This window comes from Magnetospirillum sp. UT-4, from assembly GCF_902729435.1.
Lineage (GTDB): Bacteria > Pseudomonadota > Alphaproteobacteria > Rhodospirillales > Magnetospirillaceae > Magnetospirillum.
In genome coordinates this window covers 1-55,316 of record NZ_CACVCG010000043.1, presented here as the reverse complement: position 1 = coordinate 55,316, position 55,316 = coordinate 1, and the positions used below count along the sequence as shown (strand labels likewise).

Here is a 55,316-nt window from a genome sequence, read left to right as displayed (position 1 = left end):
TACGGCCTCGACCAGGTGCGCTATTTCCTGCTGCGCGAGGTGCCGTTCGGCAATGACGGCGATTTCAGCCACCGCGCCATGGTGCAGCGGATGAATTCCGAGCTGGCCAACGATTACGGCAATCTGGCCCAGCGCGTCCTGTCCATGATCGGCAAGAATTGCGCCGGCCAGGTGCCGCAGCACGGCGAGCCCGGTGCCGACGACCGCGAGATGCTCGACGCCGCCCACGGCCTGCTGCCCAAGGTCCGCGACGCCATCGACCGCCAGCTCTTCCACGAGGCGCTGGAGGCGATGTGGGGGGTGATCCGCGCCGCCAACGGCTATGTCGATCGTCAGGCTCCCTGGGCGCTGAAGAAGACCGATCCGGCGCGCATGGGCACGGTGCTGTGGGTGCTGGCCGAGACGGTGCGCAACCTGGCCCTGCTGACCCAGGCCTTCATGCCTGCCGCCTCGGGCCGGCTGCTGGACCAGCTGGGCATCGGCCCCGATGCCCGCACCCTGCACCATTGCGGCTCGCACCATGCGCTGAAGCCGGGCACGCCGCTGCCGGCCCCAGCCGGCGTGTTTCCCCGCTTCGTCGAGGAGGAGGGGGCGGCCTGATGCTGGTCGACAGCCACTGCCACCTGGATTTCCCGGACTTCGCGGAGGAGCTGGACGCGGTGGTGGAACGGGCGCGCCGCAACGGCGTCGGCCGCATGCTGACCATCTGCACCCACCTGACCCGGTTCGACCGGGTGCTGGCGGTGGCCGAGCGCTTTGCCGACGTCTACTGCACCGTCGGCATCCATCCCCACGAGGCGGGCAGCGAGCCGGCGGCCGAGGTGGAGCGACTGGTGGAACTGTCCCGCCATCCCAAGGTGGTCGGCTTCGGCGAGACCGGCCTCGACTATTTCTACGACAAGAGCCCCAGGGAGCGGCAGCGGGCGTCGTTCCGCACCCACATCGCCGCCGCCCGCGCCACCGGTCTGCCGGTGGTGGTGCACACCCGCGACGCCGACGACGATACCGCCGCCATCCTGGCCGAGGAGATGGAGAAGGGGGCCTTCACCGGACTCATTCACTGCTTCAGTTCCGGTCCGGAACTTGCTGCTAAATCTATATCTTTGGGCCTTTATGTGTCGCTGTCTGGCATCCTGACCTTCAAGAAGGCCGAGGCGCTGCAGCAGACCGTCCGGGGCCTGCCGCTGGACCGCCTGCTGGTCGAGACCGACTGTCCCTATCTCGCCCCGGTGCCGTTCCGGGGCAAGCGCAACGAGCCGGCCTATGTCGGCCACACGGCGGCCAAGCTGGCCGAGCTGCAGGGCGTCGATGCCGCCGCCGTGGCCGCCGCCACCACCGCCAACTTCCACCGCCTGTTCGCCAAGGTGCCCGGGTGAGGGCGACCATCCTCGGCAGCGGCGCGGCCTCCGGGGTTCCCAGCATCTCGCGCGGCTGGGGCGCCTGCGATCCCGCCGAGCCGAAGAACCGCCGCAGCCGGCCCTCGATCCTGGTCGAGGATAGCGGCGTCCGCATCCTGGTCGATACCTCGCCCGATTGCCGTCAACAGCTGATTGACGCAGGCGTCCGCCACCTCGACGCCGTGCTGTACACCCACGACCACGCCGACCATCTGCACGGCATCGACGACCTCCGCGAGGTCAACCGGGCCATGCAGGCGCCCATCGCCATCCATGGCGCGCCCGAGGTGCTCGACAGCATCCGTGCCCGCTTCCCCTATGTCCTGGGCGAGGTCGAGGGCGGCCAGTCCATCTACAAGCCGATGCTGCTGCCCCACGTGATCCAAGGCCCCTTCTCGGTGGGCGGGGTAGGGGTGGTTCCCATCGCCCAGGACCACGGCTATTGCGCCACCACCGGCTTCCGCTTCGGCGCGCTGGCCTATTCCACCGATCTGGTGGAGATGCCGGAGGAGTCCTTTGCCGCACTGGCCGGGATCGAGGTGTGGATCGTCGGCTGCCTGACCTATGACCCGCACGCCACCCATGCGCACCTGGACAAGGTCCTGGGCTGGATCGAACGCATCGGCCCAAGGCGCGCCGTGCTGACCCACATGACGCCCAGCCTGGACTACCAGACCCTGCGTGGCCGGCTGCCGGTCAACGTCGAGCCGGGGTTCGACGGGATGGTCATCGATGTCGGCTAATTCATTGACCCGGCGTTCCTTTTTCGGCTCTGGCCGGACTCCTGCCGTTGGCTGCTGCGGACCGTATCCGGATAACGCCATAATCTCCATTATGCGACTTTTGCATATGGCGCAATGAGGCCCCCCATGCCCACACCCCCGCGTCCCATCGACCGCCTGCTCGACATCATGACCACCCTGCGCCATCCCGAGCGCGGCTGCCCCTGGGATCGCGAGCAGACCTTCGCCACCATCGCGCCCTATACCGTCGAGGAAGCCTACGAGGTCGCCGACGCCATCGACCACAACGACATGGCGGCTCTGAAGGACGAACTCGGCGACCTGCTGTTCCAGGTGGTCTTCTACGCCCAGATGGCCCGCGAGACCGGTGTGTTCGATTTCGACGCCATCGCCGAGGCCATCGCCGACAAGATGGTCCGCCGCCATCCTCACGTGTTCGGCGAAGACGGCATCCGCGATGCCGAGGCCCAGACCGCCGCCTGGGAGGCCACCAAGGCCGGCGAGCGCGCGGCCAAGGGCGCCGACAGCGTCCTGGACGGGATCGCCCGCACCCTGCCCCCCCTGACCCGCGCGCTGAAGCTGCAGAAGCGGGCGGCGCGGGTCGGCTTCGATTGGGCCGAGCCCGCCCAGGTGATTGACAAGATCAACGAGGAACTGGCTGAACTCCAAGCGGAAATCGGCGCCGACGCGGGCATCGAGCGCCTCGAGGACGAGATGGGCGATCTGCTGTTCGCTTGCGTCAACCTCTCCCGTAAGCTCAATATCGACCCCGAGCGGGCGCTGAAGCGGACCAACGGCAAGTTCGACCGGCGCTTCCGCCACGTGGAGGCCGGGCTGCGGGCCGCCGGGACGACGCCGGACCAAGCCAGCCTGGAGGCCATGGAGGCGCTGTGGGTGGCGGCGAAGACCGGGGAACGGACGAAAGGATCGGGGGAATGAAACGCATTGGCCATCTGGCGCGGACCCTCGCCGCCTTGTCCCTGATCATGCTGCTGTCGTCGTGCTATATCCCCGACAAATTCCGCGGCGAGCTGCGCATCTCGCGCTTCGGCGACTACGCCCTCACCTACGAGGGCGACCTGATCTTCGCTCCCATTCTGCACGCTTATGCCGAGGGCCGTATCACCCCGGAAAACGAGGAAGAGCGTCACAACAACATCTACAAGGACTTGGTGCGCGACACCGCCATCAAGGACCTGAAGAAGGCCGGCAAGGGCCGCTTCCACGTCAAATACGAGCGCCAGGGCCGGCTGGCCAAGGTCCAGCTGTCCTCGTTCCTGCGCCGCGACGCCCGCCTGATTTCGCTCAAGTCCAACGAGGACGGCACCATCATCATCGACGCCAACGGGGTCAAGGCGTCCGACGCCCAGCGCATGGCCGAGCTCGGCATCGGCATGGAGGGCGAGTTCCGCATCACCACCGACGGCAAGGTGATGAAGCACAATGCGACCGAAGTCCGCGCCTTTGGCGCCTACCAGGTCTTCATCTGGCGCATCGAGAACGCGCTGTCGCCGACGCCGACGCTGGTGTTCCTGCGCGATCCCGATCCCGCCCGCCCCCTGTGAGGCCCGAATGAGTCCCTGGTCCGACCGCACCGTGTTCATCACCGGCGCCACCGCCGGATTCGGCGAGGCCATGGCGCGCCGCTACGCCGAACTGGGGGCCCGCCTGGTGCTGTGCGGCCGCCGCCGCGACCGCCTCGACGGGCTGGCCGCGGAGTTGCACGGCTGCAGGCTTGCCACCGTGGTCCTGGACGTGCGCGACCGCAAGGCGGTCGATGCCGCCATCGCCGCCCTCCCCCCCGACTTTGCCGCCATCGACGTGCTGATCAACAACGCCGGCCTGGCCCTGGGCCTGGAGCCGGCACACCAGACCGACCTGGACGACTGGGAGCGCATGGTCGATACCAACCTGAAGGGCCTGATGTACGTGACCCGCGCGGTTCTGCCGGGCATGGTCGCCCGCGACCGCGGCCACGTGGTCAACATCTCCTCCATCGCCGGCACCTATCCCTATCCCGGCGGCAACGCCTACGGCGCCACCAAGGCGGCGGTGACCCAGTTCTCCCTCAACCTGATCGCCGATCTGGTGCGGACCCGCATCCGGGTGACCAATATCGAGCCCGGCCTGTGCGGCGGCTCGGAATTCTCGCTGGTCCGGTTCAAGGGCGATGCCGAGGCGGCGGCCAAGGTCTATGCCGGCACCACGCCGCTCACCTCCGAGGACGTCGCCGAGGCGGTGGTGTGGGCCACCTGCCTGCCCGCCCACGTCAACATCAACCGCATCGAGATGATGCCGGTGTCCCAGGGGCCGGCCGGCCTGACGGTCTACCGGGAAGGCTGAGATCAGCCGATCAGCCGCGCCAGCTGGTCCCAGCTCGACCGGCCCGGCGCCATCAGCAATTGCCGGTCGGGATGGGGCAGCGCCGTGTAGGGCGCCCCGTCGAGCAGGGCGGCGACCCCGCCGGCTTCCTCATGGATCAGAACGCCGGCGGCGTGGTCCCACGGCATCAGCCGGCGGAAATGGGCGAAATGCAGGCGACCGGTGGCGAGGTCGAGGTAGTCGTGGGCGGCACTGCCCCGCCGCGCCACGTGCAGCACCCGCGACGCCACCGCGCCGGTGCGCTTCACCGAGCCGGACATGCGGTCCAGCGGCACCTCGGCCGCCACCCGCACCGGATTGCCGTCGCGGAAGGCCCCCTGCCCCTTCAGCGCCACCACCGTCCGGTTCGGCACCGGGTCGTGAATCCAGCCCGCCACCGTCTCGCCGTCCACCACCAGGGCGACGATGACCGCGAAGCGCGGATTGCCGTGGGCGAAATTGGCGGTGCCATCGACCGGATCGAGTACCCAGACCATGCCGGGGCGGCCCAGGGCGTCCATCAGGCCGGGATTGTCGTGCACCCCCTCCTCGCCCACAACCGCCCCCCCGAACTCGGCCGTCAACACGGTTGACAGCACCCGTTCCGCCTGGATGTCCGCCTCGGTCACCAGCTGATGCGGCGCCTTTTCACGAATCTGGTCGCGGCCGAGATTGCGGAAGCGGGGCAGCACCTCGGCTTCGGCAACCGCGCGGATGATGGCGGTGACGCGGGCGGCTTCGGCCGGCTTCATTTTCCCCTCCCCTCGGCCTGGCGGCGCTGGAACCTTTGGGCGTCGGCGGGATCGAGGCGGACCCGCAGGAAGGCACTGTGGTCGCCGTCCCGCCGCGCCACCACCTCGCCATGGCGGTACAGCCAGGCGATGGAGGCACCGTCGCTGAGCGGCAGTTCCACGTCCACCACCTGCCGTCCCTCGGTCAGGCGCCGGTCCAGGCAGGCCAGCAGATCATCCATCCCCTCGCCCGTCCACGCCGACAGCGAGACGGTATCGGGCCGCCGCCGAGCCTGGTTGGCGACCTCGATGCGGTCGTGTTCATCCAGAAGGTCGGTCTTGTTCAGCACCTCGACCAGCCCGCGATCCACCATCTCGGCCAATCCCAGTTCGCGCAGCACCGCCTCGACGTCGGTGGCCTGGGCCTCGGTATCGGGGTGGGCGACGTCGCGGACATGAACCACCACGTCGGCCTCCAGCACCTCCTCCAGCGTCGCGCGGAACGCCGCCACCAGCTCGTGCGGCAGGTCCGAGACGAACCCCACGGTGTCGGACAGGATGACCCGGCGCCCTGACGGCAGCGCGAGCCCGCGCATGGTCGGATCCAGGGTGGCGAACAGCATGTCCTTGGCCAGCACCTCGGCCCGGGTCAGGCGATTGAACAGGGTGGACTTGCCGGCATTGGTGTAGCCGACCAGGGCGACGATGGGATACGGCACCTTGCGCCGGGCGCTGCGATGCAGTTCGCGGGTCCGTTTGACCTCGTCCAACTCGCGCTTCAGCTTGACGATGCGTTCGCCGATCATCCGGCGGTCGGCCTCGATCTGGGTCTCGCCCGGCCCGCCGAGGAAGCCGAAGCCGCCGCGCTGGCGCTCCAGGTGGGTCCAGGACCGCACCAGCCGCGAACGCTGATAGCTCAGCGCCGCCAGTTCCACCTGCAGGCTGCCCTCGCGGGTCCGCGCCCGCTCGCCGAAAATCTCGAGGATCAGCCCGGTGCGGTCGATGACCTTGCACGCCCAGGCCTTTTCCAGGTTGCGCTGCTGCACCGGCGACAGGTGGCCGTCCATGACCGCGACGGCGATCTCCCGCTCCTTGACCAGCGGGGCGAGCCGTTCCACCGCGCCCTTGCCCAACAGCGTGGCCGGGCGCCGGGCAGAGACCGGTACGACTTCGGAATGAACGATGTCGAGGTCGATGGCCTGGGCCAGGCCGACCGCCTCGTCCAGGCGCGCCTCGGGCTCGCGCGCACCATCGTCCCCGGCCTTCAGGGCCGGATGGATGACCATGGCGCGCTGGCGCTGCGTCCCCGCGTGACCTTCCGTCACCTACTCTTCACCACCTTCCTTGACCGGCGGCTCGAACAGCTGGATTGGCGTCGATGGCATCACCGTGGAAATGGCGTGCTTGTAAACCAGTTGCGTATGGCCGTCCCGCCGCAGCAGCACCGAGAAATTGTCGAACCAGGTGACAATCCCCTGAAGCTTCACCCCGTTGACCAGGAAGATGGTGACCGGGGTCTTATGCTTGCGTATATGGTTGAGAAAGACGTCCTGTACGTTCTGGGACTTCTCTGCGGACATGGTTGGTCTTCCGTTCTTATTGCCCGAACCGAGCGTCAAAGGCCTCCAAGGAGCCTCCCTGAAGCCATTTCGTTATCATCAATTCGCCGATATGGGAACCGATAGTTCGTCCACAAGAGTGACCAAAGCCCTGCAATCCCCAAGGGTGTAGGCCGGCGGGTAGGTGGCGAACTCCTCCTCGAGGGGGGGATCGGACCGCATCACGATGCCGACACATCCCGCATTGGCGGCGCAATGCATGTCGATGGCCGCATCACCGACGAACCACACCGCCGGTCCCGCCGCCACGCCGGCCCGTTCCAGGGCAAGATGGACCGGATCCACCGCCGGCTTGTCGGCGGCGGCATCGGCGGCCCCGACCAGGGCGCCGAACAGGCCGGACCAGCCCAGCGCCTCGGCCTCCTTGCGCAGGAAGGCGCCGCGCTTGTTGCTGACCACCGCAAGGAAGATTCTTCGCTCCGCCAGGTCGGCCAGCATCGCCCCGGCCCCGGGCAGTTCCCTCAGATGGCTGAGATGGATGGATTCGAACCCCTGGTAGAACACGTCCCTGGCTTCGGTCCAGCGTTCGCCGAACATCTGGGGAAAGGAATCGCGCATGGACTTGGCGACGTTGGCCCGCGTCTCCGCCATGCTCCATTCCGGCATGCCGAAATGGCGAAAGGTGATGTTGTAGGCCTCGCGGATGCAGACCCAGGAATCGACAAGGGTGTTGTCCCAGTCGAACAGGATGGCCGAGGGCCTGGTCGCGTCCGGCACTCAGAAATACTCCAGCCGGACCGAGAACATCTTTTCGACCTTCTTCACCGCGTCCGAGGCGGCGAACAGTACCACCCGGTCACCGGCCTGGACGATTGTGGCGCCGCGCGGCGAGATGACGGTGCCGTCGCGGACAACCGCTCCGACCAGGACCCCGTTGGGCAGCTTCACCTCGCGCAACGGCTTGCCGACCAGGCTCGAGGTTTCCAAGGCGTCGGCTTCGATCAACTCGCCGAACCCCTCGTGCAGCGAGTGGACGGCGTGGATGCGGCCGCGGCGGACGTGCTGAAGGATGTTGGATACGGTGATGGCCCGCGGGCTGACCACCACGTCGATGCCCAGCGGCCCCATCAGGGCGTTGTAGGTGGTCTTGTTGATCAGGCACATGGCCCTGCGGGCGCCGTAGCGCTTGGCCAGCAGCGCCGCCAGGATGTTGGTCTCGTCGTCGTTGGTCACCGAAACCACGGTCTCGGCGGCCGACACGCTGGCCTCGGACAGGATGTCGGGATCGAGCACGTCGCCATTGATCACCACCGAGCGGTGCAAGGTCTTGGCGACATATTCCGCCCGGTCCTTGTTGGCCTCGATGACCTTCACCGAGGCGTTGGGGAATTCGGCTTCCAGGTGCTGGGCCAGGAACAGGCCGATATTGCCGCCGCCGAAGATGATGATCCGCCTCGCCTCGCGGTCCTCGCGCCCGAACGCCGACAGGGCGCGATCGACGTGCTGGGTATCGACGACGAAGTAGACCTCGTCGCCATCCAGCATCTGGTCCTCGGCGCTGGGAATGATCGAGCGCCCGTCGCGGACGATGCCGATGATGACGATGTTGAGGTCCGGGAACAGCACGGTCAGCTGGCGCAGCGGCGTGTTGATGAGCGGCGTCTGCTCGTCGCAGCGCACCCCGATCAGCCGCACCTTGTCGCCGGCCATGGGGATCACGTCGATGGCGCCGGGCACCTGGATGCGCCGGGTGATGGCGCGGGCCACCTCGATCTCGGGGCTGATGATGACGTCGATGGGGAGATGGTCGCGCGAGAACATGGTCGCCCACATGGGCTGCAGGTAGGACTGCGAGCGCACGCGAGCGATCTTGGTGGGAACGTCGAACAGGGAATGGGCGACCTGGCAGGCGACCATGTTGACCTCGTCGGCGTGGGTCACCGCGATCAGCATGTCGGCATCGGCGGCGCCGGCCTGCTCCAGCACCGAAGGATGCGAGGCGTAGCCCAGGATGGCCTGCACGTCGAGGGTATCGGTGATCTTGCGGATCAGGTCCGGCCGCTGGTCGATGACCGTGACGTCGTTGTTCTCGCCGGCGAGGTAATGGGCGATGTTGAAGCCGACCTGGCCGGCGCCGCAGACGATGACCTTCATGGGGTTCCCCCGTTCAACCCTTCTTTTCGTCGGTATTGACGCCCAGCAGCTTCAGCTTGCGGTGAAGGGCCGAGCGTTCCATGCCGACGAAGGCGGCGGTTCGCGAGATGTTTCCGGCAAACCGGTTGATCTGGGCCAGCAGGTACTCCCGCTCGAACAGCTCACGCGCCTCGCGTAAGGGCAATGTCATGATTTCGCTTGATTTTTCCCAACGCAGCACGGCCGGAGTGATGGCCCCGATCTCGCTGGGCAGCATGTCGGCACGGATAGCCTCGCCCGGCTCGCCGGGGGCCATGATCAGCAGCCAGTCGACCACGTTGCGCAGCTGGCGCACGTTGCCCGGCCAGTCGTAGGCCTGGAAGGCGGCAAGGGCGTCCTCGCCGATGGGGCGGGACTGCACGCCGGCAGCCTGGGCGGCCAGTCCCATGAAATGGCGGGCCAGGGAGGGAATGTCCTCCTTGCGGTCGCGCAACGGCGGCACCCGGATGGGCACCACGTTGAGGCGGTAGAACAGATCCTCGCGGAACCGCCCGGCCGCCATCTCGGCCTGCAGGTCGCGGTTGGTGGTGGCGATGACGCGGACGTCCACCTCGACCCGCTGACCGCCGCCGATGCGCTCGAAGGTCTGGTCCTGCAGGGCGCGCACGATCTTGCCCTGGGTCTCCAGCGGCATGTCGGCGACCTCGTCGAGCAGCAGCGTGCCGCCATGGGCCTGCTCGAAGGTGCCGATCTTGCGGGCGGCGTCGTCGCTGCCGTGTTCGTTGCCGAACAGTTCCAGTTCCATGCGGTCGGGATGCATGGCGGCGCAGTTGACCACCACGAACGGCCCCTCGGCGCGCCGCGAGCGGGCGTGGATGATGCGGGCCACCACCTCCTTGCCGGAGCCGGCGGGACCGGTGATCAGCACCCGGGAATTGGTCGGCGCCACCTTCTCGATGGACTGGCGCACCTGCTGGACGAAGGGCGAGGCGCCGACCACGTCGGCCACCACCGCCGCGCCGCCGGCGCGCAGACGCAACTCTTCGTTCTCGCGCCGCAGGCGGGCGGATTCGATGGCCCGGTCGATGATGATGAGCAGGCGGTCGGCCTTGAACGGCTTCTCGACGAAATCGTAGGCGCCGATGCGGATGGCCTCGACCGCGGTCTCGATGGTGCCGTGGCCGGACATCATCACCACCGGCACGTCGGGGTGCTCGCGCTTCACTGCGGCGAGGATGCCGAGGCCGTCCAGGTTCGAGCCCTGCAGCCAGATGTCCTGGATGATCAGGCTGGGCCGGCGCGACCGGACCGCCTCGAGCGCCGCGTCGGAATTGGCCGCCTCGCGGGTGGAATAGCCTTCGTCCTCGAGAATGCCGGCGACGAGTGCGCGGATATCGGCTTCGTCATCGACAATCAGGATGTCATGCGCCATGGATTGCCGTCGCGTGGGGGGACGATTCGGGTACCGGAAGCTCGGCGTCGCGGAACACCAACCCGACGCAGGCCCCGCCTCCGGGAGCGTCCTTCAGGTAAAGCTCACCCCCATGGTCTTCCATGATTTTCTTGACGATGGCAAGACCTAATCCGGTGCCCTTGGCGCGAGTCGTGACGTAGGGTTCGGTCAGGCGGTCCCGGTTTTCCACCGGCAATCCCCTGCCGTTGTCGGTAACCTCCACCACCACCTTGCCGGCCTCGCGGACCAGGGCGAGCTTCACTCGCCCGGGCGGCCGTTCCTCCCCTTCCCGCCCCCGGATGCCCTCGACGGCGTTCTTCAGCAGATTGGTCAGCGCCTGGCCCACCAGGCGGCCGTCGCAAACCAGGGTCACGCCACCATCGGGCAGCTCTGCCTCGAAGCCGACATCGGGGTAGCCGGTGCGCTGCATGAAGAGCGCCTGCCGGCAGATGTCGGCCAGGTCGTCGGGCTTCATCTGCGGTGCCGGCATGCGGGCGAAGGACGAGAACTCGTCGACCATGCGGCCGATGTCGCCGACCTGGCGGACGATGGTCTCGATCAGCGTCGTGTAGGTCTCGGGATCGCTTTGTATCTCCTTGAGATATTTGCGTTTCAGGCGTTCGGCCGAAAGCTGGATGGGGGTCAGCGGGTTCTTGATCTCGTGGGCGATGCGTCGGGCCACATCGGCCCATGCGGCCTTGCGCTGGGCCGAGACCAGTTCGGTGATGTCGTCGAAGGTGATGACGTAGCCGATGGTCTCGGCATCCAGCGACTCGGCAGCGACGCGAACCAGCAAGGTGCGCGCCCGCCCCTCGCGGGACAGTTTGACCTCGTGCTGGATCAGGCGGTCGGGGCGGCGGCGCACCTCGTCCAGGACGTCGGTGAGCTCCGGAACCGCCTCGGCCAGCGGACGCCCGATCAGCGCCTCCGGCGACAGCCCCAACAGGTCGCAGGCCGAACGGTTCGGCAGGTAGACGCAGGCGTTGCGGTCGAGACCGACGATTCCGGCCGAGACGCCGGCCAGCACCGTTTCAGTGAAGCGGTTGCGTTCATCCAGCTCGCGGTTGGTGTCGATGAGGTCGCGCCGCTGCTCGTCCAGCTGGCCGGTCATCCGGTTGAAGGCCCGGATCAGCGTCCCGACCTCGTCGGCGCCGTCTTCGCGCACCCGCGCCGACAGATCGCCGGACCGCACCTTCTCGGCCGCGTCGATCAGCCGGGCGATGGGTGTCGCCAGCTTCGTGGCCATGGACAGGCCGACCCATACCGCGGCCAGCAGCAGCAGCAGCGACACCACCGCGAAGACCAGCGAGAACGCCCGCTCGAGGCCGAGGCGGCGCCCCTCCAGCCGTTCGTATTCCGCCACCGCCGCCGAGGTCTGCTCCATATGGCCGATCACCTTGGGATCGACGAAACGGCCGACATAGAGGTAGGTCTCGACAAAGAAGCCCTGCAGGCTGACCAGGGCGCGCACGCGGTCGTCATCGTCGCTGGTGAGCACCGCGACCTCGCCGTTGCGCGCCTTATCCAGCGCCCACTCGGGAATCTGCGCCAGCCCGCTCTCGATGGAGAAGGCCAGGCCCGAGCGCGCCAGCACGCGATAGCCCTGGCGTTCGAACACGATGGCCTCGGTCAGCCCGCGGATGGCCGCCTGGGTCGAGACGAAGCCGGAAAACCGCTGCGGCGTGCGTGACAGCGTCAGGCCTTCGCGGTTGATGTCGTTGGCCATCGCCAGGGCGTCGCCGCCGATGATCTGCTGGTGCTCCGCGAGATAGGCCTTGGCCACCTCCTGCGACGCCTGCAGCGCGGTGCGCACCCGGTCGGAGAACCAGCTTTCGACGCCGTAGCGGAAGAACACGGTGGAGCCGGCGGAGACCACGATGGCCGGCGTGACCGCCACCAGCGCGAACAGGACGATGAAGCGCAGATGCAGCTTCGAGCCGGTGGTGCCGTGGCGGCGCGCCTTCCACACCGCCAGGATGCGCACCACCACCAGGCCGCCGAGGGCCAGCAGCAGGGCGAGATCGAGCCCCAGCAGCGACAGCACGGTGACCGGATCGGGACCGATCGGCCCCGAAACGGTCATGGCCAGGAAGGTGGCGGCCACCGAGGGGACCACTGCAGCCGCCAGCATGAAGGCGAGCTTGCGCGCCAGCCCGACCCTGCGTGCCCACACCATCGTCCTGGGCCAGAGCCTGCGGCGCTCGCCTGCCATGCCGTTCCTTTACTTGAGGCCGCTGCCCCGGGACACCGAGACGTCCAGGTCCCGGATCTTCTTGCGCAGGGTGTTGCGGTTGAGGCCGAGGATCTGCGCCGCCTTGATCTGGTTGCCGCGGGTGGCTTCCAGGGCGAGGCTGATCAGCGGACGCTCCACCTCGCGCAACACCCGGTCGTAGATGCCGGGCGGCGGCAGATTCTCGCCGTGGCTGGAGAAGTACTCGCGCAAGTGGCGCTCGACGCTGGCCGACAGGCCCTCGCCCTCGGCGCTGCCCATGGCATCGACCACCGGCGCACCACCCGACAGCTCGACCTCGATGACGTCGAGTCCGATCACCTCCTGGGAATACAGCGCCGCCAGGCGCCGCACCAGGTTCTCCAGCTCGCGCACGTTGCCGGGCCAGCGGTGCCGCTTCAGGCGGTCCAGCGCCTGGGCGTCGATGGTCTTCTGCGGCAGGCCCTCGGCCGCCGCCAAAGCGAGGAAATGGCGGATCAACTCGGGGATGTCCTCGCTGCGCTCGCGCAGGGGCGGCAGGCGGATGGGCACCACGTTGAGCCGGTAGAACAGGTCCTCGCGGAACATTCCCTGGCGGATCAGTTGGGTCAGATCGCGGTGGGTGGCGGCGACGATGCGCACGTTGGCGCGGATCGGCGTGCGGCCGCCGACGGTGGTGTACTCGCCCTCCTGCAGGACGCGCAGCAGCCGGGTCTGGGCCTCGGGCGGCATGTCGCCGATCTCGTCGAGGAACAGGGTGCCGCCCTCGGCCTGCTCGAACCGGCCGGCGGCGCGCTGGGTGGCGCCGGTGAAGGCGCCGCGCTCGTGGCCGAACAGCTCGCTTTCGATCAGTTCACGCGGGATGGCGGCCATGTTGATGGCGACGAAGGGGCCGTTGCGGCGCTTGCCGTAATCGTGCAACGCGCGGGCCACCAGCTCCTTGCCGGTTCCCGACTCGCCGTTGACCATCACCGTCAGGTCGGTGCCCATCAGCCGCGCCAGGGTGCGGTAGATCTCCTGCATGGCCGGCGAGCGGCCGATCAGCGGCAGCCCCTCCTCCTCCTCGCGCTCGGCGCCGTCGGGCGACGCGACCGCCCGCGGGGTCGTCAACGCGCGATTGACGACGGCGACCAGCTCCTTGAGATCGAAGGGTTTGGGCAGGTATTCGAAGGCCCCGCGCTGGGTCGCCTTGACGGCGGTGAGCAGGGTGTTCTGCGCGCTCATCACGATGATGCGCATGTCGGGACGGATCTTCTTGATGCGCGGCAGCAGGTCCAGCCCGCTCTCGTCCGGCATCACCACATCGGTGATGACCAGATCGCCCTCGCCGTCCGAGACCCACCGCCACAGCGTCGAGGCGTTGCCGGTGGTGCGCACGTCGTAGCCGGCGCGCCCCAGGGCCTGCGCCAGGACGGTGCGGATGCCGCGGTCGTCGTCGGCGACCAGGATTGTGGAAGTGGTGGTCATGGCGTCAGTACCCGTCCCCCTCCTGGACCATGGGCAGCATGACCCTGAACAGGGTCCGCCGCGGCATGCTGTCGAACTCGACCACACCGCCGTGGTCACCGATGATCTTGGCGACCAGGGCCAGCCCCAGCCCGGTCCCGGTCGGCTTGGTGGTCACGAAGGCGTCGAACAGGTGCGGCCGCAGGTCCTCGGGGATTCCGGCGCCGTTGTCGAGCACGCTGACCAACAGCGGCAGGTGGCGCCGCGCCTCGGAGCCGGGCACGGCAAGGCGCACGCCGTGCTGGTAGGCGGTGGACAGGACGACCTCGCCGCCCTCGGCCGGCGCCGCCTCGGCGGCATTCTTGACCAGGTTGAGGAACACCTGGATCAGCTGGTCGCGGTTGCCGAACACCGGCGGCAGCGAGGGATCGTAGTTCTCGACGAAGCGGACATGGCGGGCGAAGCCGTTCTCGGCGATGCGGCGGACGTGCTCCAGCACCTGGTGGATGTTGACCGGGCCGCGTTCGCCCGGCGCCTTGTCCGAGAACACCTCCATGCGGTCGACCAGGGCGACGATGCGGTCGGCCTCATCGACGATCAGGCGGGTCAGCACGCGGTCGTCCTCGCTCGCCGCCGCCTCGAGCAGTTGGGCGGCGCCGCGGATGCCCGACAGCGGGTTCTTGACCTCGTGCGCCAGCATGGCCGCCATGGCGGTGACCGAGCGGGCGGCGTTCCGGCTTGCCAACGATCCGCCGATCTTCAGGGCGATGGATTGTTCGTGCAGGGAGATCACCACGCAACCGGGGACCTCGACCAGCGGCGACACCTGGACCGTCACCGTGCGGTGCCCGGTGCGCGGGGTGTCGAGCAGGATGCCGTATTCGGAGACCACCAGGGCCTCGTGGCGGGCCTGCTCGACCAGGGCCAGCACCGGGCTGTCCGAGGGCAGCAGGTCGGTGATCGGCGTCCCGCACAGGTAATGGGCGCCGGATTGGAAAAGCTGCTCGGCGGCGGCGTTGACGTAGCGGATGAGATTGTCGGCGTCCAGCGCCACCACCGCCGAGGCCAGCGCGCCCAGCACCGAGGCGGGTTCGAAGCTCGGCACGGTGGCGCGGCGGCGCATGGCGTTGACCCGTCCCATCAGGCCGCCGCCTTGTCGAGCAGGGGCAGGTAGAATTCGGCCATGGCCTGGCGGACGGCCTCGGCCTCGGCCAGGCGGTTGACCTTGGCGCGGAACTCGGCCGAGCCGGGAAGGCCCTTGGAGTACCACGCGACATGCTTGCGGGCCATGCGCACCCCCGTCTCGGCCCCGTAATGCTCCAGCATCGCCTCGAAATGCTCGGCGACGATGGCGAACTGGTGCTCCAGTGCCGGATCGGGCAGGCGCTCGCCGGTGGCGAGGAAATGCGCCACCTGGCCGGGGAACCACGGCCGGCCATAGCTGCCGCGGCCGATCATCACCGCATCGGCACCGGACTCCTCCAGGGCGCGGACGGCGTCGTCCAGCGTCTCGATGTCGCCGTTCACCACCACCGGAATCGAGACCGCCTCCTTGACCTGGCGCACGAACGACCAGTCGGCGATGCCGGAATAGAATTGCTGGCGGGTGCGGCCGTGGACGGTGACCATGCGGATGCCGCTCTCCTCGGCGATGCGGGCCAGGCGCGGGGCGTTGAGGTTCGAGCGGTCCCAACCCATGCGGCATTTCAGGGTGACCGGAACATCGACGGCGCGGACGGTGGCTTCCATGATGCGCCCCGCCAGGACCTCGTCCTTCATCAGCGCCGATCCCGCCTCGCCCTTGACCGCCACCTTCTTCACCGGGCAGCCCATGTTGATGTCGATGATGGCGGCGCCGCGATCGGCATTCATCCGCGCCGCCTCGGCCATGTGCTCGGGGTCGCAGCCGGCCAGCTGCACCGACATCGGCTGTTCCCCGGCATCGGCGGCGGCCATCTTCATGGTCTGGCGGTTGGCGCGGATCATGGCGGCGCTGGCGATCATCTCGGACACCACCAGGCCCGCCCCCATGCGCTTCACCAGGCGCCGGAACGGCATGTCGGTCACCCCCGACATGGGGGCCAGGATCACCGGATTGGGAAGGGCGACCGAACCGATGGTCAGGGGAAGGCAGCGAACATGGGTCATGGGTGCGTATTTATTATGCAGACCCTGCTCAATGCAACGGCAAAAGGCGTGGCCGCCCCCGAATTCCCTGCCCGCCAGGGCTTACAGGAGGACCTGCTGCACGAACTTGACGCCGGGATAGGCGAGCGTGAGCAGCAAATAGGCGACCAGGACGACGCGCGCGGCGATCCGGCCGCGCACCCCGCACACCCGGTGCCCGACCAGCAGGGCACCGATCAGCACGAAGGCGATCAGCGACAGCAGGCTCTTGTGGTCGGCGCGCAGAAGGGCGCCGCTCTCGAAATACTGGGTGGCCATGCCGGAAACCACGCCGATGCCGAGCACCGCCTCGCTGGCGATGAGAAGCCGGCCGGCCAGGGTCTCGCCCTCCACCACCGACGGCAGCATGCGGGTCAGCCGGTTGGGGCGCTTCAGCTTGAGCGCCCGCTCCTGCAGGAAGACCCCCAGCGACGCCACCGCCGCCAGGGTGAGCAATCCGTAGGTCAGCACCGATACGATGATGTGCAGGTCGATCCACAAATCCGGCGCGCCGCCCGCCATGGGCCGGGCTTCGCCGGCGGCGGCCGAGGCGAACATTCCCAGCACCGCCAGATAGGGCATCAGCAGCGGCGCCAGCCGCCATCCCGCCGCGGCGACCGCCGCCACGCCCAGGAACAGCGCCGCGCTGGCGCCGATGCTGACCCACAGGGTGGCACCCACGCCGGTCTGCCACGACCCCGCCAGCAGCGCCGCCGACCACGCCGCCGGGCCGATCAGCGCCAGCAGCGCCACCGCCCAGAAGGCGGCGTCGCGCGCCGGCTGGCGCCGCACCGGCAGCAGGGCGGCGGGGAGCAGGCTGAGCAGCGCGAAGGCATTGAGGGCGGCGGAAGACGCAGTCATGGGCGAACTATAGCACCGTTCGCGCCGACGAAAAGAGCCGCCCACGCTCGTCCCGCTCTTGGCAGCGTCGGCCCGGGCGCATAGGCTTGGTTGGATCGGGAGGAACGCAATGAACCGTGTCGTCGCATTGGTGGTGGCCGCCGGCCGCGGGCGCCGCTTCGGGGGGGATATCCCCAAGCAATATCTCGACCTCGGCGGCCGGCCGGTGCTGAGGCATTCCCTCGCCGCCCTGGCAGCCAACCCGCAGGTGACGGCGGTGCGCGCGGTGATCCACCCCGACGACCGCGACCTCTACGATGCCTGCGCCCAGGGGCTCGACCTGCTCGAGCCGGTGGCGGGTGGCGAGACCCGGCAGGATTCGGTGCGCCTGGGCCTGGAAAGCCTGGCCGGCCTCGAGCCGCAAGCAGCGCTGATCCACGACGGCGCCCGGCCCTTCCTCGACGGCGGCATCGTCGCCCGGGTAATCGGCGCGCTGGCGGAGCATCCCGGTGCCATCCCCGCAATTGCCGTGGCCGACACCCTGAAGCGCGGCGCCGATGGCCTGGTGGCGGCCACGGTGGAGCGGGCCGGATTGTGGCGGGCGCAGACGCCCCAGGGCTTCCGCTTCGCCGACATCCTGGCCGCCCACCGCGCCTGCGCCGGCCACGAACTCACCGACGACGCCGCGGTGGCCGAGCGGGCCGGCCTGGCGGTGGCCCTGGTCGAGGGATCCGAGGACAACGTCAAGATCACCACCGCCGCCGATCTCGAGCGCGGCCGCCGGGTATTCCAGGGACCCGGCGAATTCCGCACCGCCACCGGCTTCGACGTCCATCGTTTCGCGCCGGGAACAGGGGTCTGGCTGTGCGGGGTGCTGGTTCCCCACGATTCCGCTCTGGACGGCCATTCCGACGCCGACGTGGCCATGCACGCCCTCACCGACGCCCTGCTCGGGACCATTGCCGCCGGCGATATCGGGCATCACTTCCCGCCCTCCGATCCGCGCTGGAAGGGTGTCGCCTCGCGCCGGTTCCTGGCCCACGCGGCGGCATTGGTGGCGGGCCTGGGCGGGCGCATCGTCAACGTCGACGTCACCATCCTGTGCGAACGGCCCAAGATCGGCCCGCACCGCGCCGCCATGCAAAGCGCTTTGTCGGAGATCCTGGGCCTGGCCCACGACCGCGTCGGTATCAAGGCCACCACCACCGAAGGCCTGGGCTTCACCGGCCGCCGCGAAGGCATCGCCGCGCAGGCCTCGGCGACCGTGTGGCTGCCGCGCTGATCAGCGCCGCGTCTCGGCGGCGATCCAGGCCAGGAAGTCGGGATTCCCCGCCGCGATGGGAAGGGCGACGACGCAGGGGCAGGCATAGGTGTGCAGTTCCCTCACCCGCTGCACCAGGGCATCGACCAGGTCGGCGCGGGTCTTCAGCACCATTGCCACCTCCGGTTCCTGGTTGACCCGGCCGTCCCACCAATAGACCGAGGTGATCGGTCCCAGCAGGTTGGCGCAGGCGGCGAGGCGTTCCTCAACCACGGTCCGCGCCAGCCCCAGGGCGTCGTCCGCGGTGGCGGCGGTGACGTAGACCAGATGGCAGGGTTCGGTCATGGACTCCTCCCTGATGTTCGATGCTGCCGCGACATGACTTCAACTTCATTTGCAGTCAAGACAGCAGCCTTTGCACGGCATCGGCTGCCTCCGCCACCCCGGTGGGTTCGGCAACTGGCGGCCGGTCAAGGGAAAACAACTTTCGTAGTAGTAATTCGAGGCCAGGACCGCATAACTCCGCCACCTCTGCCGGCAAACTGCGGGCGTGGTTGCCGAGCCAGTCCTCCAGGTGCGGGCATTCCGGCCAGTCCGGGCGCGGCACGTAAAGCACGGCCGTGCCGGCCAGAGCGGCCTCGGTGAAGGTGCCGTAGCCGGGCTTGGTCACCACCACGTCCACCGAGGAGATCAGGTCGCTGAACGGCACCCCTCCCCGCTCCCACGCGACCATGTCGAGGCGACTTGGAAGGTCAGGCAGGGCGCAGAGCCACACCCATCCGGGCAGAATTGGCCATGATTCCAGCGACATGCGATGATCGATGCCGCCGAAGGCGATCAGGCCGATCCGGGTGTGGGGGTCGATACCGAGCGTCGCCCGCAACTCATCGCCCCGATCGGCCCCGCGCCGGGCCACCGGCCCGATGGTGGCGACGTCGGGCAGGGTCATCACCTGGGCCGGGGTGCAGCGCAGGAACCCTCGGGCGCTGCCATAGGCGGCGCGGATTTCGGCCAGGATGGCGGGCGCCTCGGGTCGCGTGCCGAAATAATGGTCGTACATGTCGGCCCAGTTCAAGGATGACAGCGCCAGCGCCGGAAGGCCTGCCCTCGCTGCCGCCGCCAGCGGGACATAGGCGACGTTGGACAGCACCGCATCCGGCCGCGCCGAAGCCAGCCGTGCAGCCTCGGTGGCCACCAGGCGATCGAAATCCGCGTGCATCCTGCGGTAGCGCTCGGCGCTGGCCTCCAGGTCGATATGGGTCGACGAGCGCATGACGAACCCGAAATCGACGATCTCGGGCACCAGGGCGAAGCCCTGGTATCGCGTCTCGAGGAAGGCCCGTGGCAGCGCCGTCTGGATGGTCAGCCGCAGCCCGGGCAGGCGCCGCTGCACCTCGGCGATCACCGGTGCGGTCATGACCGCATGGCCATAGCCGTGGGGCGACAATGCCAGCCAGAGATGCGGTTCGGCCATGGCTCACACGGGATGCGAAAAGAAAGAAATGGTCGGAGCGGCGGGATTCGAACCCACGACCCCCAGTCCCCCAGACTGATGCGCTACCGGGCTGCGCTACGCTCCGACCGTTCGCGGGCGGCGCGGGGCCGCCCGGGAAATCCTATGACCGGCGGGACCGAGGTTCAATCCTGGCCGGTGGGGGTGTCCGGCGGAAACCCCGCCGGAAGAGGGGCGCACTATACTCAGGTGCCCCAGGGCATGCAACCCTCATCGTTCCCGCGGCTGCAGCAGCAGGCGGAGGTCCTCGAGTTCCTCCAGGACGGCCTCGAGGTCCCGGCGCAGGGCGGGGTCGAGCGGGCGGGCCGACGGCTCACCCACATCGTCCACATCCGCGGCCTCGCCGCCTTCCTCGCCGTCATCGAATGTCTCGGGGACGTCCTCGGGAGGCGTTTCGTCCTCCTCCGGCTCCGGATCCGGCTCCGGTTCCTGCTCCGCGCCGGCCTCCTCGGGGAGATCCAGTCGGGCCTGCTGGGGCGCCGGCGCCGGGGCGGCGGCCTCGCGGTGGCCGCCCTCGCGCAGCAGCTTCTGCACGCCCTTGATGGTGTAGCCTTCGGAATAGAGCAGGTCGCGGATGCGGCGCAGCAGCGTCACGTCCTCGGGCCGGTAATAGCGCCGCCCGCCGGCCCGCTTCAGCGGCTTGACCTGAGGGAACTTGCCTTCCCAGAAGCGCAGGACGTGCTGCGGCACGTCCAGGTCCTCGGCAACCTCGCTGATGGTACGGAAGGCCGTTTCGGATTTGCCGTTGCGGCGGCCGGGCGAACCCTCGCCCTCGGCGGTCATCCCTTGGCGGCCTTCGCCACAGTGCCGTCGTTGATCCGCTTCTTCAGCAGCTGCGACGGACGGAACACCAGCACCCGCCGGGGCAGGATCGGCACTTCCTCGCCGGTCTTGGGGTTGCGGCCGACACGCTGGCCCTTGGAGCGGACGGCGAAGCTGCCGAACGACGAGATCTTGACCGCCTCGCCGCGGGCCAGGGCCGTGGAAATCTCGCCCAGCACCGCTTCCAGCAGGTCCGCCGATTCGTTGCGTGACAGTCCCACCTCCTGGTAGACCGCCTCGCTCAGCTGTGCACGTGTGATGGTGTTTTCCGACATGCCGAGAACGTCCGTGCAGGGAGGGAAGGACAGGTTGGACCGACCCTAGCCCGTTCGCCTAAAAGCGTCAATATCAAAGGGATGCGGGGGAACGTTCGTGCGTGCGGCGAAGTGCGGCCGGCCTAGGGTCAATACCTGACCAGGGCGGACCCCCAGGTGAAGCCGCCGCCCATGGCCTCCAGCAGCAACAGGTCGCCGGACTTGATCCGTCCCTCGCCCACCGCCTCGGCCAGAGCCAAAGGCACCGATGCCGCCGAGGTGTTGGCGTGGCGCTCGACCGAGATCACCATGCGCTCGAGCGGCAACCCCAGCTTCTTCGCCGTCCCTTCCAGGATGCGGCGGTTGGCCTGGTGCGGCACCACCCAGTCGATGTCGGCGGCGGTCAGGCCGTTGGCCTGCAGCGCCTCGCCGACCACCTCGGCCAGGTTGACGATGGCATGGCGGAACACCTCGCGGCCCTCCATGCGCAAATGGCCGACGGTCTGGGTCGAGGACGGCCCGCCATCGACATAGAGCAGGTCGTGGTAGCGGCCGTCGGAATGCAGATGGGTCGACAGGATGCCGCGATCGCGATTGGTCCCGGCCGCCTCGGCGGCGCGCAGCACCACGGCACCGGCACCGTCGCCGAACAGCACGCAGGTGCCGCGATCATTCCAGTCGAGGATGCGCGAGAACGTTTCGGCCCCGATCACCAGGGCGGTGCGGGCCTGACCGGCGCGAATGAAGTTGTCGGCGGTGGCCAGGGCGTAGAGGAAGCCGGAGCACACCGCCTGGACGTCGAAGGCGGCGCCGCGGGTCATGCCCAGGCGCCCCTGCACCTTGGTGGCGGTCGAGGGGAAGGTATGATCCGGGGTGGCGGTCGCCAGAACCAGCAGGTCGAGGTCGGCGGCGGACACCTCGGCCGCCTGCAGCGCCGACAGCGCGGCCTGGGTGGCGAGGTCGGCGGTGGTTTCACCCTCGGCGGCGATGTGGCGCTGGCGGATGCCGGTGCGCTCGGCGATCCAGGCATCCGAGGTATCGACCATCTCCGCCAATTCGCGGTTGGTCACCACGCGGGCCGGAAGATAGGAGCCGCAGCCGATGATTTGGGACCGAACGACCATTCCGGCGCTCACCCGAGTCCGGCGGCGCGCGCTTCCGCGGCGGCCTCGCCGGCGTGGAAACGCTCGAATTCGTGGCGGATGCGTTCGTTGTAGCCGTGTGCCACCAGGTCCACCGCGACGCCGATGGCATTGGCGAAGCCGAAGGCGTCGGTGCCGCCGTGGCTTTTCACCGCGATGCCGTTGAGCCCGAGGAACATGGCGCCGTTGTAGCGGCGCGGATCGGTGCGGACCTTGACCTTGGCGATGGCCTGCTTGGCGAACAGGAAGCCGAGCTTGGCCAGCAGCGAGCTCTGGAAGGCCTCCTTGAGGAAACTCGAATAGAACTTCACCGTACCCTCGGCGGTCTTCAGCGCGATGTTGCCGGTGAAGCCATCGGTGACCACCACGTCGACGGTGCCCTGGCAGATGTCGTTGCCCTCGACGAAGCCGTGGAAGCGGATGGGCAGCGGCGACTCGCGCAGGGCATTGGCGGCGGCGCGCACCGCGTCGTGGCCCTTGAGGTCCTCGGACCCGACGTTGAGGATGCCGATGGTCGGCTGCTCCAGGCCGAGCACCGCGCGGGCGAACACTTCGCCCATCACCGCGAACTCGATCAGGTTGTTGGCGTTGCAGTCGACGTTGGCGCCCAGGTCCAGCATCACCGTTTCGCCGCGCACGGTCGGAAACAGCCCGGCGATGGCCGGGCGGTCGATGCCCGGCAAGGTCCGCAGCACGAACTTGGACACCGCCATCAACGCGCCGGTGTTGCCGGCCGAAACCACACCGGCCGCTTCGCCCTGGGAAACGGCGCTGACCGCCAGCCACATGCTGGAGCGCCGACCGGTGCGCAGCACCTGACCGGGCTTGGCGTCGTTGGTCACCACCTCGTCGGTGTGACGGACGGAACAGACCCCGCGCAGCTCGGGGAAGCGCTCAACCAGCGGATCGATGCGGGCCGCATCGCCGAACAGCAGGTAGCGGACATGCGGCAGGCGCACATGCGCGAGCCGCACCCCCTCCACGACCATGTCGGGGGCGTGGTCCCCCCCCATGGCGTCGATGGAGATGGTCACGGGTGCGCTCAATTGCCTGCACTCCGCCTGCTATGCTCTGCGCCAGCCTAGGCGCTCGCCTCGGCCTGAGCCACCACTTCGCGGCCGTCGTAATGGCCGCATGCCCCGCACACATGGTGGGGCAGCTTCTGCTCGCCGCAGTTCGGGCACTCCATCCCGGTCACCTTCGGCAGCGCATGATGGGCGCGGCGCATATTGCGACGGGACTTGGAGGTCTTTTTCTTGGGGACAGCCATTGTCGTAACTCTCTGTGCTCACGGCCCCTGACGGGGAAAGGGAGCCTTATTAAACAAAAAGCCCGCCGGGGGCAAGGGGATGCTGGGGGTCACCCCATCTTTTTCCGCAGGCCCGCCAAGGCCGCGAAGGGATTGGGGCGCTTGTCCGGGGCCAGCGCCGGGTCGGCCGGCTCCGCCGCCACCATCGCCCCTTCCCGACGGGGAAACGGATCAAGCGCCAAGGCCAGCTGTTCCGCCACCGCCTCGCCGACGTCGATGGCGCCATCGACGAGGGCCTCCGGCGGATCGTCATCCTCGAACGACAGGTCCAACTCGCCACCGGCATCCGCATCGTCGGAGCCGGCGCCGAAGGTCAGATCGAACTCCTCCTCGACCGTCGCGGGCAGCGGGTCGAGTGTGACCACGCAGGTCTGGACCACCTCGGCTGTCAACCGCCCCTTGACGCGGAACAGCGTGCCACCGGCCAGGGCCTTCAGGCGCAGCTCCGCCGTCAGCGCCCCGATCGCCTGCAAACCGAAGCGGCGGGCCAGGGCCTCGCATTCTTCCGGGTTGGCGGTCACGGTGATGTCGGTGCCGCGCGCGGGGATGGAGTCCACCGCCACCCGCCGCGAGAATTCGGTCTCAGGCACGATCATCGGGCTGCCGGTGCCGCGAAGGCCACGGTACCTGCCAGCAGCGCCGCATCCGCCTGCCCGGCCAGCGCTGTCCGCTGGCCCAGCACATACTCGGCCATCCGGCGCAGCTGGTCCGCATCGGGCTCCACCGCCTGGTAGAGATTGCGCCGCAGGGCCGCCGCCAGATCGGCCCCGCCGGCATCGACGGCCTTGTCATAGGCATCGACACGCCCGTAGAACGCCTCGGCGAGGCGGCGCACCCGCCGGCCCACCGCCAGGTCGGTCACCCCCATCTCGCGCAAATTCTGGTCCATGTCGGCGAACATGATGTCGAAGGTGGCCTGCGACAAGGCCTTTGCCTGGTCGGCCGCGTCCGGGCCGCAGCGCCCGAGCCGGCCGAGCAGCAGATAGGCGTGAAGGACGATCATGTCGTAGCGGCCCTCAAGGGTGTCCGGCACCCCGTAATGTTCGTAGAACCAGCTGTCGCGGGCCTGATCCACCAGCGCCCTGTAGAGGGCGTGGGCCGTCTCGTCACGGCGGCGTCGGTCACGGAAAAACTTGAATGGCATGGCCCCGCCTTCCTGTCGCTACCCACCATGCCCTAGACGGCGCGGCGTCGTTGACAACCGCGCGCGAGGGCATGCTATGTTCGCGACAACTTTGGCCACGGAGCCTCGCTCCGTCAATGCCCGGCTCCCGAGAGGATGAACACCCTGCTCCGCCCCGCCGTTCTCGCCGCCGCCCTGTGCCTGGCCGCCGCCGCCTGCTCGCCGACCCTGGACGTGCGCGGCAACATCCCGGACAGCGACGCCCTTGCCCGCATCACGCCTGGCAAGACCACCCGTGACGAGGTCCAGACACTGCTCGGCACCCCCTCGGCCACCTCGGTATTCGGTGACGAAAGCTGGCAGTACATTTCGGCCAAGTCCGAGACCGTGGCGTTCTTCAAGCCCAAGTTCACCGAGCGCACGGTGATCTCCATCACGTTCAGCCGTGATGGCGTGGTCAAGGACGTGGCGGCCCGTGGACTGGAGGACGGCCAGGATCTCGAACTGGTCGACCGTGAGACCCCCACCGCCGGCAAGGAGCTGAACATCCTGGAGCAGCTGCTGGGCAATGTCGGCCGCTTCTCCAAGGAAGCCAAGTAGGCGACCCTGCCGCGGCAATGAAAAACCCCGGCCGATCGCTCGGCCGGGGTTTCGCGTTTCAGCGAGCAACCAAGGTCAGCCCGCCACCATCGCCAGCAGAAGAATGGCGACGATGTTGATGATCTTGATCATCGGGTTGACCGCCGGACCGGCAGTGTCCTTGTAGGGATCGCCGACGGTGTCGCCGGTGACCGCCGCCTTGTGGGCGTCGGACCCCTTGCCGCCGTGATGGCCGTCCTCGATGTACTTCTTGGCGTTGTCCCACGCGCCGCCGCCCGAGGTCATCGAGATGGCGACGAACAGGCCGGTGACGATGGTGCCGAGAAGCATGGCGCCGAGGGTGACGAAAGCCGCCTGCTGGCTGACCACCACCGCCACCACCACATAAAGCACCACCGGCGACAGCACCGGCAGCATCGAGGGGACGATCATCTCCTTGATGGCGGCCTTGGTCAGCATGTCGACGGCACGGCCGTAATCGGGCTTGCCGGTGCCTTCCATGATGCCGGGGATTTCCTTGAACTGCCGGCGCACCTCGACCACCACCGAACCGGCGGCGCGGCCGACCGCCTGCATGCCCATGGCACCGAACAGATACGGCAGCAGGCCGCCGATGAACAGGCCGACCACCACGAACGGATCCTCCAGGCGGAACTCGACGCCCAGGTTCGGGAAGTAGTGCTTGAGGTCCTCGGTATAGGCGGCGAACAGCACCAGCGCGGCGAGGCCGGCCGAGGCAATGGCATAGCCCTTGGTGACCGCCTTGGTGGTGTTGCCGACGGCGTCCAGGGCATCGGTGATCTTGCGCACCTCCTTGGGCAGTTCCGCCATCTCGGCGATGCCGCCGGCATTGTCGGTGACCGGGCCGTAGGCGTCGAGGGCGACGATCACGCCGGCCAGGGCCAGCATGGTGGTGGCCGCCACCGAGATGCCGAACAGGCCGGCGACCGAATAGGCGGCGATGATGGCGATGGAGATCACCAGCACGGGAAGCGCGGTGGATTCCATGGACACCGCGAGACCCTGGATCACGTTGGTGCCGTGGCCGGTGGTCGAGGCCTGGGCCACGCTCTTGACCGGCTTGTAGTCGGTGCCGGTGTAGTATTCGGTGATCCACACCATCAGGCCGGTGACCGCCAGACCGATCAGCGAGCACACGAACAGCCCGCCGCCGGTGATGACCCTGTCGCCCATGGCGTAGGTGGCTCCGAAGCCGCCGAAGGCGAACATGATGGTGGCGGCGATCAGGATCGCCGACAGCACGCCGGTGACCACCAGACCCTTGTACAAGGCCTTCATGATCTTGCCCGAATCGTCGAGCTTCACGAAGAAGGTGCCGATGACCGAGGCGATGATGCATACCGCGCCGATCACCAGCGGGAAGGCCATCATGGCCTCCTGCGCGGCACCGGTGAAGAAGATGGAGCCCAGCAGCATGGTGCCGACCACGGTGACCGCATAGGTCTCGAACAGGTCGGCGGCCATGCCGGCGCAGTCGCCGACATTGTCGCCGACGTTGTCGGCGATCACCGCCGGGTTGCGGGGATCATCCTCGGGGATGCCGGCCTCGACCTTGCCCACCAGATCGGCGCCGACATCCGCACCCTTGGTGAAGATGCCGCCGCCAAGGCGGGCGAAGATGGAAATCAGCGATGCGCCGAAGGACAGCGCCACCAGCGCCTCGATCAATGCGCGGGATTCGACGCCGGCCGCCTGCAGAACGGCGTAGTAGCCGGCGACGCCGATCAGGCCCAGGCCGACCACCAGCATGCCGGTGATGGCGCCCGACTTGAAGGCGACGTCGAGGGCCTGCTGCATGCCGCCCGAACGGGCCGCCTCGGCGGTGCGCACGTTGGCGCGGACCGACACGTTCATGCCGATGTAGCCCGCCGCGCCCGAGCAGACGGCGCCCAGCAGGAAGCCGAAGGCCTGGAACGCCCCCAGGCGGGCGAACAGGATGACGAAGATCACCACGCCGACGATGGCGATGGTGGTATATTGCCGGTTCAGGTAGGCGCGGGCGCCTTCCTGAATCGCACCGGCGATTTCCTGCATCCGCGGAGTGCCCGCCGAGGTGGCCATGACCGATCGTGCGGCATAGGCCCCGTACAGCAGCGCCAGCAACCCGCAGGCGATGACGAAGAGTGTTGTCATTGGTGTCGAATCCCCTGTGCAGCGAATGACTTCCGCGCCTCGGAGATGTCCGAATACGGCCAACGGCAAGGCGGCGGCGCAACCGGCAATGACGTTGCCAGAACCCCAGGGACGATGCAATGAATTGCTAGAAGAGCTATGCCCTTGGATTAATTATAAGAAAAATCTAATAGGGCAATGGGCGGAGGTGCGAGCAAGACCCGGCCGATGAATTACTTCACCGTCGATTGTTCGATCAGCACGTCGCGGACCAGTCCGGGACCCAGGACCCGTTCCGAAAGCTGCGTCAGCCGGCGCCGGATGACGTCATGGTCCAACTGGTCGGTCCCCCTCAGATGCCGCGGCAGGAACGACATCATGTCCTGGAGATAGGCGTTCTGCAGGCGCGGCAGGTTCTGCGCCACCACGTCCTGTTTGTTGTGGGGCACCTCCAGGCGCAGGATCATCTCGGCCTGCTTCCTGACCTCGCGGTCCTGCACCACCGGCACGATGAGCAGCCCGAACTCCACATAGGCCGGAGCCTTGGGCGATTCCGCAACGGTCTGGCCCGGCGCGGCGGGGGCGTTGCCGACCAGTTCGTTGAACTTCTGCAGCGGATCGATGCCCCAGAAATAAAGGCCGCCGATCAGGCCGCCGATCATGACCAGGAAGGCAACGATGATGATGATGAGGCGAACCACGCGCCGGCCCCCGAAATCCTAATCCTGGAAGTGGCGCCAGCCGCCCTTCCCCACGTCGATGGGATTTGCCGAACCATCCAGCACCCTGACCCCCGCACCTTCCACCAGACGCCCGATCGGGGTCAGCCGGATTCCGGTGGCGGCGGCAAGGGCCACCACCGACGCCTCCGCGTCGGCCGGCGCGGCGAACAGCACCTCGTAATCATCGCCGCCCGCCAGCACGCTGGCAAGCGCCGTTTCGTCCACCGCCAGCAGGCTTCCGGCCGCCGCCGACAGCGGCAGCGCCGCGGCCTCGACCACGGCCCCGACGCCGGAAACCCGGCACAGATGGCCGAGGTCCTGCACCAGTCCGTCCGACACGTCCATGGCCGCGTGCGCCATCGCCCGCAGCCCGCAGGCCAGTTCCACCCGCGGCTGCGGCAGACGGTAGCGCTCGGTCAGATGGTCGCGATCGGCCGCCGCCAGATGGGGGAAGTCGCCCTTCAACACCCTCAGGCCGAGGGCTGCGTCGCCAAGGGTGCCGCTGACCCAGACGGTGTCTCCCGCCAGCCCCCCGGCACGCCGCAGCATTGCGCCGGCGGGAACCCGGCCGAAGGCGGTCAGCGACAAGGTCAGCGGCCCCGGTGTCGATACGGTGTCGCCCCCCACCAGCGCGACCCCGTAACGATCCAGGTCGGCGCCCAGTCCGGCGGCGAAGTCTTCGAGCCAGCCGGCGGGAAGGTCGCGGGGAAAGGCCGCCGCCATCACCGCGGCGACCGGTTCCGCCCCCTTGGCGGCCAGATCCGACAGGTTAACCCGCAACAGCTTGGCGGCGATGGCCCGTGGCGGGTCGTCGGGCAGGAAATGGATGCCGGCGACGATGGCATCGACGGTGACGACGGTATCCGTTCCCACCTCGCCCGCCAGCAAGGCGGCATCATCGGTCAAATCGAAAGCGCCGGGATGGCCGCGGGTCAGCGGCGCGAACAGGCGGGCGATCAGGTCGAACTCGTCGGGAGCGCCATCCATGGCTGCCGTCACGGCGCCGCGGCGCCGCCCCTGTCGAACTCCTCAGGGCGCAGGACGCGGGCGATGCGGTCGAGCACGGCATTGACCAGACCCGGTTCCGGCCCGGCATAGAACGCGTGGGCGACGTCCACGTATTCCGAGATGACGACCCGGGCCGGGGTCTGGCCCCTCGCCTTCAGTTCACAGGTGCCGCAGCGCAGGATGGCGCGTACCACCGCCTCGACGCGATCCACGGTCCAGTCGCGGGACAGGGCGTTGCCCACCACCTCGTCGATCAACGCCGTCTCGGCGGTGGCGCCGCGCACCAGATCGGAGGCGAGGCCTGCATCCGGTTCGGCCATGCGCCCGCGCGGCTCGTCGGCGAGGCGGCGGCGCATCTCGGCCAGCGCCTCCTCGGCGGAAACGCCGGTGATTTCCATGGAATAGAGGGCCTGGACGGCGGCCAGGCGGGCCGCGGAGCGGCGGGCGGCGGCCGGGTTGGACTTGCTCACCGTTGCCATCACCCCAGCTTCAGCCCGCGCTTGATGTCCAGCAGGCGCAGGCAGGCGCGGGCCGCCAGGCCGCCGATGTTCTTGCGCGCGGGATCGGCGCGTTTCAGCGCCTGTTCCTCGTTGTGGACCGTCAGCACGCCGTTGCCCAGCGCCAGGTGATAGGCGATGGCCAGGTCGTTGCAGCCGCGCATGCATTCCGAGCAGACGTGGTCGTAATGGTCGCTCTCGCCGCGGATGGCGGTCCCCAGCACCACGTAGCCGTCGTAGCGGACGTCGATGCCGCCCTGCTCCTGGGCCGCCACCACCATCTCCAGCACCGTGGGAATTTCAAGGACCCCGGGCACCGTCAGCGTGTCCCAGACGATCCCCGCCGCGTCCAGGGCCTGGGTGGCGCCGGCCAGCAGCTGATCGGCGATGTGGTCATAGAAGCGGGCCTCGATGACCAGGATGCGGGTATCGCTCATGGCAGCCATCCCTCCTGTTCAGGCGACCGGGATCGGGCGCTGCTCGACCACTTCCAGGCCGAAGCCTTCGAGGCCGACGATGGTCTTGCGGGTGTTGGACAACAGGATCATGCGCTCGACCCCGAGGTCGAGCAGAATCTGGGCGCCGACGCCGTAATCGCGCAGCTCGACCGGCGGCGGGGCCGCCTCCAGCTGCGCGCGGACGCGGTCGGACAGGCTGGTCGCCCGCGGCTCGCGCACCAGCACCACCACGCCGCGGCCATGGCCGGCGATCATCTCCATGGCGGAATGAAGCTGGCCGGCCTTGCCCGAGCCCTGGTCGCCCAGGACGTCGTCGAGGATGTTGACGGCGTGGACGCGAACCATCACCGGCCCGTCGCCGGCGACGTCGCCCTTCACCAGGGCGATATGCTCGGCATAGGCAACCTGGTTGACATACACCACCATGCGCCAGTCGGCGCCCCAGCGCGAATGGAACGGCGCCTCCAGTTCGCGCCGCACCACCTTGTCGTGGCGGCGGCGATAGGCGATCAGGTCGGCGATGGTGGCGATCTTGAGGCCGTGCAACTGGGCGAACTTCACCAGGTCGGGCAGACGCGCCATGGTGCCGTCGTCGTTCATGATCTCGCAGATCACCCCGGACGGGTTGAGCCCGGACAGCCGGGCGATGTCCACCGCCGCCTCGGTATGCCCGGCGCGGACCAGCACGCCGCCGTCGCGGGCGGTCAGCGGAAAGACGTGGCCGGGAGTGACGATGTCGTCGGGTCCGCGTTCAGGATCGATGGCCACCTGCACCGTGCGGGCGCGGTCGGCCGCCGAAATGCCGGTGGTCACCCCTTCCCGGGCCTCGATGGAGACGGTGAACGCGGTCTGCATGCGCGTCCCGTTGTCGCTGCTCATGGGCCTGAGGCCCAGATGCTCGCAGCGCGCCCGGGTCATGGACAGGCAGATCAGCCCGCGCCCGTTCTTGGCCATGAAATTGATGGCGTCGGGGGTGGCCATTTGCGCCGGGATGACCAGGTCACCCTCGTTCTCGCGGTCCTCGTCATCGACCAGGATGAACATGCGGCCCTGGCGGGCCTCCTCGATGATCTCGTCGATGGGCGACAGATATTGATGGTACTCGGACACCACCGGCCTATTCCTTATCCAGAAGGCGCGCAACATACCGCGCAAGCATGTCGATTTCCATATTCACGCGGCTGCCCTCGCGCAATCCGCCGAAAGTCGTGACGGATTGGGTATGGGGTATCACGTTGATGCCGAAGCGCCGCCCGTCAACCTCGTTGACGGTCAGCGAGACGCCATCCAGCGCCACCGACCCCTTGGGCGCCACGAAGCGGGCCAGATCGGCCGGGGCCTCGAAGACGAAGCGCATGGACTGGTTTTCCGGCCGGATCGAGGCGACCACGGCGACGCCGTCCACATGGCCCGACACGATGTGGCCGCCCAGTTCGTCGCCCACCTTCAACGCCCGCTCCAGGTTGACCCGGGTCCCGGTCTGCCAGTCGCCCAGGGTGGTCTTGGACAGGGTTTCGGCCGACACCTCGACCGCGTACCAGTCGCCGCCCTTGTCGATAATGGTGAGGCAGACGCCGTTATGGGCGATGGAGGCGCCGATCTCGACGCCGGCCAGATCATAGGCCGTGGCGATTTCGAACCGGGTCTCCTTGCCGCCCCCGCCGGTGACCCGGCGCACTTCCCCCAGATCGGTGACGATGCCTGTGAACATCGAACCGTACTCCCTTAAAGTTTCTTGTAGATTTCCATCAGGTCGTGGCCGACGGGGCGGGCCTCGACCAGTTCGAAGCGGGGCGTCCGGCCAAGATGGTCGATGCCGAACGCCACCGCCGCCGGCAGGCCGTCGCCGCCCATCATGCGCGGAGCGCGGAACCATACCATGCGATCCACCAGCCCGGCCCGCAGCAGCGCCGCCGCCAGATGGGCGCCGCCCTCCACCAGCACGCGGGTAAGGCCGCTCTTACCAAGCATCGCCAAGGCCGCGACCAGGTCCACCGAACCATCGGTTCCGGCGGGCAGTTCGACCACATCGACGCCGGCTTCCTCAAGCACCTCGCGCCGCGCCGTGTCGCATCCCTCGAGGGTCAGCACCCAGGTGGGAACATCGTTGGCACCGCTCACCAGCTTGCCGGTCAACGGCAGGCGCAGGCGCCCGTCCACCACCAGGCGGACGGGCGAGCGGTCGCCCAGGCCGGGCAGCCGGCAGGTCAGTTCGGGATCGTCGGCCAGGGCGGTGCCGCTGCCGATCATCACCGCGTCGTGTTCGGCCCGCAGCAGATGGGCGGCGGCGCGGGCCGCCTCTCCGGTGATCCACTTGCTCTCGCCGCCATGGGTGGCGATGCGTCCGTCCAGGGTGGTCGCCAGCTTGAGCGTCACCAGCGGCCGGCCCTCGGCCACCTTGAGAAAGAACCCGGCGTTCAGTTCCGCCGCCTCTTCCGCGCCGATCCCCACCGAGACCTCGATACCCGCCTCGCGCAGCAGGGCGAAGCCCTGCCCCGAGACGCGCTCGTCCGGGTCCTCCATGGCCGCCACCACCCGGGCGATGCCGGCCCGGGCCAGGGCAGCGGCGCAGGGCGGGGTCTTGCCGTGGTGCGAACAGGGCTCCAGCGTGACGTAGGCCACCGCACCACGCGCCGCCTCGCCGGCCATGGCCAGCGCTTCGGTCTCGGCGTGGGGCCGCCCACCCGGCTGGGTCCAGCCGCGGCCGACGACGCGGCCGTCCTGGACGATCACGCAGCCGACGGCGGGGTTGGGCCAGACGTTGCCGAGGCCGCGCCGCGCCAGGGCCAGCGCGGCACGCATGTGGGCGCGGTCGCCATCAGTCGTCGTTGCGGCTGCCACCCACCATCTTTCCCAGGAAGTCCTCGAAGTCCTTGGCTTCGCGGAAATTGCGGTAGACCGAGGCGTAACGGACATAGGCGACCTTGTCGAGGTCCATCAGCACATCCATCACCAACTCGCCGATGTATTTGGACGGAACCTCGTTCTCGCCCATGCTTTCCAGACGGCGATGGATTCCGTTGACGATGCGCTCGATCTGCTCTTCATCGACGGGACGCTTGCGCAGCGCGATGCGCAGCGACTTCAGCAGCTTCTCGCGGTCGAAAGGAACCCGCACCCCGTCCTTCTTGATCACCACCAGATCGCGGATCTGTACGCGTTCGAAGGTGGTGAAGCGCGACCCGCATTCGGGACAGGAGCGGCGGCGTCGAATCGCCGAATTGTCCTCGGTCGGCCGCGAATCCTTCACCTGGGTATCGTCATGACCACAGAACGGACAACGCATCGCACTTCCCCCCGGAATCGCCGCCACCCCCGCCCCTTCCGGGGGCTGCGGACGCCCTTGCTATTGATAGATCGGGAAGCGGCGGCACAATTCGGCCACCTCCACCCGCGCCTTGGCCTCGGCCGCCGAATTGTCGTCGGGATGGGCCGCCAGCCCGTCCAGGACGTCGCCGATCAGCTCGCCCACCTTGCGGAATTCCTCGACCCCGAAGCCGCGGGTGGTGCCCGCCGGGGTACCCAGCCGGATACCCGAGGTGATGGTGGGCTTTTCCGGGTCGAAGGGAATGCCGTTCTTGTTGCAGGTCATGCCGGCGTGCTCGAGGCTGGCCTCGGCCGCCTTGCCGGTCAGCGCCTTGGGCCGCAGGTCGACCAGCATCAGGTGCGAATCGGTGCCGCCCGAGACGATGGCCAGGCCGCGCCGGACCAGGGTGTCGGCCAGGGCGCGGGCGTTGTCCACCACCTGGCGGGCGTAGTCCTTGAACTCGGGCCGCAAGGCCTCGCCGAACGCCACCGCCTTGCCGGCGATCACGTGCATCAGCGGGCCGCCCTGGATGCCGGGGAAGATGGCCGAATTGATCTTCTTGGCGATCGCCTCGTCGTTGGTCAGGATCATGCCGCCCCGGGGACCGCGCAGGGTCTTGTGGGTGGTGGTGGTGACCACGTGGGCATGCGGGAACGGGCTGGGATAGGCCCCGCCCGCCACCAGGCCGGCGAAATGGGCCATGTCGACCATGAACAGCGCCCCGACCTCGTCGGCGATGCGGCGGAAACGGGCGAAGTCGATGGTGCGGGGATAGGCCGAGCCGCCGGCGATGATAAGCTTCGGCTTGTGCTCGCGGGCCAGCGCCTCGACCTCGTCGAAGTCGATCTGCGCGTCCTGCAGCCGCACCCCGTACTGGACCGCCTTGAACCACTTGCCCGACTGGTTGGGCGCGGCGCCGTGGGTGAGGTGGCCGCCGGCGGCCAGGCTCATGCCCATGATGGTGTCGCCGGGCTGGACCAAGGCCATGAACACGCCCTGGTTGGCCTGCGAGCCCGAGCTGGGCTGGACGTTGGCGAAGCGGCAGCCGAACAACGTGCAGGCGCGGTCGATGGCCAGCTGCTCGACCACATCGACGAATTCGCAGCCGCCGTAGTAGCGCTTGCCCGGATAGCCCTCGGCGTACTTGTTGGTCAGCACCGAGCCCTGAGCCTCCAGCACCGCGCGCGAGACGATGTTCTCGGAGGCGATCAGCTCGATCTGGTCCTGCTGGCGCTTCAGCTCGTTGGCGATGGCGGCGGCGACGTCGCCATCGCGCTCGGCAAGAGTGGTACGAAAAAAGGGCTCGGTATTGGTCATTTCTGCTCTTTCATTCGGGTGCCACTTGACCGCTTCGCCGGGGTTCAGCGTTCGCCGGAATCGGCCAGCTTGGCGACCCGCCGGGCGTGGCGGCCGCCTTCGAATTCGGTATTCAGGAAGATGTCGACCACTTCCTTGGCGACTTCCGGTCCCATGGTGCGCCCGCCCAGCACCAGGACGTTGGCGTCGTTGTGCTGGCGGCACATGCGCGCGCCGTAGGAATCGTGCACCAGGGCGGCGCGGACATGCTTGTGGCGGTTGGCGGCGATGGAGATGCCGATGCCGGTGCCGCACATCAGGATGCCCCGCTCGGCCTTGCCGCCCTTGAGGGCCGAGGCCATGGCGTCGGCGAAGTCGGGATAGTCGACCGACTGGCCGTCGTTGGTGCCGAGATCGATCACGGTGAGACCGGCGCCTTCCAGGTGCTGCTTCAGCAGCGCCTTCATCTCCAGGCCGCCGTGGTCGGACGCCAGCGCGATGGTTTGCGACTTCATGCCAGTGGTTCCATCGTATTTGAGCGAGACAATGGCGCTAGATACCATATGTCGCATCCACTTGCCAATCCGCCACAAACTCATGGGGACCGCACGATGTCAGTGGCCGAATGGCCCGCTTCGCCGCCCGTTCGTCCCCTTGCCGGGGCAAAGCGCAAAATGAACCCCCCTTGATGCAACAGACCATTGGGGTATAGACCCTTCCATAAAGGGGCAGATTTACTGAAAACGGCTGAGTGCCAAAGAAATCATTATTCATCGGCTCCAGATAGGAATTGACAGGAAAGAGGAACCATGCATTCATTGACACGGATGCAGGCTTAACCTTCTTCGGATGCGGACATGAACGACACCCACGTCGACAAGAGCAACCGCGATGACATTCTGCGCATGGCCGTGGACGTCGTCGCCGCCTATGTGAGCAAGAACCCGTTGCCCGCCGGGCAAATCCCGGAGGTCATCCATACCGTCTATGCCTCGTTGTCGTCGTTGGAGAACGGCGCCCCCGAAGCCAAGTCGGAGGCACCCAAGCCGGCGGTGCCGGTCAAGAAGTCGGTGACGCCCGAGTACATCGTCTGTCTGGAAGACGGCAAGAAGCTGAAGATGCTGAAGCGTCATCTGCGGACCACTTACAACATGACTCCGGACGAGTACCGGGCCAAGTGGGGCCTGCCGCCCGATTATCCGATGGTGGCGCCCAACTACGCCGCTCAGCGCTCCGATTTCGCCAAGAAGATCGGCCTTGGCCGCAAGGCCGGCGAAGGCGACGAGAAGCCGGCCCGCCGTCGCGGCCGCTGAGAAACCCCTGCCGAGTTCAGGGCCGCGCCTTGGTTGGCGCGGCCCTTTTCATTTGCCCCCCTTGGCGAGCACGTATTCGAGTTTCCGCAAGGCCGTCAGCCTCAGATGGGCCTGACTGGCACTGGCCGGCCCGACGATGGACACCTCGATGCCGGTGGCGGCATCGACGGCGCTGACCTTGACGTAGGTCCCGACCCGTATGAACTCGAACAGCACTTCCCGGCCCGCCATCGCGGTCTCCTCAATCGAATGACAGGTCCTCGCCGATGCCGGCGAACAGGCGGTCGATATCGGCCTCGGCCACATGGTCGGGCGCGGCGGGCGACCAGGCCGGATTGCGGTCCTTGTCGATGACCAGGGCGCGCACGCCTTCGTGGAAGTCTTTCTCCAGCAGCAGCCTACACGCAAGCCGGAAATCCTGGCGGATGCCCTGGTCGAAACTGCGGTCCCGCCCGGTGCCGACATGACGGAAGGCCACCGCCACCCCGGTCGGGGACGCCCGGTCCATGGCCGCCACCGCCAGGCGCGCCCATTCGGCATCGGTCGCCTGCAGCCGGTCACGGATGCCGGCCACGCTGTCGGCCGAGAAGCATTCGTCGATGCGCGAGGCGGCTTCGGCCAGTGCCGACGGTCCGGGGTCCTGCGCCGCCTTGGCCAGCACCTCGGCCACCGCGTTGTCCACATCGGCAGCCGTGGCCGCTCCGGCAAGCGCCAGCTTCAGATCCTTCAGCCCGGCGCGCGGCACGTAATGGGTGGCCAGCCCCGCCCACACCATGTCGGCCGGACCGATGCGCGCCCCGGTCATGCCCAGATAGAGCCCGACCCTGCCGGGGCAGCGCGCCAGGAAGTGCCCGGCGCCGACATCGGGAAAGAAGCCGATGCCGACTTCGGGCATGGCGAACAGGGCATGCTCGGTGACGACACGGTAGCGGCCGTTGATGGAGATACCGGCGCCACCGCCCATGACGATGCCGTCCAGCAGCGCCACATAGGGCTTGCCGAAATGGTGGATGCGACGGTTCATGGCATATTCGGTGCGGAAGATGCGGCGATTGTGCTCGTGGTCGCCGCGCCGGCCGGCTTCCCACACCGCGCGGATGTCGCCACCGGCGCAGAATGCGCGTTCGCCGGCGCCCTCGACCACCACCAGCCGCACCGCCGGGTCGTGCTGCCACCCGGCCAGCAGCCCGGCGAGGTGGAAATACTGCACCGGCGACAGCGCGTTCAGCACCCTCGGCCGGTTGAGAAGGATATGCCCCACCCCCTCCCGGCACGTCACCAACGTCTCCGTCTCGGTCATGAATCCCCCCCCTCCCATTCCGGCGAGAGTGTGTCCGGCACAGGCGCTTCCGGCAAGAGCCGGGCATTCCACAAATGAGTGGTGGATAATATGCCTGCGCCCGCTTGACATAGGGGTTGGGCAGTGTTCAACTCGCCTCCGACATTCGACCGCCGCCCATGTCGGCGGATTTTTTGTGAGGGAGGCCAGGCCATGACGCTGAAAAGCACCAATCCCGAGACCATCGTTCTCCATGCCGGCTTCCGCGCCGATCCGGGTACCGGGTCGGTGGCCGTTCCCATCCACCAGACCACCTCGTACCTGTTCCGCGACACCCAGCATGCGGCCAACCTGTTCGCCCTGTCCGAGCTGGGCAACATCTACACCCGCATCATGAACCCGACCCAGGACGTGCTGGAACAGCGCATCACCGCGCTCGAGGGCGGCGTCGCCGCGCTCGCCACCTCGTCGGGCCAGGCGGCCAGCACCTTCGCCATCATGAACATCTGCCAGGCCGGCGACAATTTCGTCAGTTCCACCGACCTCTACGGCGGCACCTGGAACCTGTTCGCCAACACCCTGAAGCAGTTCGGCATCGAATGCCGCTTCGTCGATCCGTCCGACCCCGAGGCCTTCGTGCGCGCCACCGACGAGCGCACCCGCGCCTGGTACGCCGAGACCCTGCCCAATCCGAAGCTGCAGGCCTTCCCCATCCGCGAGGTCGCCGCCCTGGCCGAGAAGACCGGGGTGCCGCTGATCATGGACAACACCGCCGCACCGGTGCTGTGCCGCCCCATCGAGCACGGCGCCCACATCGTGGTCTATTCGACCACCAAGTTCATCGGCGGCCACGGCAGCTCCATCGGCGGCATGCTGGTGGATTCCGGCAAGTTCGACTGGGAGAAGCACGCCGCCCGCTTCCCGCTGCTGACCCAGCCCGATCCCAGCTATCACGGCACCGTCTGGACCGAGGCGGTGAAGCCGCTGGGCCCCATCGCCTACATCATCCGCGCCCGGGTCATCCTGCAGCGCGACATCGGCGCCGCCATGAGCCCGTTCAACGCCTTCCAGTTCATCCAGGGCATCGAGACGCTGCCGCTGCGCATGCGCGCCCATTGCGACAACGCCCTGGCGGTGGCCCGCTTCCTCAGCACCCACGCCAAGGTCGCGAAGGTGATCTATCCCGGCCTGATGGAGGGCGAACACCGTCGCCGCGCCGATGCCATCCTCAAGCGCGGCTACGGCGCCCTGCTGGGGTTCGAGTTGAAGGGCGGCGCCGAGGCCGGCAAGCGGTTCATCGACGGGCTCGAGATGTTCTATCACGTCGCCAATATCGGCGACGCCCGCTCGCTGGCCATCCACCCGGCCAGCACCACCCATTCCCAGCTCTCCGACGAGGATCAGCTGGCGACTGGCGTCACTCCGGGCTATGTGCGATTGTCCGTCGGCCTGGAACACATCGACGACATCCTCGCCGACCTCACCCAAGCCCTGGAGAAAGCCTAGGTGCCAGCCTTCCTGCCGCATGCCGATTTCCCCCGCACCCGCCTGCGCCGCACCCGCCGCTTCGACTGGTCGCGGCGGCTGGTGGCCGAAACCCGGCTGTCGGTCGACGACCTGATCTGGCCGCTGTTCGTGGTCGAGGGGACGGGAGTGCGGCAGCCGGTGGCGTCCATGCCGGGGGTGGAGCGGCTGTCCATCGACCTGCTGGTCGAAGCGGTACGCCAGGCCGCCGACCTCGGCATCCCCGCCGTCGCGGTGTTTCCCTCGGTCGATCCGGCGCTGAAGACGCCTGACGCCGCCGAGGCGGTCAATCCCGGCAACCTGGTGTGCCGGGCGGTGCGGGCGGTCAAGGCGGCGGTGCCGCAGATCGGCATCATCTGCGACGTCGCCCTCGATCCGTTCAACTCCGACGGCCATGACGGGCTGGTTCGCGACGGCTATGTGATCAACGACGAGACGGTGGAGATCCTGGCCCGCATGGCGGTGGTCCAGGCCGAGGCCGGCTGCGACGTGGTCGCTCCCTCGGACATGATGGACGGCCGCATCGGCGCCATTCGCGACGCGCTGGAGGCGGCGAATTTGAGGAACGTCCAGATCCTCTCCTACGCCGCCAAGTACGCCTCGGCCTTCTACGGACCGTTCCGCGACGCGGTGGGGTCGAAATCGGCGCTGAAGGGCGACAAGAAGGGCTACCAGATGGACCCCGCCAACACCGACGAGGCGCTGCGCGAAGTGGCGCTGGACCTGGCCGAGGGCGCCGACATGGTGATGGTCAAGCCCGGCATGCCCTATCTCGACATCGTCCGGCGGGTGAAGGAGGCGTTTTCCGTCCCCACCCTCGCCTACCAGGTGTCGGGCGAGTACGCCATGATGAAGGCGGCGGCGCAGAACGGCTGGCTCGACTGGGACAAGGTGGTGCTGGAAAGCCTGGCCGGCTTCAAGCGGGCCGGCGCAGACGCCGTGCTGACCTATGCCGCGCCCGAGGCTGCGCGCGCCCTGGCGAAGGGATAATAACACCTGTAATTTGTTATTGGCCAACGTCAAAGCCACATGGCCAGACGATGAGTGATTGTGTCTCCATTCAACGGCGTGGAGGCGCACATGGTTAGAATAGCCCTTCTGGCATCTGTACTCGCGGTTGCCGGACTGCCGGCATTGGCCAACGACATGGAAAATGTAAACCCCAGTTGTCAGCTGGTGCCCGAGGCCAATTGCGGTTGGGCCGAGTTGCGCAAGCTGAAGGCGCCGGGCAAGGACCTGCATGACGGCCAGTTCATGGCCACCCGCTTCGACGAAGCCGAATTGCCGGGGGCCAATTTCTCCGGCTCGCACCTGCAATTGGTGAATTTCCACAGGGCCAACCTGAAGGGGGCCGATTTCTCGGGCTCCCACCTTCATGCCGCCAATCTGGTGGGGACGGATCTGTCCGGAGCCAATCTGGAGGGCGCCAACCTGCTCGACGCCAACCTTGCCGGAGCCAACCTCAAGGGGGCGCGGATCGGCCGGGTGATCTGGACCGCGGCCAACCTGTCGGGCACCACCTGGGTGGACGGACGGGTCTGCGCCGCCGGCTCGAAGGGGGAGTGCCGGAACTAACCCCGCTTCCTAGAGCAGGGGGATATCCGAAGGATTCACCCTGCTCCTGCCGCCATTGCGGCGGCGGCCAAGCGGCCGGAGGGCCGCGCCCGGCGAGGGCATACGAACGAAGCTGGAGGACGATGCGATCTAATCGCAGCGTGCTCTAGCAAGCCGCCACTCGGCGAGGAACGGGAGCGCCATCACCAGCAGCATCCCGGCCCACACCAGCATCTCGCCGTTGGCCACGGCGATCTCGGCCATCATCGGGATCTGCTGCGACAGGTCGGGATGCATGGCCTGGAAGTCCTCGCCCAGGTACAGCGCCAGCGATTCCGACAGCGGCGCCAGCGCCGCCGAGACCAGCAGGGCGATGGTCATTTCCTTGGCCGGGCCAAGCTGGGCCGGGACGCTGCCGGCGAACAGGTGGCCGACGGCGAAGGCCCGCTTCCAGTCCAGCCCGAGGGCGGCGTAGCGGATCACGCCCCACAGGAAGAGACCCAGCGCCGGCACCAGGAATTCCAGGTTGGGGATGTCGCGGTAGCGGCCGTTGAAGAACAGCAGCAGGGTCACCGCCCAGGCGCAGACCGCGTAGATGATGGTCAGCCGCTCGCCCCACCGGCTGGGGACCGGGGAGGCGCCGCTGCGCAGGGACAGCCCGGCGGCGCGCAGGATCAGGGCGGCGAAGGCGGCGTGAAGGGCGATGCGGGCCAGCGCCCAGATATCCTGCAGCGTGCTGTAGGCGATCCACAGGGCATTCATCGCCTGCCAGACCACCGCCGCCGCCAGCACCTGGGCCAGGGCGGCGATCACCATGGCGCGGCCCGGGGTGTAGTCGGCGGCCTTGCGCAGGAACAGCAGGGCGCCGGCGGCCCCCAGCACGACCGAGATCAGCGCCTGGCGCAGCCAGCCGGGATTGGCCTCGACCGGGCCCGACATGCGGAACTTGACCTGGCGGTCGCTGTCGACCACCCCCCAGAAGGCCCCGACGGTGCCCTCCAGCTTGGCCTTCCATGGCTGGTCGAAGGCCTCCACCACGTTGTAGTCGAATCCGTTCTCCTTCGACACCTTGGCCAGGGTGCGCACGAAGAAGGCGGCGTTCTCCATGTTCACCGCCGCCGGTCCCCTGCCCCGCCCCCGGGTCGGCCAGCCGGCCTCGCCGATCAGGATCGGCTTGCCGGGGAACTTTTCCTGCATCATCCGGTAGATCTTGACGATGTGCTGGGCGGCGCCCTCGACGCCGACCGGCTCGTCCTCCCAGTAGGGCAGGATGTGGATGGTGATGAAATCGACCTCGTCCGCCACCTGGGGATAGCGCAGGTAGAAGGCCCAGACGTCGGCATAGGAGACCGGCTGCTTCACCGCCGCCTTGACCTGGCGGATATAGGCGATCAACTGGTCGGGACCGAGATCCTGGCGCAGCAGCACCTCGTTGCCGACGATGACCCGCTTGATGACATCGGGATGGGCGTTGGCTGCCTCGATCAGCGCCTTGACCTCGGCGGCGTTGATGTCGGTCTTCTTGCCCAGCCAGGCCGAGTGGGTGACCTCGATGCCGAATTTGCGCGCCAGATCCGGGACCACGTCCAGGCCTTCGCGGCTGGTGTAGGTGCGGATGCCGCGGGTGACGCCGACCAGGCTTTTCAGGTCCTCCTCGATCTGGGCCGGCGGCGGGTAATCGCCGGTGATCGGGCTCTGGCCGCGGCGGAACGGAGCGAACGACACCGACGGGAAGGGCTCGTCGAAGGACAGCTCCACCGGTACCGGCCGGTTTCCCAGCCACCAGCCGAAAAGGCTGAACAGGGCGGCGGCAATTACCGCCAGAACGGCCGTGCGCAGGGTCATTCCATCTCCGAATCGAAGCCGCCCGGGCGGGTATTCCCCTTCATTATGCGGGGCCGCCTGCCGCGTCAATCCCTGTCAACCCAGCCGCGCGGCAAAAGCCCCGATGCCGATCAGCGCCGAGACCACGAAGGCCCCGCCCACGGAAGCCATGCCGAAGAGGTTGAGAAGGATCAGCATCGCCACGGCCAGGGTCGCCAATCCGGTCAGGACGGCACAGCAGGGAAAACCGTGGGGAGCAAGGATGACGGAGCGTCGCATGGCATCCTCCCGCAGGGGCGGTCGATGGAGGAAGCATGACATAATCGTGATATTCGCGGCAGCTGTGGCAATCCACACCACCCGGCCGTCAAATCTCCTCGACCTCGGCGATCCCCGGCATCGACCGCAGCGCCGACATGAAGGCCGGTCCCAGCTGGATGGTCTGCTTGAGGCCGATCTCCACCTCGCGGCTGCCGATCTGCGAGACGATGGCGATGCGGTTGCGGCCGCGCGGCTCCTTGCCGATCAGCTGGGCCAGGGCGCGGACCGGGGCCTCGTCGCGGATGAAGATCTTGAGGCCGGCGGCGGCCTTGGCCGCCTCCTGGTCGAGGGAGGCGATGCGCTGGCAGGTCAGGCGCAGGCGTTCATCCTCCAACTGGGCATCCACCTCCAGCAGCAGCGGACCGCCGGCCTCCAGCAGGTCGCGCGAGGCCGCCAGCACGTCGGAAAAGCAGGTGACCTCGAACATGCCCGAGGCATCGGACAGGGTCAGGAAGGCGAAGCGGTTGCCCTTGGCCGAGGTCCGTTCCTGCTTGGCCAGCAGCGAACCGGCAAGCCGCACCCTGCCCTTGCCGCCGCCCTCGATATGCGCGGTGAGTTCGGCGCTGCGCAGCACCCCCAGGCGCTTCAGGCTTTTGCCGAAGGCGTCCAGGGGATGGGCCGACAGGTAGAAGCCGACGGCGTCGAATTCCTGGTTCAGCTTCTCGTGCGGCGACCAGTCGGAGGCGTTCTCCAGCTTCGGCGCCGGGGCGACGGTGCCGCCCAACAGGCTCATCTGGCTGGAGGCGCGCTGCTCCGCCTCGGCCGCGCCGTAGCGCAGCAGGGAATCGCAGTTGGCGAAGACCTTGCCGCGGTTGCGCTCGAGCCCGTCGAACACGCCGGCCCGGACCATGTTCTCCAACTGGCGGCGGTTGAGCTGCCTGGTGTCCAGCCGCCGGGCGAAATCGAACAGGTCCTTGTAGGGGCCGGCCTTGTCGCGTTCCTCGACGATCTGGCGGCAGGCCCCCTCGCCCACGTTCTTCAGCGCCGCCAGGGCATAGCGCACCGCCGGCCCGTCGGCGGTCTTCTCCACCGAGAAATCGTGGCGGGACTTGTTGATGTCGGGCGGCAGCAGCTTGATCTTGAGGCGGTCCAGCTCCTGGCGGAAGGAATTGAGCTTGTCGGTATTGCTCATTTCATAGGTCATGGTCGCCGCCATGAACTCGGCCGGGTGATTGGCCTTCAGCCAGGCGGTCTGGTAGGCGATCAGGGCATAGGCGGCGGCGTGGGACTTGTTGAAGCCGTATTCGGCGAACTTGGCCACCTTGTCGAAGATCATCGAGGCCTGGGCGCCCTCGACGCCGCGGCTGGTGGCGCCATCGACGAAGATCTTGCGCTGGGCCTCCATCTCCTCCTTGATCTTCTTGCCCATGGCGCGGCGCAGGAGATCGGCGCCGCCGAGGCTGTAGCCCGACAGCACCTGGGCGATCTGCATCACCTGCTCCTGGTAGACCATGATGCCGAAGGTTTCCTTCAGGATTGGCTCCAGCAGGGGATGCATGTAGTCGGGCTGCTCCTGCCCGTGCTTGCAGGCGATGTAGCGCGGAATCTGATCCATGGGGCCGGGGCGGTAGAGCGCCACCACCGCGATCAGGTCCTCCAGCCGGTTGGGCCGCATCTTCCTCAGCACGTCGCGCATGCCGGCGCTTTCAAGCTGGAACACGCCGGCGGTGTCGCCCCGGGTCAGCAGCTCATAGGACGCCGGGTCATCCAGGGGCAGCGCCGAGAGGTCGACGTAGAGGCCCTTGCTCTGATGGATCAGCTTGATCGCGGTGACCATGACGGTCAGCGTCTTGAGGCCCAGGAAGTCGAACTTCACCAGCCCGGCGGCCTCGACCCATTTCATGTTGAACTGGGTGACCGGCATGTCGGAGCGGGGATCGCGGTAGAGCGGCACCAGCTCGTCCAGCGAGCGATCGCCGATCACCACACCGGCGGCATGGGTCGAGGCGTGACGGTACAGGCCCTCCAGCTTCATGCCGATATCGAGCAGATGCGCCACCGTCTCGTCGCGGTCGCGGGCGTCCTTCAGTTGCGGCTCGACCTCCAGGGCCTGTTCCAGGGTCACCGGATTGGCCGGGTTGTTGGGCACCAGCTTGCAGATGCGATCGACCTGGCCGTAGGGCATCTGCAGCACCCGGCCGACGTCGCGCAGCACGGCGCGGGCCTGCAGCTTGCCGAAGGTGATGATCTGGGCCACCTGATGGTAGCCGTACTTGTCCTGGACGTAGCGGATGGTCTCCTCGCGCCGGTCCTGGCAGAAATCGATGTCGAAGTCGGGCATCGACACGCGCTCGGGGTTGAGGAAACGTTCGAACAGCAGGCCCCAGCGCAAGGGATCGAGATCGGTGATGGTCAGCGCCCAGGCCACCGCCGAGCCGGCGCCCGAGCCGCGGCCCGGCCCGACGGGGATGCTGTGGGCCTTTGACCACTGGATGAAATCGGACACGATCAGGAAATAGCCGGGGAAGCCCATCTGCTCGATGACGCCGATCTCGTATTCGATACGCTCCCGGTACGGCTTCGCCGCGTGCTCCTTTTCCTCCTCGGTCATGCCGGGGCGGAAGACGTGCTTGGTCAGTCGCTTCTCCAGCCCTTCCCAGCATTTCTTGCGCAACACCTCGGCCTCGGTCAGGCCGTCCATGCGGAAGGGCGGCAGGATCGGCTTGCGCTTGGCGACCATGAAGGCGCAGCGACGGGCGATGACCAGGGTGTTGTCGCAGGCCTCGGGCAGGTCGGCGAACAGGGTCCGCATCTCGGCGGGCGACTTGAAATAATGCTCTGGCGTCAGGCGGCGGCGCTCGTCCTGGGCGATGTAGGCGCCCTCGGCGATGCAGATCAGCGCGTCGTGGGCCTCGTACATGCCGCGGTCGGCGAAGTAGGCCTCGTTGGTGGCGACCAGGGGGACGTCGTGCTTGTAGGCCAGGTCCACCAGCGCCGGCTCGACCCGGTCCTCGGCCTCCAGGCCGTGGCGCTGCAGTTCGACGTAGGTCCGCTTCGGAAAGGCCTGGGACAGGCGGACCAGAAGGATTTCGGCCTTGTCGGCCTGCCCGTCCGTCAATAGCCGGTTGACGGGGCCGCCGGGGCCGCCGGTCAACAGCAGCAGGCCCTCGGCGCGGCCCTCCAGGTCGTGCAGCGTCACCTGCGGCGTCTCGCCGGCATCGGTCTCGAGATAGGCCTTCGAGATCAGCTTCAGCAGGTTGGCGTAGCCGCCTTCCGATTGGCACAGCAGCACCACCCAGTCGGGCGGCGGCTGGCGGCCGTCCTTGGCTGGCGCCCCGTCCTCGCGCCGCACCGCCAGCTGGCAGCCGATGATGGGCTGGATGCCGGCATCGGCGCAGGAGGTGGAGAATTCCAGCCCGCCGAACAGGTTGCCGGTATCTGTGATGGCCACCGCCGGCATCGCCGCCTTCTCGCACAGCTTGACCAGCTGTTTGATCTTGATGGCGCCTTCCGAGAGGGAATAGGCGGTATGGACGCGGAGATGGACGAAATCGGCGTGCGTAGCAGGCATCCTACACCAGTCTCCCCTCCTCCAGCCGCACGATGCGGTCCATGCGGCGGGCGAGATCGGGATTGTGGGTAGCGATCATGGCAGCCACGCCAGTGGAGCGCACCAGGGTCAGCAATTCGGCGAACACCGCTTCCGAGGTGTGGGGATCCAGATTGCCGGTGGGCTCGTCCGCCAGCAGCACCTTGGGCTGGTTGGCCAGGGCCCGGCAGATGGCCACCCGCTGCTGTTCGCCGCCCGACAGCTGGCCGGGGCGGTGTTCGGCGCGGGCCTTCAGCCCCATGCGTTCGAGCAGGTTCAGCGCGGAGGTCCGGGCCTCGGCCCGCGATCGTCCGGCGATCATCTGCGGCAGGATGACGTTCTCCACCGCCGAGAATTCCGGCAGCAGGTGGTGGTACTGGTAGACGAACCCGAGATGGGAGCGCCTGAGCTGGGTGCGACGGTCGTCGCCCAGGCGGCCGCAGGCCTCGCCGCCCAGCCAGACCTCGCCGGCATCGGGGCGCTCAAGCAGGCCGGCGATGTGCAGCAAGGTCGACTTTCCGGCGCCCGAGGGACCGACCAGGGCGATGATCTCGCCGCCCTTGATGGCCAGATCGGCGCCGTCGAGGACGCGAAGCTCGTCCTTGCCCTGGAGGAAGGACCGGCGGATGCCCTCGAGCCTGAGGCCGCTGTTGGGGTCCGGGGGCCTACTCATAGCGCAGCGCCTCCACCGGATCCAGATTGGCCGCCCGCCAGCTGGGATAGACCGTGGCGGCGAAGGACAGGCCCAGGGCCATGGTCACCACCGCCACCACCTCGCCGGTATCGACCTTGGCCGGCAGCTGGGTGAGGAAATAGATCTCGGCGGCGAACAGCTCGCGGCCGATGATGGACTGGATGAACTGGCGGATGTTTTCGATGTTGGTGGCGAACCACACCCCCAGCAGGGTGCCGAACACCGTCCCCACCACCCCCACCGAGGCCCCCGCCAGGAAGAAGATGCGCATCACCATGCCCCGTGTCGCCCCCATGGTGCGCAGGATGGCGATGTCGCGGCCCTTGTCCTTCACCAGCATGATCAGCGACGAGATGATGTTGAAGGCCGCCACCAGGATGATCAGCGTCAGGATCAGGAACATGACGTTCCGCTCCACCTGGATGGCGTTGAAGAAGCTGGCATTGGCCTGCTGCCAGTCATAGATGCGGACGTTGCCGCCGGCCAGGCGGAAGATCTCGCCGCGCACCTCGGGCACCCGGTCGGGGTTGTCCAGGAACACCTCGATCTGGGTCACCGCGCCGGGCAGCCGGAAATAGGTCTGCGCCGCCTCCAGCGGCATGAAGATGAAGCCGTTGTCGTACTCGAACATGCCGACGTTGAAGGTGCCGGCGATGGTGTAGCCGCGCATGCGCGGTACCGTGCCGAAGGCGGTGGCGTTGCCCTTGGGCGAGATCAGCGAGATGGTGTCGCCGATGCGCAGGCCCAGCTTCTCGGCCAGCCGGTAGCCGATCACAACGGCATCGCCGCCGCGCAGCACCTCGGCATCGCCGCTGAAGCCCTTGCGGAAGATGTCGCGGGCCAGCAGGTCGTCGGGGCGCACGCCACGCACGATGGCGCCGGCGGCGCCGGCCTGCGAGGTCGCCATCACCTGGCCCTCGACGGTGGGAATGGCGCGGGTGACCGAGGGCAGCCGGCGGATGGCCTCGGCCAGGGGATCGTAATCGCCCAGCGCGGTGGCGGTGCCATAGACGCCGACATGGCCGTTGATGCCGAGGATGCGCCCCAGCAGCTCCTGGCGGAAGCCGTTCATCACCGCCATCACCACGATCAGGGTGGCGACGCCCAGGCCGATGCCCAGCAGCGAGAACCCGGCGATGACCGAGATGAACCCCTCCTTGCGGCGGGCGCGGAGGTAACGGAACGCCACCATCCGCTCGAAGGCGCCGAAGACCATGGTTCTCTCCTAGGCGGTGAGGCGCGCCAGCGCGGCCTCGACGGACAGTTCGTGCTTCTCGCCGGTGGAGCGGTTCTTGAGCTCCACCACCCCGGCGGCCACGCCCTTGGGCCCGACCACCAGCTGCCACGGCAGGCCGATCAGGTCCATGTCGGCGAACTTGACCCCGGCCCGCTCGTCGCGGTCGTCGTAGAGCACCTCGACGCCCTGCTCGGACAGGGTGCGGTAGACGTCCTCGCAGACCTTGTCGCAGGCGCCGTCCCCGGTCTTCAGGTTGACCACCCCGACCTTGAACGGGGCCACCGCCTCGGGCCACTTGATGCCGCGCTCGTCGTGGTTGGCCTCGATGATGGCCCCGACCAGGCGCGACACGCCGATGCCGTAGGAGCCCATCTCCACCGTCACCGGATTGCCGTCGGGACCGGCCACCACCGCCCCCATGGCCTGGGAATACTTGGTGCCGAAATAGAAGATGTGGCCGACCTCGATGCCGCGCGCCACCTTCAGGCGTTCGGGCGGCGGGCAGTCGGGGGAGTTGGGATCGTGCTTCTCGTCGGTGACGGCGTAAAGCTTGGCCAGCGCCTCCAGGTCGATGGCGTCCTTGGCCGCCAGCTCGTCATAGGCGACATCGTAGAACACGCCCGATTCCCCGGTCTCGGCGAGGACGTGGAACTCGTGGGTCAGGTTGCCGCCGATGGCCCCGGAATCCGCCGTCATCGGGATGGCGGTCAGGCCCATCCGCTTGAAGGTCTTGAGGTAGGCATTGAACATCGCCTCGTAAGACCGCTTGGCGCCTTCGAAATCAATATCGAAGGAATAGGAATCCTTCATCAGGAACTCGCGCCCGCGCATGACCCCGAAGCGGGGCCGCACCTCGTCGCGGAACTTCCACTGGATGTGGTAGAGGATCTTGGGCAGCTCGCGGTAGCTCTTGACGTTGTCGCGGAAGATCTGGGTGATCAGTTCCTCGTTGGTGGGACCATAGAGCATCTCGCGGTCGTGGCGGTCCTTGAAGCGCAGCATTTCCTTGCCGTAGGCGTCATAGCGCCCGCTTTCGCGCCAGATTTCGGCCGACTGGATGGTCGGCATCAGCAGTTCCTGGGCGCCGGCGGCGTCCTGCTCCTCGCGCACGATCTGCTCGATCCGGCGCAGCACCTTCCAGCCCAGCGGCAGCCAGGTGTAGATGCCCGAGGCCGACTGCCGGATCATGCCCGCCCGCAGCATCAGCCGGTGCGAGGCGATCTGCGCCTCGGCGGGGGTTTCCTTGAGGGTCGGCAGGAAAAAACGGGACAGGCGCATGGCGGCCTCGGGAACTGCGGAAACGGGGTGCCGACTTTAGGCAAAGCCTGAGCCGATGACAACGTGTCCCGTTGCCGCTGCCCTACTTCACCCCGCGCTTGGCGCAGGCGTCGGCCAGCGCCTGCTGGTCCCGGTCGCCCAGGGGCTGGCCGTTGAGAGTGAAGCTGTTCCGGCCCATGTCGTATTTCACCGAGCCCAGCGACATCTGCGAATCCCCCAGCCCATGAGTGGCGTAGGCCTTGCCCGACATGGGCATCACCGACAACGGGATCTCGATCACCTCGGGCACCAGATTGGGCAGGGCGGCGCCGCCGCTGCCGGGCAGATCGGCCGGCGCCACCTTGCGCCCCTTGTGGTCCATGCCGGGCTGATAGGCGACGTCGGGGCGCGGCTGGTGGCGCAACAGGCGGGCGCAATCGCGCTTGCTGATGGTGATCTTCTCCTCCGCCGCGGCAACGCCGGGAGCCAGACAGGCCACGGCCAGACTACAGGCCGCCGCCATCGCGATACGCACCACCATGACCGACACTCCCGATGCCGCTGCAATCCCTGCCAGGGTGCCCCAATCGGGGGCCTGCCGACAAGTTTCCCGCACACGCCGCGGCACGAAAGATTCATGAAAAAAAATGATGACGCTCATCACGAAATTGCTTACAGTGCGCGCCAAGCCCGCCCAAGTGGGTGCTGGGGAAGTCGAAAACGACGCCCCGAGATGCGGCTCAGGTTTAGGGAGGAGGTCGCCGGGTGGCCCACGGGTCGCCTTGGCGCGGAGACGCAGGGACGGCAGGTTCAGCTTGGCTGGCCTGCCGTTCTGCGTTTCGGACCGAGAGTCTTGATCCGGCCCTCGCCGGGCGGGCGCATCCGCGCCCTTGGCCGCTCGCTCAATGCTCGCAGGAGCGCTGCGCCCTATGAGTTGCGGCGCAGCGCTCTCATCTCCTCCATCCAGGCCGGCCGCAGCGGGGCGATGCGGGCAAAGGCCGGGCAGTCCTCGCGGTGCGCCCCGGGCAGATAGCCGATGCTCATCAGGAATTCGTTGACCACCTCGCCGCCCATGAACACGAAGGTCTTGCGGAACAGCTTGACCCATTCGTCCTTGGAGAGCGGATGGTTGGCCTTGATCCAGCCTGCCAGCGAGCCGTGGCTGGCGCGCAGGGCCGGCAGGCGGCGGGCGTTCTCGATCACCGCCAGGATTTTGCGCCGGTTGCGGATGATGCCGGCATCGGCCATCAGGCGGGCGATGTCGGCCTCGCCATAGGCGGCGACGCGGTCGGGGTCGAAGCCGTCGAACGCCGCCACCAGCGCCGGCCGCTTCTTCAGCACGATCAGCCAGGACAGCCCGGCCTGGAAGATTTCCAGCGACAGACGCTCGAACAGCGCCGCCTCGTCCTCCAGCGGGACGCCGTATTCCAGGTCGTGATAGGGCTGGTGGTAGGGATGCCCCGGCGCCACGTCGCAGTACCAGTTCATGGACTACGCCTGCTCAAGTTCCACCAGGGTGCCGCAGAAATCCTTGGGGTGCAGGAACAGCACCGGCTTGTCGTGGGCGCCGATCTTCGGCTCGCCGTCGCCCAGAACCCGCGCCCCCTCGGCCTTCAGCCTGTCGCGGGCGGCCAGGATGTCGTCGACCTCGTAGCAGATGTGGTGGATGCCGCCGGCGGCGTTCTTTTCGAGGAACGCGGCGATGGGCGACTTGTCCCCCAGCGGGTGCAGCAGCTCCACCTTGGTGTTGGGCAGTTCGACGAACACCACGGTCACGCCGTGCGCCGGCTGCGGCACCGGCTCCGACACCTTGGCCCCCAGCGTGTCGCGGTACAGCCGGGTGGCCGCGTCCAGGTCGGGAACGGCGATGGCGACGTGATTGAGCTTGCCGATCATGGGTGTCCTCGGTCAGGTGGTGTCCGTACCCCACCCTATAGCATGGGACGGTCCCACAGGAAAATGCGGCGGGTTTCCACCTTAATGGACTTGCGCACGGGTGGCCTTCGTTCTACCACTTGCCGGTCCCCGTTGCCGGAGCAGGACCTGTGCACGAGCTTGACGCCGACACCGCGCCGCCCGACCTGCAGGCGACCTTCGGCATAGAGATGAGCCGGACCGCCCAGGTGGCCAATCTGGTCCTGCTGATCACGGCGGTGGTCGCCGCCTCGGCCTTCCTGTGGATCATGAGCTCGCTGCCGCGTATCGACGGAACGGTGCCGGTGAGCGGGCTGCGCCAGCCGGCGACGGTCGCCCGCGACGATGCCGGCATCCCCCGCATCGCCGCCAAGTCCATCCACGACGCCTATTTCGCGCTGGGCTGGGTGCATGCCCAGGATCGCCTGTGGCAGATGGAGCTGCAGCGCCGCATCGGCGCCGGCCGGCTGGCGGAACTGGTGGGCGAGGCCGGGCTGGGCAATGACCGCTTCATGCGGACCTTGGGCCTGTACCGTCTCGCCGAGGCCGGGTTCGAGCAGTTGGACAAGCCCACCCGCGACGTCCTGACCGCCTATACCGAGGGCGTCAATGCGTGGTTGACAAGCCATCGCCACCGCCTGCCGCCCCAGTTCCTGATGCTCGGCGCCCGGCCGGAACCATGGCAGCCCGCCGATTCCCTGGTCTGGGGCCGGCTGCTGGCACTCCAGCTCAGCAACAACTGGAAGGACGAGGTGCTGAAGGGCAAGCTGGCCCGGAATCTGGACACCCGCCGGCTGGGCGAGTTGTGGCCCGGCTATCCCGCCGAAGCGCCGGTCACCCTGTCGGCGGCGACCGCCGATGCGATCCTCGCCACCCTGCCCGAGGCGGCTCAGCCCCACCTCGCCTCCAACGTCTGGGCGGTGTCGGGGGGCCGTTCGGCCACCGGCAAGCCGTTGCTGGCCAACGATCCCCATCTCGGTTTCCGCGCCCCGGTGCTGTGGTACCTGGCCAAGCTCGACGCGCCCGGGCTGTCGCTGACCGGCGCCACCGTTCCCGGCGTGCCCTTCCACCTGATCGGCCATAACGGGCGCATCGCCTGGGGCACCACCACCACCCACGCCGACACCGTCGATCTGGTGGTGGAGCGGCCGGCCGGCGACGGCGCTTATGTCACCCCGCGCGGCCCGCTTCCCTTCCGCAGCCGCGACGAGACCATCAGGGTCAGGAACGCCGCCGACGTCACCCTCACCATCCGCGAGACCATCCACGGGCCGGTGATTTCGGATCTGGGGATCACCGGCGGCGACCAAGTGGTGGCGTTGCGTGCCACCTTCCTCGAACCCGAGGACCGGACCGCCCAGGCGCTGCTGCGGATGAACCGGGCAGTGGACTGGCGCACCTTCTCGGTCGCCCTCGCCGACTTCCATGCCCCGGTGCAGAACTTCGCCTTCGCCGACACCAGGGACACCATCGCCTTCGCCACCGCCGGCCGGGTGCCCGTGCGCCGGGGCGCCGACGGCGCCGTGCCGCTGCGCGGCTGGACCCGCGAGGCCGAATGGACCGGCTGGGTGCCGCCGGAAAAACTGCCGCGCGTGGTCAATCCGCGTGCGGGCGTCATCGTCAACGCCAACAACCGGGTGGCCGGCCCGCGCTATCCCTACGCCATCGCCACCGCATGGCCCGAGGGCTACCGCGCCCAGCGCATCCAGGACCTGCTGGGGCGCGCACAGGGCCTGGACACCGAGGCCATGGCCGCCATGCAGATGGATGCGCTCTCGCTGGCGGCGGCGGAGGTGAAGGACCTGCTGGGGGTGCCGGAAGCCGCCCTGCCCCTGGCCGCCGAGGCGGCGCGGCGGATCGCCGCGTGGGACGCCACCATGGCTGCCGACAAGCCCGAGCCGCTGATCTTCGCCACCTGGATGAAGCACCTGTGGCGCCGCCTGTTCGCCGACGAGCTGGGCGCCGATTTCGCCTCGTTCGATCTGCTCCGGCCCTATGTGCTGGGCGCCGCCCTCACCCGCAACCGCCATTGGTGCGACGACGTCGCCACCACCGAGGCGGAATCGTGCGACCAGCAGATCGCTGCGTCGCTGGATGGTGCCGTCGCCGAACTGGCGGCCCGCCATGGCTCCGGCATCGAGACCTGGAGGTGGGGCGCGGTCCACCGCGCGATCTTCGCCGACCCGGTCATCGACCGCCTGCCGCTTCTGGCCGGATGGTTCCGCATCGACCTCGCCACTGACGGCGACGATTTCACCATCAGCCGCGGCAGCTACGACCCCGAGGGGTTCCGCCACCTGCACGGCGCCGGGCTGCGGGTGGTGTTCGACCTCGCCGACCTCGACGACAGCCGCTTCGTCACCGCCACCGGGCAATCCGGCAATCCCCTGTCGCGCCATTTCGGCGACATGGCGCACCTTTGGGCGGGCAACAAGGGCGTACCCATCGGACCGGCGCCGGAGGGGGCGGCGGTCCTTACCCTGGAACCCGGTCTGTGACCGTCACCGCGGCCGACATCCAGGCGGCGGCCCGGCAGATCGAAGGCCATGTGGAGCGCACCCCGACCGTCCCGGCCACCGGCCTCGACGATCTGGTGAGCGCGGCGCGGCTGGTGCTGAAGCTGGAAAACCTGCAGGTCTCGGGATCGTTCAAGGCGCGCGGCGCCCTGGTGCGCCTGCTGGCGCTCGCCCCCGACGAGGCCGGCCGGGGCGTCGTCGCCATGTCGGCCGGCAACCACGCCCAGGGTGTCGCGTGGCATGCGCGCCGGCTCGGCATTCCCGCCACCATCGTGATGCCGGCCGCGACGCCGTTCACCAAGGTCGAGCGCACCGAGACCCTGGGGGCCCGCGTGGTCCTGCACGGCGAGGGGCTGGCCGAGTCCGAGGCCCATGCCCGCGACCTGGAACGCGCCGAGGGCCTGACCTTCGTCCACCCCTACGACGACCCCCACATCATCGCCGGCCAGGGCACGGTGGCCCTGGAACTGCTGGCCGATGGCGGCGAACTCGACACCCTGGTGGTTCCGGTCGGCGGCGGCGGGCTGATCGCCGGCATGGCGGTGGCCGCCCGGACGTTGGTCCCCGCCATCCGCATCGTCGGCGTGCAGGCCGAGGGCTACGCCACCATGGCCCGCCGCCCCGCCGCTTCGCCGCGGCAGCCGGCGCGCTCGCCGCAGAACATGGCGCTGCAGACCCTGGCCGAGGGCATCGCGGTCAAGCGCCCCGGACTCCTCACCCGCCCCCTGGTCGACGCGCTGGTCGATGACGTCCTCTGCGTCGACGAGGCCGCCATCGAGCGGGCGGTGGCAGTACTGATGGAGCGGCGCAAGATCGTCGCCGAGGGCGCCGGAGCCGCCGCCCTGGCCGCCATGCTGGCCCATCCGGACGCCTTCGCCGGGCGCCGGGTCGGCATCGTGGTCTCGGGCGGCAACATCGACAGCCGCCTGCTGGCGTCGGTGCTGATGCGCGGGCTGGTCCGCGCCGGCCGTCTGGCCCGCCTTCGCATCGAGATTTCCGACGCCCCCGGCACCCTGGCCAAGGTCGCCACCCTGATCGGCGCCCAGGGCGGCAACATCCTGGAGGTCAGCCACCAGCGGCTGTTCCAGGACGTCCCGGTCAAGCACGCCGAACTGGACGTGGTGGTGGAAGCGGTCGATCCGGCCCACATCCGGGCCATGGTCGAAGCCCTGGGCGCCGCCGGCTATCCGGCGCGCCTGCTGGGCACCAGCGCCGCATTGGGGGAATAGCCCGATCAGGCGGAGGGCGGGGCGTAATCCACGTAGCCGCCACGGAAATAGACCAGCGGCGCGCCGCCTTCCTGCTGCCGCAGCCGATCGACATGGCCGACGAAGATGATGTGGTCGCCGCCCTGGTGGGTGGTCACCACCGAGCATTCCAGATTGGCAATGCAGCCCGCCAGGATCGGCGCGCCGCTGTCCCAGGCTTCCCACTGGACGCCGTTCCACTTGTCCGCCGCGCGGCTGGCGAAACGGTTGGACAGGTCGCGCTGGGATTCCGCCAGGATGTTGACGGCGAAGCGACCGGCCTTGACGAAGGCATCCAGGCTCGACGTCTGGTGGCCCAGGCAGAACAGCACCAGAGGCGGCTGCAGCGACAGCGACGAGAACGCGCTGACGGTCACGCCGGCCAGGGCTTTGGTCTCGGGGTGGATCGCGGTGACCACGGTCACGCCCGTGGCGAAACACCCCAGGGCCTTGCGGAAAGTACGCTGGTCGACAGACATTGGCACCACTCGGCGGAAGGATACGACGAAGACGCAGCTTAATAAGGTTTGGTGGTGCCGGTCAAATGCGGGCTGGCACGCGAATGGGCCGGAGGCGCCGAAGTCGATGGCCATTTTTTCGCAGGGACGATGCAGTTGACTCGCA

At 68.2% G+C, this 55,316-nt stretch carries 57 protein-coding genes and 1 tRNA gene (1 of these 58 running past the window's edge); 14 read left to right on the top strand and 44 right to left on the bottom strand.

Features of this window, described 5'->3' with window-relative positions:
* The 6 genes from metG to MTBUT4_RS05860 form a co-directional block, all read left to right on the top strand.
* Window positions 1–600: the final stretch of a methionine--tRNA ligase gene (gene metG / locus MTBUT4_RS05885; RefSeq protein ID WP_173978738.1), read on the top strand. 954 nt of this gene lie to the left of the window's left edge; only the last 600 of its 1,554 coding nucleotides appear in the window; its start codon lies off the left edge, out of view; the stop codon is at window positions 598–600.
* Entirely contained in the window at window positions 600–1,376 is a 777-nt protein-coding gene (locus MTBUT4_RS05880; protein WP_173978737.1) for a TatD family hydrolase, read from the top strand. Before metG ends, MTBUT4_RS05880 begins: the two co-directional genes overlap by 1 nt.
* A complete protein-coding gene (locus MTBUT4_RS05875) occupies window positions 1,373–2,140 on the top strand; it encodes an MBL fold metallo-hydrolase (protein WP_173978736.1) in 768 nt (255 codons plus the stop codon). The genes MTBUT4_RS05880 and MTBUT4_RS05875 overlap by 4 nt, the downstream gene beginning before the upstream one ends.
* Before the next feature lie 126 nt (window positions 2,141–2,266).
* A complete protein-coding gene (gene mazG / locus MTBUT4_RS05870; RefSeq protein ID WP_254434757.1) occupies window positions 2,267–3,079 on the top strand; it encodes a nucleoside triphosphate pyrophosphohydrolase in 813 nt (270 codons plus the stop codon).
* Window positions 3,076–3,705: a hypothetical protein gene (locus MTBUT4_RS05865; RefSeq protein ID WP_173978734.1), complete on the top strand. Its 630-nt coding sequence runs from the start codon at window positions 3,076–3,078 to the stop codon at window positions 3,703–3,705. The genes mazG and MTBUT4_RS05865 overlap by 4 nt, the downstream gene beginning before the upstream one ends.
* Before the next feature lie 7 nt (window positions 3,706–3,712).
* Window positions 3,713–4,483: an SDR family oxidoreductase gene (locus tag MTBUT4_RS05860; protein ID WP_173978733.1), complete on the top strand. Its 771-nt coding sequence runs from the start codon at window positions 3,713–3,715 to the stop codon at window positions 4,481–4,483.
* A 2-nt stretch (window positions 4,484–4,485) separates the two neighbouring features.
* Here MTBUT4_RS05860 and MTBUT4_RS05855 read toward each other — a convergent pair whose 3' ends face one another.
* From MTBUT4_RS05855 to MTBUT4_RS05805, 11 genes are all read right to left on the bottom strand, one after another.
* Window positions 4,486–5,253: an inositol monophosphatase gene (locus MTBUT4_RS05855; RefSeq protein ID WP_173978732.1), complete on the bottom strand. Its 768-nt coding sequence runs from the start codon at window positions 5,251–5,253 to the stop codon at window positions 4,486–4,488.
* Entirely contained in the window at window positions 5,250–6,518 is a 1,269-nt protein-coding gene (gene hflX, locus MTBUT4_RS05850) for a GTPase HflX (protein ID WP_173978746.1), read from the bottom strand. The genes MTBUT4_RS05855 and hflX overlap by 4 nt, the downstream gene beginning before the upstream one ends.
* A gap of 39 nt (window positions 6,519–6,557) precedes the next feature.
* The gene (gene hfq, locus MTBUT4_RS05845) at window positions 6,558–6,812 is read right to left on the bottom strand and encodes an RNA chaperone Hfq (protein ID WP_173978731.1); all 255 of its coding nucleotides are present in this window, start codon (window positions 6,810–6,812) and stop codon (window positions 6,558–6,560) included.
* A gap of 78 nt (window positions 6,813–6,890) precedes the next feature.
* A complete protein-coding gene (locus MTBUT4_RS05840) occupies window positions 6,891–7,568 on the bottom strand; it encodes an HAD family hydrolase (protein ID WP_173978730.1) in 678 nt (225 codons plus the stop codon).
* A complete protein-coding gene (trkA, locus tag MTBUT4_RS05835) occupies window positions 7,569–8,945 on the bottom strand; it encodes a Trk system potassium transporter TrkA (RefSeq protein ID WP_173978729.1) in 1,377 nt (458 codons plus the stop codon). It lies immediately after the preceding gene.
* Between the two features lie 13 nt (window positions 8,946–8,958).
* Window positions 8,959–10,356, bottom strand: a complete 1,398-nt coding sequence (locus MTBUT4_RS05830) for a sigma-54 dependent transcriptional regulator (protein WP_173978728.1) — start codon at window positions 10,354–10,356, stop codon at window positions 8,959–8,961.
* Window positions 10,346–12,553: a PAS domain-containing sensor histidine kinase gene (locus MTBUT4_RS05825; protein WP_173978727.1), complete on the bottom strand. Its 2,208-nt coding sequence runs from the start codon at window positions 12,551–12,553 to the stop codon at window positions 10,346–10,348. The genes MTBUT4_RS05830 and MTBUT4_RS05825 overlap by 11 nt, the downstream gene beginning before the upstream one ends.
* Window positions 12,554–12,598: 45 nt before the next feature.
* Window positions 12,599–14,053 carry a nitrogen regulation protein NR(I) gene (ntrC, locus tag MTBUT4_RS05820; RefSeq protein WP_173978726.1) on the bottom strand — a complete coding sequence of 485 codons (1,455 nt, stop codon included), beginning with the start codon at window positions 14,051–14,053 and terminating at the stop codon, window positions 12,599–12,601.
* Window positions 14,054–14,057: 4 nt separating this feature from the next.
* Entirely contained in the window at window positions 14,058–15,173 is a 1,116-nt protein-coding gene (locus tag MTBUT4_RS05815; RefSeq protein ID WP_173978725.1) for a nitrogen regulation protein NR(II), read from the bottom strand.
* Window positions 15,173–16,180: a tRNA dihydrouridine synthase DusB gene (dusB, locus tag MTBUT4_RS05810; RefSeq protein ID WP_173978724.1), complete on the bottom strand. Its 1,008-nt coding sequence runs from the start codon at window positions 16,178–16,180 to the stop codon at window positions 15,173–15,175. Before dusB ends, MTBUT4_RS05815 begins: the two co-directional genes overlap by 1 nt.
* Window positions 16,181–16,261: 81 nt before the next feature.
* Window positions 16,262–17,059, bottom strand: a complete 798-nt coding sequence (locus MTBUT4_RS05805; protein WP_173978723.1) for an inner membrane protein YpjD — start codon at window positions 17,057–17,059, stop codon at window positions 16,262–16,264.
* A 109-nt stretch (window positions 17,060–17,168) separates the two neighbouring features.
* Here MTBUT4_RS05805 and MTBUT4_RS05800 point away from each other — a divergent pair, with 109 nt between their 5' ends.
* Window positions 17,169–18,320, top strand: coding sequence for a bifunctional 2-C-methyl-D-erythritol 4-phosphate cytidylyltransferase/2-C-methyl-D-erythritol 2,4-cyclodiphosphate synthase (locus tag MTBUT4_RS05800; RefSeq protein ID WP_173978722.1), 1,152 nt, complete (start codon window positions 17,169–17,171; stop codon window positions 18,318–18,320).
* Here the strand turns inward: MTBUT4_RS05800 and cutA are convergent, their stop codons facing one another.
* The 10 genes from cutA to MTBUT4_RS05750 form a co-directional block, all read right to left on the bottom strand.
* The gene (gene cutA, locus MTBUT4_RS05795; RefSeq protein WP_173978721.1) at window positions 18,321–18,644 is read right to left on the bottom strand and encodes a divalent-cation tolerance protein CutA; all 324 of its coding nucleotides are present in this window, start codon (window positions 18,642–18,644) and stop codon (window positions 18,321–18,323) included.
* 55 nt (window positions 18,645–18,699) lie between these two features.
* Window positions 18,700–19,773 carry a hypothetical protein gene (locus MTBUT4_RS05790; protein WP_173978720.1) on the bottom strand — a complete coding sequence of 358 codons (1,074 nt, stop codon included), beginning with the start codon at window positions 19,771–19,773 and terminating at the stop codon, window positions 18,700–18,702.
* A 29-nt stretch (window positions 19,774–19,802) separates the two neighbouring features.
* Window positions 19,803–19,879: transfer RNA gene (locus tag MTBUT4_RS05785), tRNA-Pro, on the bottom strand.
* Between the two features lie 143 nt (window positions 19,880–20,022).
* Window positions 20,023–20,595, bottom strand: coding sequence for a MerR family transcriptional regulator (locus MTBUT4_RS05780; protein WP_173978719.1), 573 nt, complete (start codon window positions 20,593–20,595; stop codon window positions 20,023–20,025).
* Window positions 20,592–20,909, bottom strand: a complete 318-nt coding sequence (locus MTBUT4_RS05775) for an integration host factor subunit alpha (protein WP_173978718.1) — start codon at window positions 20,907–20,909, stop codon at window positions 20,592–20,594. Before MTBUT4_RS05775 ends, MTBUT4_RS05780 begins: the two co-directional genes overlap by 4 nt.
* 128 nt (window positions 20,910–21,037) lie before the next feature.
* Window positions 21,038–22,012: a beta-ketoacyl-ACP synthase III gene (locus MTBUT4_RS05770; protein ID WP_173978717.1), complete on the bottom strand. Its 975-nt coding sequence runs from the start codon at window positions 22,010–22,012 to the stop codon at window positions 21,038–21,040.
* An 8-nt stretch (window positions 22,013–22,020) separates the two neighbouring features.
* Window positions 22,021–23,076 (bottom strand): phosphate acyltransferase PlsX, encoded by a 1,056-nt coding sequence (gene plsX, locus MTBUT4_RS05765; protein ID WP_173978716.1) that lies wholly within the window; start codon window positions 23,074–23,076, stop codon window positions 22,021–22,023.
* Window positions 23,077–23,111: 35 nt separating this feature from the next.
* Entirely contained in the window at window positions 23,112–23,300 is a 189-nt protein-coding gene (gene rpmF, locus MTBUT4_RS05760) for a 50S ribosomal protein L32 (RefSeq protein WP_173978715.1), read from the bottom strand.
* 89 nt (window positions 23,301–23,389) lie between these two features.
* Window positions 23,390–23,935, bottom strand: coding sequence for a DUF177 domain-containing protein (locus tag MTBUT4_RS05755; RefSeq protein WP_173978714.1), 546 nt, complete (start codon window positions 23,933–23,935; stop codon window positions 23,390–23,392).
* Window positions 23,932–24,483 (bottom strand): ubiquinol-cytochrome C chaperone family protein, encoded by a 552-nt coding sequence (locus MTBUT4_RS05750; protein WP_173978713.1) that lies wholly within the window; start codon window positions 24,481–24,483, stop codon window positions 23,932–23,934. Before MTBUT4_RS05750 ends, MTBUT4_RS05755 begins: the two co-directional genes overlap by 4 nt.
* Window positions 24,484–24,618: 135 nt before the next feature.
* Between MTBUT4_RS05750 and MTBUT4_RS05745 the strand changes: the two genes are divergently transcribed.
* The gene (locus tag MTBUT4_RS05745; RefSeq protein ID WP_173978712.1) at window positions 24,619–25,062 is read left to right on the top strand and encodes an outer membrane protein assembly factor BamE; all 444 of its coding nucleotides are present in this window, start codon (window positions 24,619–24,621) and stop codon (window positions 25,060–25,062) included.
* A 75-nt stretch (window positions 25,063–25,137) separates the two neighbouring features.
* Here the strand turns inward: MTBUT4_RS05745 and MTBUT4_RS05740 are convergent, their stop codons facing one another.
* The 11 genes from MTBUT4_RS05740 to rpiB form a co-directional block, all read right to left on the bottom strand.
* The gene (locus MTBUT4_RS05740; protein WP_173978711.1) at window positions 25,138–27,216 is read right to left on the bottom strand and encodes a sodium-translocating pyrophosphatase; all 2,079 of its coding nucleotides are present in this window, start codon (window positions 27,214–27,216) and stop codon (window positions 25,138–25,140) included.
* A 212-nt stretch (window positions 27,217–27,428) separates the two neighbouring features.
* Window positions 27,429–27,896 carry a flagellar basal body-associated protein FliL gene (locus MTBUT4_RS05735; RefSeq protein ID WP_254434756.1) on the bottom strand — a complete coding sequence of 156 codons (468 nt, stop codon included), beginning with the start codon at window positions 27,894–27,896 and terminating at the stop codon, window positions 27,429–27,431.
* Between the two features lie 18 nt (window positions 27,897–27,914).
* Entirely contained in the window at window positions 27,915–28,904 is a 990-nt protein-coding gene (gene thiL, locus MTBUT4_RS05730; protein ID WP_173978710.1) for a thiamine-phosphate kinase, read from the bottom strand.
* 8 nt (window positions 28,905–28,912) lie between these two features.
* On the bottom strand, window positions 28,913–29,404 hold the full coding sequence (gene nusB, locus MTBUT4_RS05725) for a transcription antitermination factor NusB (protein WP_173978709.1): 492 nt from the start codon (window positions 29,402–29,404) through the stop codon (window positions 28,913–28,915).
* Window positions 29,404–29,859 carry a 6,7-dimethyl-8-ribityllumazine synthase gene (locus tag MTBUT4_RS05720; protein WP_254434754.1) on the bottom strand — a complete coding sequence of 152 codons (456 nt, stop codon included), beginning with the start codon at window positions 29,857–29,859 and terminating at the stop codon, window positions 29,404–29,406. Before MTBUT4_RS05720 ends, nusB begins: the two co-directional genes overlap by 1 nt.
* Before the next feature lie 18 nt (window positions 29,860–29,877).
* Window positions 29,878–31,026 (bottom strand): 3,4-dihydroxy-2-butanone-4-phosphate synthase, encoded by a 1,149-nt coding sequence (gene ribB, locus MTBUT4_RS05715; protein ID WP_173978744.1) that lies wholly within the window; start codon window positions 31,024–31,026, stop codon window positions 29,878–29,880.
* Complete coding sequence (locus MTBUT4_RS05710) at window positions 30,998–31,591, bottom strand: riboflavin synthase (RefSeq protein WP_173978707.1); 594 nt, start codon at window positions 31,589–31,591, stop codon at window positions 30,998–31,000. Before MTBUT4_RS05710 ends, ribB begins: the two co-directional genes overlap by 29 nt.
* Window positions 31,592–31,605: 14 nt before the next feature.
* On the bottom strand, window positions 31,606–32,682 hold the full coding sequence (gene ribD, locus MTBUT4_RS05705; RefSeq protein WP_173978706.1) for a bifunctional diaminohydroxyphosphoribosylaminopyrimidine deaminase/5-amino-6-(5-phosphoribosylamino)uracil reductase RibD: 1,077 nt from the start codon (window positions 32,680–32,682) through the stop codon (window positions 31,606–31,608).
* A gap of 16 nt (window positions 32,683–32,698) precedes the next feature.
* The gene (nrdR, locus tag MTBUT4_RS05700) at window positions 32,699–33,166 is read right to left on the bottom strand and encodes a transcriptional regulator NrdR (protein WP_173978705.1); all 468 of its coding nucleotides are present in this window, start codon (window positions 33,164–33,166) and stop codon (window positions 32,699–32,701) included.
* 60 nt (window positions 33,167–33,226) lie between these two features.
* On the bottom strand, window positions 33,227–34,504 hold the full coding sequence (gene glyA, locus MTBUT4_RS05695; protein WP_173978704.1) for a serine hydroxymethyltransferase: 1,278 nt from the start codon (window positions 34,502–34,504) through the stop codon (window positions 33,227–33,229).
* A gap of 44 nt (window positions 34,505–34,548) precedes the next feature.
* Window positions 34,549–34,998: a ribose 5-phosphate isomerase B gene (gene rpiB, locus MTBUT4_RS05690; protein ID WP_173978703.1), complete on the bottom strand. Its 450-nt coding sequence runs from the start codon at window positions 34,996–34,998 to the stop codon at window positions 34,549–34,551.
* A 342-nt stretch (window positions 34,999–35,340) separates the two neighbouring features.
* On the opposite strand from rpiB, the gene MTBUT4_RS05685 reads away from it, so the two are divergent.
* Window positions 35,341–35,796, top strand: coding sequence for a MucR family transcriptional regulator (locus MTBUT4_RS05685; protein WP_173978702.1), 456 nt, complete (start codon window positions 35,341–35,343; stop codon window positions 35,794–35,796).
* A 48-nt stretch (window positions 35,797–35,844) separates the two neighbouring features.
* On the opposite strand, the gene MTBUT4_RS05680 is transcribed toward MTBUT4_RS05685, so the two are convergent.
* Window positions 35,845–36,027: a hypothetical protein gene (locus MTBUT4_RS05680; RefSeq protein WP_173978701.1), complete on the bottom strand. Its 183-nt coding sequence runs from the start codon at window positions 36,025–36,027 to the stop codon at window positions 35,845–35,847.
* A gap of 10 nt (window positions 36,028–36,037) precedes the next feature.
* The gene (locus tag MTBUT4_RS05675) at window positions 36,038–37,096 is read right to left on the bottom strand and encodes an enoyl-CoA hydratase/isomerase family protein (RefSeq protein ID WP_173978700.1); all 1,059 of its coding nucleotides are present in this window, start codon (window positions 37,094–37,096) and stop codon (window positions 36,038–36,040) included.
* 192 nt (window positions 37,097–37,288) lie between these two features.
* On the opposite strand from MTBUT4_RS05675, the gene MTBUT4_RS05670 reads away from it, so the two are divergent.
* From MTBUT4_RS05670 to MTBUT4_RS05660, 3 genes are all read left to right on the top strand, one after another.
* Window positions 37,289–38,581 (top strand): O-acetylhomoserine aminocarboxypropyltransferase/cysteine synthase family protein, encoded by a 1,293-nt coding sequence (locus MTBUT4_RS05670; protein ID WP_173978699.1) that lies wholly within the window; start codon window positions 37,289–37,291, stop codon window positions 38,579–38,581.
* Entirely contained in the window at window positions 38,582–39,589 is a 1,008-nt protein-coding gene (gene hemB, locus MTBUT4_RS05665; protein WP_173978698.1) for a porphobilinogen synthase, read from the top strand.
* Between the two features lie 90 nt (window positions 39,590–39,679).
* Window positions 39,680–40,174, top strand: a complete 495-nt coding sequence (locus tag MTBUT4_RS05660) for a pentapeptide repeat-containing protein (protein WP_173978697.1) — start codon at window positions 39,680–39,682, stop codon at window positions 40,172–40,174.
* A 129-nt stretch (window positions 40,175–40,303) separates the two neighbouring features.
* Here MTBUT4_RS05660 and MTBUT4_RS05655 read toward each other — a convergent pair whose 3' ends face one another.
* The 9 genes from MTBUT4_RS05655 to mce all read right to left on the bottom strand — a co-directional run bounded on the left by MTBUT4_RS05655 (window position 40,304) and on the right by mce (window position 50,911).
* Complete coding sequence (locus tag MTBUT4_RS05655; RefSeq protein WP_173978696.1) at window positions 40,304–41,998, bottom strand: exo-beta-1,3-glucanase; 1,695 nt, start codon at window positions 41,996–41,998, stop codon at window positions 40,304–40,306.
* A gap of 75 nt (window positions 41,999–42,073) precedes the next feature.
* Window positions 42,074–42,256 carry a hypothetical protein gene (locus MTBUT4_RS05650; protein WP_173978695.1) on the bottom strand — a complete coding sequence of 61 codons (183 nt, stop codon included), beginning with the start codon at window positions 42,254–42,256 and terminating at the stop codon, window positions 42,074–42,076.
* A gap of 88 nt (window positions 42,257–42,344) precedes the next feature.
* Window positions 42,345–45,809, bottom strand: a complete 3,465-nt coding sequence (dnaE, locus tag MTBUT4_RS05645; protein ID WP_173978694.1) for a DNA polymerase III subunit alpha — start codon at window positions 45,807–45,809, stop codon at window positions 42,345–42,347.
* A 1-nt stretch (window position 45,810) separates the two neighbouring features.
* A complete protein-coding gene (locus tag MTBUT4_RS05640; RefSeq protein WP_173978693.1) occupies window positions 45,811–46,500 on the bottom strand; it encodes an ABC transporter ATP-binding protein in 690 nt (229 codons plus the stop codon).
* Window positions 46,493–47,737: a lipoprotein-releasing ABC transporter permease subunit gene (locus tag MTBUT4_RS05635; RefSeq protein ID WP_173978692.1), complete on the bottom strand. Its 1,245-nt coding sequence runs from the start codon at window positions 47,735–47,737 to the stop codon at window positions 46,493–46,495. The genes MTBUT4_RS05640 and MTBUT4_RS05635 overlap by 8 nt, the downstream gene beginning before the upstream one ends.
* Window positions 47,738–47,746: 9 nt before the next feature.
* A complete protein-coding gene (gene proS / locus MTBUT4_RS05630) occupies window positions 47,747–49,036 on the bottom strand; it encodes a proline--tRNA ligase (protein WP_173978691.1) in 1,290 nt (429 codons plus the stop codon).
* An 82-nt stretch (window positions 49,037–49,118) separates the two neighbouring features.
* The gene (locus MTBUT4_RS05625; protein ID WP_173978690.1) at window positions 49,119–49,556 is read right to left on the bottom strand and encodes a hypothetical protein; all 438 of its coding nucleotides are present in this window, start codon (window positions 49,554–49,556) and stop codon (window positions 49,119–49,121) included.
* Between the two features lie 386 nt (window positions 49,557–49,942).
* Window positions 49,943–50,503 carry a DNA-3-methyladenine glycosylase I gene (locus MTBUT4_RS05620; protein WP_173978689.1) on the bottom strand — a complete coding sequence of 187 codons (561 nt, stop codon included), beginning with the start codon at window positions 50,501–50,503 and terminating at the stop codon, window positions 49,943–49,945.
* Window positions 50,504–50,506: 3 nt separating this feature from the next.
* Window positions 50,507–50,911 (bottom strand): methylmalonyl-CoA epimerase, encoded by a 405-nt coding sequence (gene mce, locus MTBUT4_RS05615; RefSeq protein ID WP_173978688.1) that lies wholly within the window; start codon window positions 50,909–50,911, stop codon window positions 50,507–50,509.
* A gap of 149 nt (window positions 50,912–51,060) precedes the next feature.
* Between mce and MTBUT4_RS05610 the strand changes: the two genes are divergently transcribed.
* Window positions 51,061–53,427 carry a penicillin acylase family protein gene (locus tag MTBUT4_RS05610; protein WP_173978687.1) on the top strand — a complete coding sequence of 789 codons (2,367 nt, stop codon included), beginning with the start codon at window positions 51,061–51,063 and terminating at the stop codon, window positions 53,425–53,427.
* Entirely contained in the window at window positions 53,424–54,674 is a 1,251-nt protein-coding gene (locus tag MTBUT4_RS05605; protein WP_173978686.1) for a threonine ammonia-lyase, read from the top strand. Before MTBUT4_RS05610 ends, MTBUT4_RS05605 begins: the two co-directional genes overlap by 4 nt.
* Window positions 54,675–54,679: 5 nt before the next feature.
* Here the strand turns inward: MTBUT4_RS05605 and MTBUT4_RS05600 are convergent, their stop codons facing one another.
* Window positions 54,680–55,171: a flavin reductase family protein gene (locus MTBUT4_RS05600; protein ID WP_173978685.1), complete on the bottom strand. Its 492-nt coding sequence runs from the start codon at window positions 55,169–55,171 to the stop codon at window positions 54,680–54,682.
* Window positions 55,172–55,316 lie beyond the last annotated feature (145 nt).

Bases quoted from the DNA above. Each gene is read 5' to 3' on its own strand.
- MTBUT4_RS05815 (WP_173978725.1), bottom strand. From the start codon at position 15,173: ATGGGACGGGTCAACGCCATGCGCCGCCGCGCCACCGTGCCGAGCTTC.
- dusB (WP_173978724.1), bottom strand. From the start codon at position 16,180: ATGACCCATGTTCGCTGCCTTCCCCTGACCATCGGTTCGGTCGCCCTT.
- hfq (WP_173978731.1), bottom strand. From the start codon at position 6,812: ATGTCCGCAGAGAAGTCCCAGAACGTACAGGACGTCTTTCTCAACCAT.
- MTBUT4_RS05675 (WP_173978700.1), bottom strand. From the start codon at position 37,096: ATGACCGAGACGGAGACGTTGGTGACGTGCCGGGAGGGGGTGGGGCAT.
- ribB (WP_173978744.1), bottom strand. From the start codon at position 31,026: ATGTTGCGCGCCTTCTGGATAAGGAATAGGCCGGTGGTGTCCGAGTAC.
- nusB (WP_173978709.1), bottom strand. From the start codon at position 29,404: ATGGCAACGGTGAGCAAGTCCAACCCGGCCGCCGCCCGCCGCTCCGCG.
- thiL (WP_173978710.1), bottom strand. From the start codon at position 28,904: ATGGATGGCGCTCCCGACGAGTTCGACCTGATCGCCCGCCTGTTCGCG.
- nrdR (WP_173978705.1), bottom strand. From the start codon at position 33,166: ATGCGTTGTCCGTTCTGTGGTCATGACGATACCCAGGTGAAGGATTCG.
- ntrC (WP_173978726.1), bottom strand. From the start codon at position 14,053: ATGACCACCACTTCCACAATCCTGGTCGCCGACGACGACCGCGGCATC.
- MTBUT4_RS05680 (WP_173978701.1), bottom strand. From the start codon at position 36,027: ATGGCGGGCCGGGAAGTGCTGTTCGAGTTCATACGGGTCGGGACCTAC.
- MTBUT4_RS05855 (WP_173978732.1), bottom strand. From the start codon at position 5,253: ATGAAGCCGGCCGAAGCCGCCCGCGTCACCGCCATCATCCGCGCGGTT.
- proS (WP_173978691.1), bottom strand. From the start codon at position 49,036: ATGCGCCTGTCCCGTTTTTTCCTGCCGACCCTCAAGGAAACCCCCGCC.
- MTBUT4_RS05740 (WP_173978711.1), bottom strand. From the start codon at position 27,216: ATGACAACACTCTTCGTCATCGCCTGCGGGTTGCTGGCGCTGCTGTAC.
- MTBUT4_RS05805 (WP_173978723.1), bottom strand. From the start codon at position 17,059: ATGACTGCGTCTTCCGCCGCCCTCAATGCCTTCGCGCTGCTCAGCCTG.
- mazG (WP_254434757.1), top strand. From the start codon at position 2,267: ATGCCCACACCCCCGCGTCCCATCGACCGCCTGCTCGACATCATGACC.
- MTBUT4_RS05755 (WP_173978714.1), bottom strand. From the start codon at position 23,935: ATGATCGTGCCTGAGACCGAATTCTCGCGGCGGGTGGCGGTGGACTCC.
- MTBUT4_RS05625 (WP_173978690.1), bottom strand. From the start codon at position 49,556: ATGGTGGTGCGTATCGCGATGGCGGCGGCCTGTAGTCTGGCCGTGGCC.
- MTBUT4_RS05710 (WP_173978707.1), bottom strand. From the start codon at position 31,591: ATGTTCACAGGCATCGTCACCGATCTGGGGGAAGTGCGCCGGGTCACC.
- MTBUT4_RS05860 (WP_173978733.1), top strand. From the start codon at position 3,713: ATGAGTCCCTGGTCCGACCGCACCGTGTTCATCACCGGCGCCACCGCC.
- MTBUT4_RS05830 (WP_173978728.1), bottom strand. From the start codon at position 10,356: ATGGCGCATGACATCCTGATTGTCGATGACGAAGCCGATATCCGCGCA.
- rpiB (WP_173978703.1), bottom strand. From the start codon at position 34,998: ATGAAGTCGCAAACCATCGCGCTGGCGTCCGACCACGGCGGCCTGGAG.
- MTBUT4_RS05880 (WP_173978737.1), top strand. From the start codon at position 600: ATGCTGGTCGACAGCCACTGCCACCTGGATTTCCCGGACTTCGCGGAG.
- hflX (WP_173978746.1), bottom strand. From the start codon at position 6,518: ATGGTCATCCATCCGGCCCTGAAGGCCGGGGACGATGGTGCGCGCGAG.
- MTBUT4_RS05800 (WP_173978722.1), top strand. From the start codon at position 17,169: ATGAACCGTGTCGTCGCATTGGTGGTGGCCGCCGGCCGCGGGCGCCGC.
- MTBUT4_RS05655 (WP_173978696.1), bottom strand. From the start codon at position 41,998: ATGACCCTGCGCACGGCCGTTCTGGCGGTAATTGCCGCCGCCCTGTTC.
- MTBUT4_RS05600 (WP_173978685.1), bottom strand. From the start codon at position 55,171: ATGTCTGTCGACCAGCGTACTTTCCGCAAGGCCCTGGGGTGTTTCGCC.
- MTBUT4_RS05780 (WP_173978719.1), bottom strand. From the start codon at position 20,595: ATGACCGCCGAGGGCGAGGGTTCGCCCGGCCGCCGCAACGGCAAATCC.
- MTBUT4_RS05775 (WP_173978718.1), bottom strand. From the start codon at position 20,909: ATGTCGGAAAACACCATCACACGTGCACAGCTGAGCGAGGCGGTCTAC.
- MTBUT4_RS05660 (WP_173978697.1), top strand. From the start codon at position 39,680: ATGGTTAGAATAGCCCTTCTGGCATCTGTACTCGCGGTTGCCGGACTG.
- dnaE (WP_173978694.1), bottom strand. From the start codon at position 45,809: ATGCCTGCTACGCACGCCGATTTCGTCCATCTCCGCGTCCATACCGCC.
- MTBUT4_RS05770 (WP_173978717.1), bottom strand. From the start codon at position 22,012: ATGGTCGTTCGGTCCCAAATCATCGGCTGCGGCTCCTATCTTCCGGCC.
- MTBUT4_RS05825 (WP_173978727.1), bottom strand. From the start codon at position 12,553: ATGGTGTGGGCACGCAGGGTCGGGCTGGCGCGCAAGCTCGCCTTCATG.
- MTBUT4_RS05750 (WP_173978713.1), bottom strand. From the start codon at position 24,483: ATGCCATTCAAGTTTTTCCGTGACCGACGCCGCCGTGACGAGACGGCC.
- ribD (WP_173978706.1), bottom strand. From the start codon at position 32,682: ATGCGTGCCGCGCTGGCCCTGGCGCGGCGCGGCCTCGGCAACGTCTGG.
- MTBUT4_RS05670 (WP_173978699.1), top strand. From the start codon at position 37,289: ATGACGCTGAAAAGCACCAATCCCGAGACCATCGTTCTCCATGCCGGC.
- MTBUT4_RS05685 (WP_173978702.1), top strand. From the start codon at position 35,341: ATGAACGACACCCACGTCGACAAGAGCAACCGCGATGACATTCTGCGC.
- MTBUT4_RS05865 (WP_173978734.1), top strand. From the start codon at position 3,076: ATGAAACGCATTGGCCATCTGGCGCGGACCCTCGCCGCCTTGTCCCTG.
- cutA (WP_173978721.1), bottom strand. From the start codon at position 18,644: ATGACCGAACCCTGCCATCTGGTCTACGTCACCGCCGCCACCGCGGAC.
- MTBUT4_RS05620 (WP_173978689.1), bottom strand. From the start codon at position 50,503: ATGAACTGGTACTGCGACGTGGCGCCGGGGCATCCCTACCACCAGCCC.
- MTBUT4_RS05720 (WP_254434754.1), bottom strand. From the start codon at position 29,859: ATGAGCGATACCCGCATCCTGGTCATCGAGGCCCGCTTCTATGACCAC.
- rpmF (WP_173978715.1), bottom strand. From the start codon at position 23,300: ATGGCTGTCCCCAAGAAAAAGACCTCCAAGTCCCGTCGCAATATGCGC.
- MTBUT4_RS05635 (WP_173978692.1), bottom strand. From the start codon at position 47,737: ATGGTCTTCGGCGCCTTCGAGCGGATGGTGGCGTTCCGTTACCTCCGC.
- MTBUT4_RS05790 (WP_173978720.1), bottom strand. From the start codon at position 19,773: ATGGCCGAACCGCATCTCTGGCTGGCATTGTCGCCCCACGGCTATGGC.
- MTBUT4_RS05650 (WP_173978695.1), bottom strand. From the start codon at position 42,256: ATGCGACGCTCCGTCATCCTTGCTCCCCACGGTTTTCCCTGCTGTGCC.
- glyA (WP_173978704.1), bottom strand. From the start codon at position 34,504: ATGACCAATACCGAGCCCTTTTTTCGTACCACTCTTGCCGAGCGCGAT.
- MTBUT4_RS05640 (WP_173978693.1), bottom strand. From the start codon at position 46,500: ATGAGTAGGCCCCCGGACCCCAACAGCGGCCTCAGGCTCGAGGGCATC.
- MTBUT4_RS05745 (WP_173978712.1), top strand. From the start codon at position 24,619: ATGAACACCCTGCTCCGCCCCGCCGTTCTCGCCGCCGCCCTGTGCCTG.
- trkA (WP_173978729.1), bottom strand. From the start codon at position 8,945: ATGAAGGTCATCGTCTGCGGCGCCGGCCAGGTCGGCTTCAACATCGCC.
- mce (WP_173978688.1), bottom strand. From the start codon at position 50,911: ATGATCGGCAAGCTCAATCACGTCGCCATCGCCGTTCCCGACCTGGAC.